This is a genomic window from Castellaniella sp. (assembly GCF_004321985.1).
Lineage (GTDB): Bacteria > Pseudomonadota > Gammaproteobacteria > Burkholderiales > Burkholderiaceae_B > Castellaniella.
Window position 1 is genome coordinate 1 of the sequence record NZ_SCQN01000016.1, and the last position, 45,313, is coordinate 45,313.

Annotated in this window: 37 protein-coding genes and 2 riboswitches; of the genes, 13 read left to right on the forward strand and 24 right to left on the reverse strand. The window is 63.7% G+C overall.

Features of this window, described 5'->3' with window-relative positions; translation table 11 throughout:
• The 6 genes from EPN31_RS04485 to EPN31_RS04510 form a co-directional block, all read right to left on the reverse strand.
• Positions 1–1,560 (reverse strand): retention module-containing protein (locus EPN31_RS04485; RefSeq protein ID WP_291770112.1); only part of this gene is annotated, 1,560 nt, incomplete at its 3' end.
• Positions 1,561–1,657: 97 nt separating this feature from the next.
• Complete coding sequence (locus EPN31_RS04490) at positions 1,658–2,305, reverse strand: response regulator transcription factor (protein WP_291770115.1); 648 nt, start codon at positions 2,303–2,305, stop codon at positions 1,658–1,660.
• A gap of 14 nt (positions 2,306–2,319) precedes the next feature.
• Positions 2,320–3,606, reverse strand: coding sequence for an HlyD family type I secretion periplasmic adaptor subunit (locus EPN31_RS04495; protein WP_291770212.1), 1,287 nt, complete (start codon positions 3,604–3,606; stop codon positions 2,320–2,322).
• Between the two features lie 82 nt (positions 3,607–3,688).
• Positions 3,689–5,911, reverse strand: a complete 2,223-nt coding sequence (locus tag EPN31_RS04500) for a type I secretion system permease/ATPase (RefSeq protein WP_291770117.1) — start codon at positions 5,909–5,911, stop codon at positions 3,689–3,691.
• Positions 5,912–5,924: 13 nt separating this feature from the next.
• Positions 5,925–6,146, reverse strand: coding sequence for a hypothetical protein (locus tag EPN31_RS04505; protein ID WP_291770120.1), 222 nt, complete (start codon positions 6,144–6,146; stop codon positions 5,925–5,927).
• Positions 6,147–6,237: 91 nt separating this feature from the next.
• Entirely contained in the window at positions 6,238–7,734 is a 1,497-nt protein-coding gene (locus EPN31_RS04510) for a TolC family outer membrane protein (protein WP_291770123.1), read from the reverse strand.
• 544 nt (positions 7,735–8,278) lie between these two features.
• On the opposite strand from EPN31_RS04510, the gene tsaE reads away from it, so the two are divergent.
• Together tsaE and EPN31_RS04520 are read left to right on the forward strand one after the other, a co-directional pair.
• The gene (gene tsaE / locus EPN31_RS04515) at positions 8,279–8,785 is read left to right on the forward strand and encodes a tRNA (adenosine(37)-N6)-threonylcarbamoyltransferase complex ATPase subunit type 1 TsaE (protein ID WP_291770126.1); all 507 of its coding nucleotides are present in this window, start codon (positions 8,279–8,281) and stop codon (positions 8,783–8,785) included.
• Entirely contained in the window at positions 8,752–10,104 is a 1,353-nt protein-coding gene (locus EPN31_RS04520; RefSeq protein WP_291770129.1) for an N-acetylmuramoyl-L-alanine amidase, read from the forward strand. The genes tsaE and EPN31_RS04520 overlap by 34 nt, the downstream gene beginning before the upstream one ends.
• Positions 10,105–10,128: 24 nt before the next feature.
• Here EPN31_RS04520 and EPN31_RS04525 read toward each other — a convergent pair whose 3' ends face one another.
• Positions 10,129–10,773, reverse strand: a complete 645-nt coding sequence (locus tag EPN31_RS04525; RefSeq protein ID WP_291770132.1) for a VTT domain-containing protein — start codon at positions 10,771–10,773, stop codon at positions 10,129–10,131.
• Positions 10,774–10,822: 49 nt separating this feature from the next.
• Here EPN31_RS04525 and mutL point away from each other — a divergent pair, with 49 nt between their 5' ends.
• Positions 10,823–12,736 carry a DNA mismatch repair endonuclease MutL gene (gene mutL / locus EPN31_RS04530; RefSeq protein WP_291770137.1) on the forward strand — a complete coding sequence of 638 codons (1,914 nt, stop codon included), beginning with the start codon at positions 10,823–10,825 and terminating at the stop codon, positions 12,734–12,736.
• Between the two features lie 15 nt (positions 12,737–12,751).
• Positions 12,752–13,726, forward strand: coding sequence for a tRNA (adenosine(37)-N6)-dimethylallyltransferase MiaA (gene miaA, locus EPN31_RS04535; RefSeq protein WP_291770140.1), 975 nt, complete (start codon positions 12,752–12,754; stop codon positions 13,724–13,726).
• Between the two features lie 14 nt (positions 13,727–13,740).
• On the opposite strand, the gene purM is transcribed toward miaA, so the two are convergent.
• The gene (gene purM, locus EPN31_RS04540) at positions 13,741–14,790 is read right to left on the reverse strand and encodes a phosphoribosylformylglycinamidine cyclo-ligase (protein ID WP_291770142.1); all 1,050 of its coding nucleotides are present in this window, start codon (positions 14,788–14,790) and stop codon (positions 13,741–13,743) included.
• A 79-nt stretch (positions 14,791–14,869) separates the two neighbouring features.
• Between purM and hda the strand changes: the two genes are divergently transcribed.
• The 6 genes from hda (at position 14,870) to EPN31_RS04570 (ending at position 20,170) form a co-directional block, all read left to right on the forward strand.
• On the forward strand, positions 14,870–15,568 hold the full coding sequence (hda, locus tag EPN31_RS04545) for a DnaA regulatory inactivator Hda (protein WP_291770145.1): 699 nt from the start codon (positions 14,870–14,872) through the stop codon (positions 15,566–15,568).
• Entirely contained in the window at positions 15,565–16,260 is a 696-nt protein-coding gene (locus EPN31_RS04550; RefSeq protein ID WP_291770148.1) for an HAD family phosphatase, read from the forward strand. Before hda ends, EPN31_RS04550 begins: the two co-directional genes overlap by 4 nt.
• A gap of 10 nt (positions 16,261–16,270) precedes the next feature.
• On the forward strand, positions 16,271–17,647 hold the full coding sequence (gene pcnB / locus EPN31_RS04555; RefSeq protein ID WP_291770150.1) for a polynucleotide adenylyltransferase PcnB: 1,377 nt from the start codon (positions 16,271–16,273) through the stop codon (positions 17,645–17,647).
• A gap of 9 nt (positions 17,648–17,656) precedes the next feature.
• Entirely contained in the window at positions 17,657–18,178 is a 522-nt protein-coding gene (gene folK / locus EPN31_RS04560; RefSeq protein ID WP_291770153.1) for a 2-amino-4-hydroxy-6-hydroxymethyldihydropteridine diphosphokinase, read from the forward strand.
• Positions 18,179–18,242: 64 nt separating this feature from the next.
• Positions 18,243–18,755 carry a dihydrofolate reductase gene (locus EPN31_RS04565; RefSeq protein WP_291770215.1) on the forward strand — a complete coding sequence of 171 codons (513 nt, stop codon included), beginning with the start codon at positions 18,243–18,245 and terminating at the stop codon, positions 18,753–18,755.
• 131 nt (positions 18,756–18,886) lie between these two features.
• Positions 18,887–20,170 (forward strand): aspartate aminotransferase family protein, encoded by a 1,284-nt coding sequence (locus EPN31_RS04570; protein WP_291770217.1) that lies wholly within the window; start codon positions 18,887–18,889, stop codon positions 20,168–20,170.
• 144 nt (positions 20,171–20,314) lie between these two features.
• Here the strand turns inward: EPN31_RS04570 and EPN31_RS04575 are convergent, their stop codons facing one another.
• From EPN31_RS04575 to apbC, 10 genes are all read right to left on the reverse strand, one after another.
• Complete coding sequence (locus EPN31_RS04575) at positions 20,315–20,536, reverse strand: 4-oxalocrotonate tautomerase family protein (RefSeq protein ID WP_291770156.1); 222 nt, start codon at positions 20,534–20,536, stop codon at positions 20,315–20,317.
• 104 nt (positions 20,537–20,640) lie between these two features.
• Positions 20,641–23,526 carry an aminomethyl-transferring glycine dehydrogenase gene (gcvP, locus tag EPN31_RS04580; RefSeq protein WP_291770159.1) on the reverse strand — a complete coding sequence of 962 codons (2,886 nt, stop codon included), beginning with the start codon at positions 23,524–23,526 and terminating at the stop codon, positions 20,641–20,643.
• Between the two features lie 39 nt (positions 23,527–23,565).
• Positions 23,566–23,937: a glycine cleavage system protein GcvH gene (gene gcvH / locus EPN31_RS04585; protein ID WP_291770163.1), complete on the reverse strand. Its 372-nt coding sequence runs from the start codon at positions 23,935–23,937 to the stop codon at positions 23,566–23,568.
• Between the two features lie 46 nt (positions 23,938–23,983).
• Entirely contained in the window at positions 23,984–25,066 is a 1,083-nt protein-coding gene (gcvT, locus tag EPN31_RS04590) for a glycine cleavage system aminomethyltransferase GcvT (protein WP_291770166.1), read from the reverse strand.
• A 41-nt stretch (positions 25,067–25,107) separates the two neighbouring features.
• Positions 25,108–25,209, reverse strand: a riboswitch (glycine riboswitch).
• Positions 25,210–25,221: 12 nt separating this feature from the next.
• Positions 25,222–25,314, reverse strand: a riboswitch (glycine riboswitch).
• Positions 25,315–25,379: 65 nt separating this feature from the next.
• A complete protein-coding gene (locus tag EPN31_RS04595; protein WP_291770169.1) occupies positions 25,380–26,585 on the reverse strand; it encodes a CaiB/BaiF CoA-transferase family protein in 1,206 nt (401 codons plus the stop codon).
• Positions 26,578–28,851, reverse strand: a complete 2,274-nt coding sequence (locus EPN31_RS04600) for an arginine/lysine/ornithine decarboxylase (RefSeq protein WP_291770172.1) — start codon at positions 28,849–28,851, stop codon at positions 26,578–26,580. Before EPN31_RS04600 ends, EPN31_RS04595 begins: the two co-directional genes overlap by 8 nt.
• A gap of 105 nt (positions 28,852–28,956) precedes the next feature.
• Positions 28,957–29,520: a dCTP deaminase gene (gene dcd, locus EPN31_RS04605; protein ID WP_291770175.1), complete on the reverse strand. Its 564-nt coding sequence runs from the start codon at positions 29,518–29,520 to the stop codon at positions 28,957–28,959.
• A gap of 133 nt (positions 29,521–29,653) precedes the next feature.
• Positions 29,654–33,154 (reverse strand): translocation/assembly module TamB domain-containing protein, encoded by a 3,501-nt coding sequence (locus EPN31_RS04610; protein WP_291770178.1) that lies wholly within the window; start codon positions 33,152–33,154, stop codon positions 29,654–29,656.
• A 14-nt stretch (positions 33,155–33,168) separates the two neighbouring features.
• Positions 33,169–35,031 carry an autotransporter assembly complex family protein gene (locus EPN31_RS04615; RefSeq protein WP_291770181.1) on the reverse strand — a complete coding sequence of 621 codons (1,863 nt, stop codon included), beginning with the start codon at positions 35,029–35,031 and terminating at the stop codon, positions 33,169–33,171.
• Positions 35,031–36,116, reverse strand: coding sequence for an iron-sulfur cluster carrier protein ApbC (gene apbC / locus EPN31_RS04620; RefSeq protein ID WP_291770184.1), 1,086 nt, complete (start codon positions 36,114–36,116; stop codon positions 35,031–35,033). Before apbC ends, EPN31_RS04615 begins: the two co-directional genes overlap by 1 nt.
• 138 nt (positions 36,117–36,254) lie before the next feature.
• Between apbC and EPN31_RS04625 the strand changes: the two genes are divergently transcribed.
• Together EPN31_RS04625 and metG are read left to right on the forward strand one after the other, a co-directional pair.
• On the forward strand, positions 36,255–36,530 hold the full coding sequence (locus tag EPN31_RS04625; RefSeq protein WP_291770187.1) for a hypothetical protein: 276 nt from the start codon (positions 36,255–36,257) through the stop codon (positions 36,528–36,530).
• A 33-nt stretch (positions 36,531–36,563) separates the two neighbouring features.
• The gene (metG, locus tag EPN31_RS04630; RefSeq protein WP_291770189.1) at positions 36,564–38,636 is read left to right on the forward strand and encodes a methionine--tRNA ligase; all 2,073 of its coding nucleotides are present in this window, start codon (positions 36,564–36,566) and stop codon (positions 38,634–38,636) included.
• A gap of 45 nt (positions 38,637–38,681) precedes the next feature.
• On the opposite strand, the gene kch is transcribed toward metG, so the two are convergent.
• Positions 38,682–39,914, reverse strand: a complete 1,233-nt coding sequence (gene kch, locus EPN31_RS04635) for a voltage-gated potassium channel protein (RefSeq protein ID WP_291770191.1) — start codon at positions 39,912–39,914, stop codon at positions 38,682–38,684.
• A gap of 78 nt (positions 39,915–39,992) precedes the next feature.
• Between kch and EPN31_RS04640 the strand changes: the two genes are divergently transcribed.
• Positions 39,993–40,886, forward strand: coding sequence for a cation diffusion facilitator family transporter (locus EPN31_RS04640; RefSeq protein WP_291770194.1), 894 nt, complete (start codon positions 39,993–39,995; stop codon positions 40,884–40,886).
• Between the two features lie 70 nt (positions 40,887–40,956).
• Here the strand turns inward: EPN31_RS04640 and EPN31_RS04645 are convergent, their stop codons facing one another.
• The 5 genes from EPN31_RS04645 to EPN31_RS04665 form a co-directional block, all read right to left on the reverse strand.
• A complete protein-coding gene (locus EPN31_RS04645) occupies positions 40,957–41,727 on the reverse strand; it encodes an amino acid ABC transporter ATP-binding protein (RefSeq protein ID WP_291770196.1) in 771 nt (256 codons plus the stop codon).
• The gene (locus EPN31_RS04650; protein ID WP_291770200.1) at positions 41,711–42,583 is read right to left on the reverse strand and encodes an amino acid ABC transporter permease; all 873 of its coding nucleotides are present in this window, start codon (positions 42,581–42,583) and stop codon (positions 41,711–41,713) included. The genes EPN31_RS04645 and EPN31_RS04650 overlap by 17 nt, the downstream gene beginning before the upstream one ends.
• A complete protein-coding gene (locus tag EPN31_RS04655; RefSeq protein WP_291770203.1) occupies positions 42,580–43,323 on the reverse strand; it encodes an amino acid ABC transporter permease in 744 nt (247 codons plus the stop codon). The genes EPN31_RS04650 and EPN31_RS04655 overlap by 4 nt, the downstream gene beginning before the upstream one ends.
• A 95-nt stretch (positions 43,324–43,418) precedes the next feature.
• Positions 43,419–44,222, reverse strand: a complete 804-nt coding sequence (locus EPN31_RS04660) for a transporter substrate-binding domain-containing protein (RefSeq protein WP_291770206.1) — start codon at positions 44,220–44,222, stop codon at positions 43,419–43,421.
• 14 nt (positions 44,223–44,236) lie between these two features.
• Entirely contained in the window at positions 44,237–45,202 is a 966-nt protein-coding gene (locus tag EPN31_RS04665; protein ID WP_291770209.1) for an alpha-L-glutamate ligase, read from the reverse strand.
• Between the last annotated feature and the right edge of the window lie 111 nt (positions 45,203–45,313).

Consider the following 45,313-nt stretch of genomic DNA (forward strand, 5'->3'; position numbering starts at 1 on the left):
GCCATCGGCCATTTCGCCTGAACCCGCCGGCAACCCATTGTGCGGCGGCAATCCCGCCTCGAAGACCTCCGTGCCACTGCCACCCGCCTCAGGTACTGTGATCGATGGCGTCGAATCGCCAATACCAATCGTGAGAGTCGTGTGCGACAGATCTCCGTCCCCATCCTTGATCGTGTACGTGAACACATCATTGACACCGCCCGCTGTCCCCGGTGTGCGCGTGTACGCGTAGCTACCATCGGCATTGAGCGTCAGCGTGCCGTACGCACCCACAATAGCTGCGCCCACACCAGTACCGTCCAGGTTCGCGCCGGTATCACCTACAGCAACCCCAACAACACCGCCACCCGTAGCCGGTCCATCAATACCAAAGGTGTCATTACCCAGCACGTTACCGGACACCAAACCTGCCTCCTCACCAGTCGGCAGCACTGTCGCCGTGTCCGCATGCGCCGTCGGCACGCTATCCGTAATATTCGCAACCAGATCCGCAGACGCACCACGCCCCTGGTCGTCCACCACGGTGATGCCAATCATGTCAAATACTGAGGTATCGTTCGCCGGCTTGACGTGATCCTGTGCGCCATCGGACCAATAGGTGTACTGAACGACGCCCGTGGTCGGGTTGTAGCCGGTGATATGCAGCAGTCCCCGATCGGTATCGATCACCACGGGGGCAGCTTCCGTCGCACCGGCCAAGACTGCGGCTGATATCGATGTCACGACGGGCGTTGCCGTTGAATTTCCGCCATCCGGATTCGAACCAGGAGCGGCACCGGGGTTGGCTTCGGGCACATAGGTGAACTGCAGGGAACCCAGACCGCCTGCGGCCGAAATGGTGAATGTGCCAGAAAAGCCGGTGTTGCCGGGTTGATCGGTATTGCCTTCAAAGATGGTGAAGGTGCCAGGCACGGCGGTCGGACCCTGGCCGTCTCCACCGGGGACGTCGTTATGATCGGGGATGTTGATCGTGGGGGCCGCCGGAAGCGGCTCGGCGGTCGGTGTCGTGGCCGCCAGCCCCACCCCGCTCAGTTGCACGATGTCCGGCGTTTCAGCCCCCGGGCGCGGATACGCCAGCGACAGCGGCGTCACCGCCTCCACGATGCTCGCCAGCCGCGTGAAGCTCGCTCCGCCCGAGCCCCCACCCGTCAGCACCGCAGCCGCGGGATCCAGCACCGAGAATGGGTCCTGCCCATTTTGCAGCGCGGCCAGCACCTGGTCAGCCACGTTGTCCGTGGGCGGCGTCACCGCATGATCCGCCGGCACCGGCTGTGCCGAAGCCAGGTCTTCGCTGACCAGGATGTCGGTATTCTGACCCACGATGACCGGCGGCACGCCGGTCGCCTGCAGCGTGACCGAGGCCCCCTCGTCCGTGAGGATATGCGCGTCGATGGGAACCCGCATGCCGTCATGCAGCGGGATCAGGGTGCCATCAGATGCACGCATCCAGGCCTTGCCAGTGACGTGAGTAACGAGGACGGTATCGGTAGCCATGTGGATTCCCCAGAGTGAATTCGGTGCCGCCGACCGTTGCGCGAGCTGCGCTTTGGCGGCGATCATGGGAAACCATGCTACGGGCCCCGACGAGAAGCCGGTATTGTCGTGAACGACAGGTTCAGCGCTTTTCTGATGCGATCGTGCGCACCATGCCGAACGCTCAGTCCCCCGGCGAAGACACCGTCTGGCGGTCGATGCCGTGCACGCGTAGGGCCAGCATCAGGCGGTCGGAGACGCCCAGCTTTTCGAAAAGTGCCGACACGTGCGCACGCACGGTACGTTCGGTGATGCCCAGGGCATCGGCGATCGACTGGTTGGAATGCCCCAGGGCCACATAGCGGGCAACGTCGCGCTCGCGTACGGTCAGATCTCGCGCCCAGTCCTGGTTGGGTTCGGGAGCGGCCTGGCCGATCTGCGACAGCATGCGGCTGAGCATGCTCTTACCCACCCAGATCTCGCCGCCCATGACGTGCTGCAGGACACGCGAGATACCCTGCACCGGCATGTAGGCATGGATGTAGCCCGCGGCACCGGCCACCAATACGCGCTGGCCATCCGGATCGCTAGGGTGGGCGCTGGCGACCACCACCTGGAGGCCCGCCGGGAAACCCGCCAGCGGCTCCGCGCCCGCAGCGCCCGATTTACCCAGCGCACGTTCGTCCAATACCACCAACACGCCGCGGCGGCCCCAGGGTTCCAGTTCGGACAGGCGTTGGGCACGCGCCGGCGCCCAGCCGGTGGCGCCCAGCCCCGCCCAGTGCCGATAAAGGGCATCGTCAGCCGTCAGCAACAGAACTGGAATGGTCATGATATCCCCCAACCCTAGCGTTCGCGGAAGGCGTTTTCATGGGCACGCAGCACGGGCTTGAGCAGGTACTGCATGAGCGTGCGCTTGCCGGTCAGGATGTGGACGTCAGCCATCATCCCCGGGATGATGGGCCGGTCGCTGCTGCCCACATATGTGCCATCAGTGCGGACCTTCACGATGTAGTAGGAATTGCCTTTCTCGTCCGTGATGGAATCGGCGCCGATTTCCTCCACGTGGCCCTTCAGGCCCCCATAGATGGAGAAGTCGTACGCGGTGAGCTTGACCTCTGCGGGCTGACCGGGATACAGGAAGCCGATGTCGCGAGGGCTGACGCGGACCTCCAGCAACAGCGTGTCGTCGGACGGCACGATTTCCATGATGTCTTTGCCCGGCGAGACCACTCCGCCCACGGTGTTGGCCGCCAGCGTCTTGACTGTGCCGTTGACTGGGGAACGGATGTTGGACGACGTCACCCGATCCGCCAGGGCGATCTGGCCCTCGAGCAAGGTGGAGAGCTTCGCGCGGGCATCGGACAGATCCGTACGCGCCTGGTTGCGGAAGGTGAACTCGACCTCTCTGGATTTGGCCTGAGCCTCCAGGATGGAAGCCTGAATCTTGTCGATCTGGGCGCCTGCGGCCTTCTCGTCGCCACAGTATTTGGCAATGTCACGCTGCAGACGCAGCAGATCGACTTGCGAGACCGCCCCGCTGGCGAGCAGCGGCTTGGTCATGGAGTACTCGCGCGACGAAAGGTTGCATCCGGTGGCAGCCTGGTCGCGGTTGGCAACGGTGGCGCGCAACTCCTGCTGGCGCTGATTGAGCTGTTCTTTGGCTATATCCAGATTCGCCTGCAGTTCACGCACCCGCGACTGCCAGACGCGGCGCTCCTGTTCGGCCAGGTTCGGCGCCTGCTCGGCCACATCTTCAGGCGCCTGATACGGCACGTCGTTGGCAATGGCATCCAGACGGGCGACCTTGGCCTTCAGCGCCAGCGCCTCGGCTCGATTTTCCCCCAGGGAAGAAGAATACCGGGTGGGATCGATCTGCAGTAGCACCTGGTTCTTGACGACCTTGTCGCCTTGGTGCACCAGAATCTTCTTTACCACGCCGCCATCCAGGCTCTGGATGATCTGGACTTGCTGCGAGGGCACGACCTTGCCTTCACCCCGGACCACCTCGTCGATCTCGGCGGTGGACGCCCAGCCGATCAGCACTGCCATGGTCACGATCGACATCCAGATGAGCACGCGCGAACCACGCATGCGCTGCTGGCTGAGCGCCCAGGAGGCATCGCCGATCATGTCACGGGACTCGGTGTGCTGTTCCTTCCGAGGCGCAAAGGTGCGGCCCTGGCCGGCGAACCACGATGGCAGCATCCCCATGTCAGGTCCTCCGCGCGCCGCCGATACGACCCTGGCGCAGGGCTTCCACGACCTGTTCCTTGGGACCGTCGGCCATGATGCGGCCGTGGTCGATGACCATCAGACGGTCCACCAGGTCCAGCAAGGACGTGCGGTGCGTCACCAGGATCAGCGTCTTGTCCTGGCTGGCCGCCTTCAGGCGCGCCTTCAGCTGGGATTCGCTCTGGTGATCCATGTTGCTGCTGGGTTCGTCCAGCAGCAGGATCTGCGGGTTGTTCACCAGCGCCCGCGCAACGGCAATCGACTGGCGCTGCCCGCCGGAGAGCGAATCACCCCGTTCACCCACGATCATGTTGTAGCCCTCGGGGTGTGCAGCCGCGAATTCATCGACCCCCGCCAGGCGGGCCGCCGCCAGCACGTCCTCGTCGGATGCGAACGGGGTGGCGATCGTGAGATTGTGCTTGAGGGTCCCATAGAACAGCACCGGGTCCTGAGGTACATAGCCGATGGCACGTCGCACGTCGGCCGGATCGATCTGGTTCAGGTCGATGCCATCGATGAGCAGGGTGCCCGCCGTCGGGGCGTAGAGCTTCAGGATCAGCTTTTCCAGGGTCGTCTTCCCCGAACCGATACGGCCGATGATGCCGACTTTTTCCCCCGGCCGGATGCGGAAGCTGATGTCGTCGATCGCCGCAATCTGGGAGCCCGGGTAGGCGAAACTCAGCCCCTGGAACTCGATGCCGCCTTGCAGGACCGGGCGGGGCATGAAGGAATGCTCCGCAGGCCGCTCGACCGGCATCTCCATGTAGTTGTCGATGGACTTCAGCGAGGCCTTGGCGTTGTGATACTGCATCATCAGCCCCACCCCTTGGGCCAGCGGCGCCAGGCAGCGCCCGGAAATCATGGCCGCCGCAATGATGCCGCCCATGGTCAGCCCGACGGATTGCACCAGGTAGACGCCAATCACCACCACGCTGATGTTCACAAGTTGCTGGCAAGTCTGCACGAAACTGACTGTGACCGACGAGGTGACCCGGATATGGGCGTTGAGCTCGGCCAGCCACCGGGTGGATTCTTCCCACATGCGCTGGGAGTAGCTCTGGGCATTGAGCGCCTTGACCGTTTCCATACCATTGAGCGATTCGATCAGCCCCGCATTGCGTTGCGCGCTTGCCTGGAAGGAATCGAGCGTCATCTTCTCGACGCGCGCCAGAGACACCACCGATACCAGGACGATGATGATGATCGCCACGATGGGCGGGATCACCATCCACGGGGAGATCCATGCCATCACCGCCAGGAAGAGCACGACGAACGGCAGGTCCACCAGAGTCGTCAGACTGGCCGATGCAATGAAATCACGCACCGATTCAAACGAACGCAGGTTGGAGGCAAACGAGCCCACCGATGTGGGACGGCTCTCCATGCGCAGATCCAGAACCTGTTCCATGATGCGCGAGGACAGCTCTACGTCCACGCGCTTGCTGGCGATGTCCACCACAAAGGCGCGGATGGCGGTGAGCACCAGATTGAACACCATCGCCAAGGCAATGCCGAGGGTCAGCGCCCACAACGTCTCGATCGCGTTGTTGGGCACCACACGATCGTAAATGTTCATCGTGTAGAGCGGCATTACCAGCGCGAAGATGTTGATGAGGACCGCCGCTGCAATCGCGTCGCGATACAGCTTCCAGTTGCCCAGCATCGCAGCCCAGAACCAGTGGCCGCTGCGCGCGGCCATGTGGGCATCCTGTGTGCGGTCTTCGGTCCGATAGCGCGGCTGCACGAAGCACGCCAGGCCGCTGTATTCAGCCTCGAGATCAGCTCGCGGGACCTCGACCGGCTCGGCGGCTTCGGCGTAATGCACCACATAGAATTTGGGATGCTCCTGAATCAGCACACAGGCGCGCTGGTTGTTCAGGAACAGGATGGCCGGCAGCACGGCCCGCGACCAGCCCCCGAGGCTGCGACGCACGATGTGCGCGCTGCATTGAGCCCGCGAGGCCGCGCGACTGAGCAGCGATGGTGTCAGCTTCTGGTCCACCAGCGGCAGCCCGGAGGACAGTTGCTGAGCCGTGCAGGGGCGCCCCAGCAGCCGCGTGATCACAGTCAGGCTCGCCAGCAGCGAGTCATCGTGCAACTGCTGGGCCGTGGCACCCGATATTCCGGGACCGCCTGCCGGCGGGCGGGGAGCGTCCTGGAGGACCTCGCCGGCCATCTGCGAATTTTCAGGTCGTGCCGCCATCTAATCTTCCGGCCTACAAAATGGCATCATCGTCAGGGATGAGATCCAGCGCGTCCTTCAGCCGTTGACGCGTCTGTTTGCGCTGGGTGAGTTTTTCAAGCGCGCGTGGCGGCAGATCCGTCAACCGCAGCGAGCCGTTGGCGATCAATGCGTCGATCAAGTCTTCCAGGACCCGGATGAAGTCGGCATCCAATGCCGACAGGTCCCGTCTCAGGCGCGTGCGATCATCCGTCATAGGCTCCCCCGATACGCCGAAAAGCCAACCACAAAAATCCCGAACCGACCGCCAGCACCAGAAGACCCCTCGTCAAACTACCCGATCAGCCTCAATTCCAGCCTTTCGAAGTGCCCTTTTTGCCGCTAGACCGTGAAGCCGGCTTGAGTTCGGGCGGCTGCAGGCCGGACTTGTAGTCGACCTGGATGGGCTCGAGATTGCCGGTGTTGGGCAGCGGCGTCAGGCAAGCCTTGAGGATCTCGTCCGGAAACTGCAGCTTGGACGCCTCGTCAGGCTGATCCTTGTAGGGATCGCCCAGCCCCAGCGTGGGCAGCAGGCGGTGCGACAGGCCCAGCCACTGATATTCCGCCGTGCGAAGATCGAAAATGCCGTTGGTCAGTGCCTGACGGGCATCGAAAAGCTCGTTTTCGGTGTCCAGCAGGTCCAGCAAGCTGCGCTGGCCGATCTTGAATTGCTGCAGATAGGCGACCCGGACCTGGGAGATGTCACGCTCGTGGGCACGCAGGAAGGGCATCTGCTGGCGCAGACGAGCGATGTTGTTCCACGCGATCGCCAGCTCCTGCTGGACATTGCGGCAGGTGTAGTCGCGCACGTCGCGCGCCGCGTATGTCTGGGCGGCCGTCTGGCGCACACGCGCCAAGTCTGAACCGCCCCGGAACAGGTTGAAGTTGGCCAGCACCTGGACATTGGACGCCTGCGCGTTGCGGCCAGGGTATCCAGGCACCTGGTTGGGGTCGCGCCCCGTAGCGGCCTGGAATGTGATGGTCGGTGCGAAGTGCCCCTGTGCGGAAGCCTTGCCGCGCTCGGCGGCCTGGACCAGCGCCTGCTTTGCCAGCACCGACGGATTGATGCGCACGGAGGTGCTGAAGTCCTTCGGGTTTTTCGGCAGATCCTTGTCCGCATCCGGCGCTTCGGCCATGGTCTCGGCAGGCACGCGCCCGACCAGGCGCTGGTAGCGCTGAGTCACATCGTTCAGATTGCCGCTGGCCGTCATGACGTTGGTCTGAGCCAGTGCCAGGCGGGCCTGGGCTTGCACCTGGTCCACCCCGCGCCCCACGCCCGAGGCGCTGCGTTGTGAGATCTGGCCCAGGATTTCCTTGTGCAACTGGTAGTTCTGCTTGGCCAGAGAGACCTGCTCGCGATAGCGCTCTACATCCAGATAAGCCTTGGTGGTCTGCTGAGCCAGATCATCGACGGTCGCCTTCAGCGTGTAATAGGCGGCAAGCTTTTCGAAGCCGAGCTGGCGCACATCGTTGATGGTCGAGAACCCGTCGAACAGAAGCTGGCGCAAGGACAGGCTATAGCCGCTTCGGGTCCAGTCGGTGGCATCCTGTCCATCCGCGCTACCACGCCATTCGCGGCCCGTCCAGCCCTGCAGGTTGACTTCGGGCAACAGGCGGCCACGGCCGACTTTCTGGCCCTCGGCGCCGGACTGGAAGTTGTGGAACTGTGCGGAGATTTCGGGATTGTGCAGCACAGCGGATTCAACCGCCTGTGCGAGTGTGGTGTTTTCTGCGGAAGCCGATGCGGAGAACGCCAGCGCGACGGCGACGCCAAGAACGGACAGTGAAAGCTTTGGGCTGACCATGATGATGCTCCAGGAAGTCGGGCCGCTGCTCCACACGCGGCGAGCCCTTTGTACCAATCCAGGCAACCGTGCCACGCGGATATTCCGCAGACACTGCTGCCAACACGGCGGCCTTCTTCTGCGAAGAATGCCGGAGGTGCCAGACACGAACAAAAAAGATTTCAAATCGTCGTCAGGACGTTGATACCACTAACAGATGAGGTGCAACACCTGTCATCCTCTGGCAAGTCGGAGCTATCAGTTTCCGGCTGATATTCTTGGAGCATGAACTTGCGTCTAAATTACGTTCTTCTGTGACGGAACGAACCCATATTGTACGGACATATTGCAGGATCGATCACAAATTTACATGTGTAAATTCCATATGCTCAAAAAGGTCCGAGGCAAACCACTTTTCCGCCGAAAACCACCATGTTGCCTTGGCCTTCGCTCCGCTGACAGATGCAACCGATCATGTTGCAGGTCAGCAACAGGGGATAACCCCGTACAATTCTGAATTTCCCTGAGACGGCGGCGATCGTGGCTACCGTATTCTGGAGCTGTGATGTCCCCTGTCGACCCGATTCTGGAGTTGTCGCTGCCCAACGAGGAAGCGACCGAAAGGCTGGCGCAGAACCTGGCCGCGCTGGTGCTCGGCAATGGCGACACGCAGGCCAAGCCGGGGGGGCGCATCCACCTGAGCGGTGAGCTGGGCACCGGAAAAACCACGCTGGTACGGGCCCTGCTGCGGGCAGCCGGAGTGACCGGCCGCATAAAAAGTCCAAGCTATACGCTTCTTGAAAGCTATAATGTTTCTAGCTTATATTTCTATCACTTTGATTTCTATAGATTTAGCGATGCCCATGAGTGGCGGGACGCCGGGTTCGCCGAGCTCTTCGACGAACACGCCATCGTTCTGATCGAATGGCCTGAACAGGCAGGGACCCGCCTTCCTCCGCCGGATCTGGACATCCAACTGGCGTATGCAGGTGCCGGACGTTCGGCACGGCTGCGCGCCGGAAGCGAAAAAGGACAACGATGGATAAGATCCCTGAATCCTTCCCCCCTGTGAATGCTCCCGCCAAGCCGCTGCGACGCAAACTGCTGGTGCGCGGCTGCACGCTATTGGCGCTTCCTGTCATTCCCAGCCTGGCGCATGCCGCAACCATTCTGGCGGTACGCACTTGGCCCGCTGAAGAATACACGCGCGTGACGCTGGAAATGGACTCGGAACTGAAGGCCGAGCACTTCACCGTGGAGAACCCGAACCGATTGGTCGTGGACATCGACGGGCTGAGCATGAGCCGCGCCATCGGTGATCTGGTCTCGAAGATCAAGCCCAATGACCCCTACATCCGCTCGGTGCGGGTGGGTCAGAACCGGCCGAACGTGGTGCGGCTGGTCTTCGACCTGAAGCAGGCTGTCGCGCCGCAGGTCTTCACGCTCAAGCCCATTGGCGAATACAAATACCGGCTGGTGCTGGATCTGTACCCCAAAGTCGCCCAGGACCCGCTGATGGCGCTGCTGAAGGATTCGCAGAACGACCCGCTGGCGGGCATTTTGGACAGCCTCGCCCAGAACAACCCGAACCAGGCACCCATTCCTTCGGTCAGGGGACAGCAGCTTCCGCCGATGGCGCGTGAAAAGCCGGCCGAGCCCCCAGTCCCGCCACTGGGCGGGCGGCAGAACCAGCCCATCCTGATTGCCATCGACCCCGGCCATGGCGGCGAAGACCCTGGCGCCACGGGCCAGCGCGGCACGCACGAAAAGGACATCGTGCTGCAGATTGCCTTCCGGCTGAAGAAGCTGATCAACGCACAGCCCAACATGCGCGCCTACATGACGCGGGATCGCGATTACTTCGTGCCGCTCGGGGTCCGGGTCCAGAAGGCGCGGCGCGTGAAGGCCGATCTGTTCATCTCCATCCACGCCGATGCCTTCATCAACTCCACGGCTCGCGGATCTTCCGTCTGGGCGCTGTCGCAGCATGGGGCCACCAGCGCCGCCGCTCGCTGGCTGGCTAAGAACGAGAACGATGCCGATCTGATCGGTGGCGTGGATCTGGGCGCCCACAATCGTCAGGTCGCCGAGGTGCTGCTGGATCTGTCGACCAGCCAGCAGATCAATGACTCGATCAAGGTCGGCACCCGGGTGCTGCAAGAAATCGGCAAGATCAACGACCTGCACAAGAACCACATCGAGCGGGCCGGTTTTGCGGTGCTGAAAGCACCCGACATCCCGTCCATCCTGGTCGAGACAGCGTTCATCAGCAATTCCCGGGAAGAAGCGCTGCTGCGTACGCCCGCGCACCAGCAAAAGATCGCCAGCGCGATCCTGGGCGGCGTGCAGGAGTATTTTGCGAAAAACCCGGCGCTGGCACGACGCGCCTGAATCCTGCCACACGGGCCCCGGGGGCTACATGCTCTCGGGCTTCTTGCGCCGGAATATCTTCCAGATCACCCCCAGAGCGGCCGGGACGGCGGCCGCCGCCACGCCGACCAGCACGATGGTGTTCAGGTGTTCTTTGATGATGGGCACGTTGCCAAAGAAATACCCCAGGGCAATGAGCAGGCTCACCCACGCCGTGGCACCGATGGCGTTGTAGAGCTGGAACTGCACACGCCCCATGCCGGCCACACCCGCAACGAAAGGCGCAAACGTGCGAAACAGTGGCAGAAAACGCGACAGAACGATGGTCTTGCCGCCATGCCGCTCGTAGAAGCCGTGGGTCCTGAGCAGCGCCTTGCGGTCCAGAAACCGGTAATCGCGTGAAAAGACCTTGGGACCGATATAGCGCCCCACGTTGTAGTTCACCGTGTTGCCCAGGATGGCGGCCACGATCAGCAGCACGCCCAGCAGGACCGGGTCCAGCAATCCGGAGGCGCCAAATGCGCCGGCGATGAAGAGCAGCGAATCCCCTGGCAGGAATGGCAAGACCACCAGGCCTGTCTCGCCAAAGACGATCAGGCCCAGGATCAGATAGATCCAGGCGCCGTACTGGGCGACCCAGACCCCCAGGGATTGGTCGATATGCAAGACCAGGTGCAGGAATTCAGCCATTGAGAGCACTGCCCAAGATAAAAAGAAGACCCGTCACTATAATCAATTTATGACGCGACCGATTGCTGCACTTCCCGACACGCTCGTCAGCCAGATTGCGGCCGGCGAGGTGATCGAGCGCCCCGCCTCCGTCCTGAAGGAACTGCTGGAAAACGCCCTGGATGCGGAGGCGCAGTCCATCGAAGTCAGGCTGGACGGCGGGGGGATCCGCCGCATCCTGGTGACGGACGACGGCAACGGCATCCCGGCGGGTGAACTGGCCCTGGCGCTGCAGCGCCATGCCACGAGCAAGATCCGGTCATTGTCCGAACTGGAGTCGGTCGCGACCATGGGGTTTCGGGGCGAGGCGCTGGCTTCCATCGCCTCGGTCGCACGGCTCACGCTGACCTCGCGAACGGCCGACGAAGACCAGGCCTGGCAGATCACGGCGGACGACCAGGAAGCCACGCCGGCGGCCGGGGGCACGGGAACGCGCGCTGAGGTACGCCAGCTCTTTGACCACATCCCGGCCCGACGCAAGTTCCTGAAAACAGAAGCCACCGAATACGGGCATTGCCTGACCGCCATCGAGCGCATTGCGCTGGCGAACCCACAGGTCAGCTTCCGCGTCTTCCACAACGACAACCCACAACGCAACTGGCCGGCCACACACATCCACGGCCGCATCCGCGACGTGCTGGGCGATGAATTCGAGGACCAGAGCCTGCCGGTTTCCGCGGATCAGGGCCTGATCGTGCTGGAGGGCTGCACCACCAAACCCACATTCGCGCGTAACCGGGCTGACCGTCAATACCTGTACGTCAACGGCCGATTCGTGCGCGACCGTACCGTCTCACACGCGGTCCGCCAGGCCTATGCCGATGTGCTGCACGGCGACCGCCAACCGGCGTATGTGCTGTTCCTGACCATGGACCCCGCCGGAGTGGACGTGAATGTCCACCCCGCCAAACACGAGGTCCGTTTTCGCGACAGCGGGGCAGTGCACCACTACGTCGCCCAGGTCCTTGCCGAAGCGCTGGCTCAGCGGGGGGGCGCGACGGTGGGCGGGCCTGTGGAGGCGCCACCCGCACCCACACTGGGCGACGACAGTACGGCGGCCGCTCCCGACACAGCCCATGCAGGCAACGCGAGCCAGGACGCCGCGCCCATGCCCGTCGTGCCGGCCCAAACCGCCGGCCCCAGCAACCCCAGGACACCATCACCCATCTATCCCGCGCGGCGACTCATCCAGCAGCGATTCCTGCTCCAGGAACACAACCAGGATTGGCGCACGCTCTACGCGCCACTGCCTGCCAAGACGGGCACAAGCGCCGATGCTCCACGGCGCCCCCAGGCGCAACCGGAAGCACTGGACCCACGGCAACAGCCAATGCCCGCCGATCTGCCGCTGGGCATGGCGCTGGGCCAACTGCACGGCATCTATATCCTCGCGCAAAACGCCCAGGGCCTGATCCTGGTGGACATGCACGCGGCGCATGAACGGGTAGTGTACGAGGCACTGAAGCTTGCCGTGAACGAAGCGCCCCTGCCCGCCCAGGATCTTCTGATCCCGGTCGTTTTCACGGCAACGGAAACGCAGGTGGCGACTGCGCAGGAGCACCAGGACATCCTGGACGATCTGGGCCTACGCATCCGGCCCACCGGGCCCACATCATTGGCCGTGCGCGCCGTCCCGGCGCTGCTGGCGCGAGGCGACATCGAAGCGCTGGCACTGGGCGTGCTGGCGGACCTGGAGCGCATCGGCCATTCAGCCCGGCTCGCCGAACAGCGCAACGAACTGCTTTCGACCATGGCGTGCCACGGCGCGGTCCGCGCACACCGGCGCCTGACGCTGGACGAAATGAACGCGCTACTGCGCCAGATGGAGCGCACGGAGCGCGCGGACCAATGCAATCACGGGCGGCCCACCTGGTTCCAGTGGTCCATGAACGATCTGGACAAGCTGTTCATGCGCGGTCAATAGCGCATATGCCCCACCATGACTCCACCGGCTGATTCGGTCCGGACCTCAACCCTGATCTGCCTCACGGGCCCCACGGCATCCGGCAAATCGGCTGCCTCGCTTGCGCTGGCGCGCCGCTGGCCGATCGAGGTCATCGTCATGGATTCCGCAACGATCTATCGCGGCATGGATATTGGCACGGCCAAGCCCACGGCTGAAGAACAGGCGCAATTCCCGCACCACCTGCTCGACATCCGGGACCCGACACAGTCCTATTCCGCCGCCGAATTTGCCCGCGATGCCGCTGCACTCGTCCACGACATCCGTTCCAGAGGCCACATCCCGGTCATATGCGGTGGCACCCTGCTCTACTACAAGGCGCTACGTGAAGGCCTGAACGAGCTGCCGACCTCGGACCCCGCCACCCGCCGGCAACTGGACGACGAAGCGCGCGCGCGAGGTTGGCCCGCACTGCACGCCGAGTTGGCGCGCGTGGACCCCGCGACTGCTGCGCGGCTCGCCCCCAACGACAGTCAGCGGGTGCAGCGGGCATTGGAAATCTGGCGTAGCAGCGGGCGCACGATGAGCGACTGGCTGTCGCACCCGCTGCGGCCGGTCCTGCCTGGGTGGCGCTTTGCGACCATCAGCCTGGAACCCGCGGACCGCAGTGTCCTGCATGATCGCATCGGCCGGCGCTATCAGGACATGATGGCCGCGGGACTGCTGGACGAGGTCCGCGCCCTGCATCAGCGCGGTGATCTGCACCCGGGCCTGCCGTCGATCCGCTGCGTGGGTTACCGCCAGCTGTGGGACCACCTGGAAGGACGAGTTCCGCTGGAGGACGCGATCGAACGGGCAATCGCCGCCACGCGGCAACTTGCCAAGCGTCAGCTCACCTGGCTGCGAGCGATGCGTGAGCGCACGCTCATCGACTGCCTGTCAGGACAGGCCACCGATCAGGTCGTCGCGGCGTTCGCCGAAATGACTGGTGATTCTCACGGCACGGATTAAGCGATCAGCGCCGATCAATCCACGATGGTCTGGACACCGCCGGGTGCCTGGGGCTCGATCGCACCCAGCACATGAACGGTCTCGCCCTGGGCGCGCAACGTGGCTGCAATGGCATCGGCCCGTGCCGGATCAGCCACCAGCACCATGCCAATGCCGCAGTTGAAGACGCGCGCCATCTCGTGGTCATCCACGCCGCCCTGGGCCTGCAGCCACTGGAACAGGATCGGCCACTGCCAGGCGTCGCGATGAATGTGGGCGCACAGGCCAGGCGGCAGGATGCGTGGAACGTTCTCCAGCAGGCCGCCCCCCGTGATGTGGGCCAGCCCCCGGATCGCCGGACCATGCGCGGCCAATGCAGCCAGAACCTGCTTCACGTAGATGCGGGTGGGTTCCATGACTACATCCGCCAGCGGCCGACCGCCCAGATCCTGGTCGGGTCGCGCCCCCGCGCGCTGCAGGATCCTGCGCACCAGCGAATAGCCGTTCGAATGCGCGCCGCTGGAAGCCAGCCCCAGCACCGTATCACCGGCCTGGATGGTCTTGCCGTCGATGATGGCGGACTTCTCGACTGCCCCGACTGCGAAGCCTGCGAGGTCATATTCCCCATCCGGGTACATGCCCGGCATCTCGGCCGTCTCGCCGCCGATGAGCGCGCAACCGGCCAGTTCACAACCGCGCGCCACGCCCGCCACCACCTGGGACGCGGTATCCACGGACAGCTTGCCGCAGGCAAAATAGTCCAGGAAATAGAGTGGTTCCGCCCCCTGGACCAGGATGTCGTTGACGCTCATGGCGACCAGATCGATGCCTACGGTGTCATGGCGCTGCCACTCGAAGGCCAGGCGCAGCTTGGTGCCGACCCCATCGGTCCCGGACACCAGCACCGGTTCACGCAAATGCGGAGGGACCTGAAACAGCGCCCCGAAGCCGCCGATGCCCGCCATCACGCCCGGGCGCATCGTGCGCGCCGCCAGAGGCTTGATGCGGTCGACCAGCGCGTCGCCAGCGTCGATATCGACCCCGGCATCGCGGTAGGTCATGGAGGGTTTGGTTCCGTGGGTCATGAGAAAAGCTGCCGAATGTGCAAGAATTGCGGGTTTGGACGATGCATGACCCTGATTTTACGATGAAGTGCCGATTCGCATGACACAGCAACTGCTCCTGGACATCCTGCCTGGCGCCGTTCCGACCCTGGACGGCTTCGTGGCCGGGGTGAACGCGGCGGCGGTGGAATCAGTCCGCGCGCTGTCGCCAGGCCACGCGATATACCTGTGGGGCAGCGCGGGCTCGGGCCGCAGCCACCTGCTGCGTGCGCGCGCGCAGGGCGACGGCTGCCACTATCTGGATGCCCGAGCGCCAGCTCACCTGCTGCACGCGCTGGCGACCGACGAGGACCGGGCGCTCGCGCTGGTTGCGGTGGACGACGTGGGCGAGCTGAACGACTCGGCCCAGGCCGCGCTGTTCGCGCTTTTCAACCGATGGCGGGCGGCCGCCACCACGCCCGGTGCCTTCGCCCTGCTGACGGCGGGGGGGCGGGCGCCGCTCACCATGCCCTTGCGCGAGGACCTGCGCACACGCCTGGGGTGGGACCTGGTGTTCCGGCTAGAACAACTCACCGACGAGGAGCGCACCCGGGCCTTGCAGGAACGTGCGCTGAACCGGGGTTTGAAGCTGTCCGACGAGGTCCTGCACTGGATCCTCACCCACCACGACCGCGACATGGGGCGCCTCACGGCGCTCATCGATACGCTGGACCACTACTCTCTGGAGCGTCACCGCCCCATCACCCTGCCACTGCTCAAGGAGCTGCTGGCGCACCCGCCCGGACCGAGATGCCCATGACTTCCGCCGAACGCCTCGCCCTCTTCGATCTCGACCACACGCTGCTGCCGTTTGACAGCGACCACTTGTGGGCCGACTTCCTGGCAAGAACGGGGCGGGCCGGCGACCCCGAACTTGCGCGCCAGCGCAACGACGAACTGCTGCGCCGCTACGACGAGGGTACGCTGAGCGCTGAAGAAGCCGCCGACTTCATGCTGGGGCTGCTGCGCCTGGGCACACCCGCCGAACTCGCCCGGTGGCAGCACGATTACATGGAGCAGGTCATCCTCCCGGGCATCCTGCCGGTGGCGCGCGGCCTGGTAGCACACCACCAGGACCATGGCGATCTGTGCGCCATCGTCACGTCCACCAACGCCTTCGTCACCCAGCCCATCGCCGATGTCCTGGGTGTCCCGAACCTGATTGCCACGGTTCCCGAACGCGATGCACAGGGGCGCTACACCGGGCGCATCCAGGGCACACCCAGCTTCCAGGCGGGAAAGGTCCTGCGGGTGCGCGCCTGGCTGCGGAGCCTGGGCCTGCAACTGGAGGACTTCGAGGAATCCTGGTTCTACAGCGATTCCATGAACGACCTGCCCCTGCTGGAAGTGGTCAGCCACCCCGTGGCGACGAACCCCAGCCCTGCGCTGCGGGAACTGGCGGCTGGACGGGGTTGGCAGATTCTGGACCTGTTCGCGGACATTCAGTCTTAAAATACGCGCCATGCTCACGCAGACCATCAAACATTTCGTCTCACGCCTGCTCGCGACGCCGCCCAGCGGCCCTGTGCGCCTGCCACTCGATAAACACGGCATCGACCGCCGCCTGGTTTCGCGGCACGCGATCAAGGTCTGCGAAGTCCTGAACCAGGAAGGTTTCGATGCTTACATCGTGGGCGGCGCGGTGCGCGATCTCATCGTCGGCCTGCAGCCCAAGGACTTCGACGTGGCCACCAACGCCACGCCCAACCAGATCCGCCCGCTGTTCCGCCGGGCACGCATCATCGGCCGGCGATTCCAGCTGGTGCATGTGGTCTTCGGCCAGGAAATCATCGAGACATCCACCTTCCGCGCCCCGTCTTCGGGCGAACAGGAAACCGACGAGCACGGCCGCATCCTGCGTGACAATGTCTTCGGGACACACGAGGAAGATGCCGCGCGGCGCGACTTCACGATCAACGCGCTGTACTACGACCCGCTGAAGGAAGAAGTCATCGACTTCCACCAGGGCGTGGCCGACCTGAAGAACCGCGTGGTGCGCATGATCGGCGACCCGGAAACGCGCTATCGCGAGGATCCGGTACGCATGCTGCGGGCGCTGCGCTTCCAGGCCAAGCTGGGCGCGCGCATCGACCCGGCTACCGAAGCACCCATCAGCCGCCTGGCGCCGCTCATCGAACACGTCCCGGCTTCCCGCCTGTTCGACGAGACGCTGAAGCTTCTGACCTGCGGCCATGCCATGGATTGCCTGCGCGAACTGCGCCGCTCGGGTCTGACCAAAAGCCTGATCCCGCTGATCGACCGTATTTTCGAAGAAGAAGGCGGCGAGGCGTTCGTGGAAATCGCGCTGTCGCGCACCGATGACCGGGTGCGCCAGGGCAAGGCCGTGAGCCCCAGTTTTCTGTTTGCCGCACTGCTTTGGCGGCTGGTGGAAAAACGCTGGGCAGCTGAGACCGCCCAAGGCGTGCAACGCAACGAGGCGCTGATCCGCGCCGCCGACTCGGTGATCGAAGCACAGATGGACAAGCTTGCCATCCAGCGCCGCCACCAGGCCGACATGCGCGAGATCTGGCTCATGCAGGCGCGCTTCGAGCGCGCCACCGTGCGCTCCATCTGGCGCATGATGGAACAGCCCCGTTTCCGGGCAGCGGTTGATTTCCTGCAGTTGCGCGCCGAAGCGCGCGAGGTCGACAGCGTGCTCGCGCAATGGTGGATGGACCTGTCCAACAGCGGCGACGAGCGTCGCTCTCAGATGATAGACACCTGGCAGGCCGGGCATACCGGCGCCCGGCACCTGGCAGGCGGGACCACACGCCGCCGCCGGCGCCGCCATCGGACGCCGGACGAGGCCCCCAGCGCCAGCAACCCGCCGGCCGAGTAAAGATCCGCCATGACGCCGACCGGCCAGGCCGCACCCGTGCTGGCTTACATCGGCCTGGGCGCCAATTTGGGCGACGCGGCCACCACCGTCCTCGCTGCTGCTCAGGCACTCCGGGTGGACGCCGAAACCGCGGCCCTGAGGCTGTCCGCGCTTTACTGCACCGCTCCTGTGGACAGTTCGGGGCCCGACTACGTGAACGCGGTGGCCGAAATCCGCACGACTCGCACCCCCTTCGCACTGCTGGCGGCGCTGCAGGCCATCGAAAACCTGTATGGCCGCGAGCGCCCATACCGAAACGCACCGCGCACGCTGGATCTGGACCTGCTCTGGTATGACGGACGCCACATCCAGTCCCCCACGCTGACGGTTCCGCACCCACGCATGCACGAACGGGCATTCGTGCTGCGGCCGCTGCAGGAGCTCTTCCCCGATCTGGTCCTGGACCAGGGCCCCATTGCCGATCTTCTCGCCCGCTGTACGGGCCAGGCCGTGCAGCGGCTGGCAGCACAGGGTCCGGCCGGACGAAGCTGAAGGACCCGTGTCCCGGCCCTTTCAGCGTCACGGGGTGGGCCGGCAGCCGGGTTACACTGCGCGCATGAATGATCACGCACCCGCTGCCCGTCCGCTCATCCGCCTCGTGGTCGCCTACTGCGACAACCGGGTCATCGGCCGGGACGGCACCATGCCCTGGCATCTGCCCTCGGATCTGGCCCACTTCAAGCGCAGCACGCTGGGCCATCCCATCCTGATGGGGCGCAAGACCTGGGCGTCGCTGCAGCGTCGGCCACTGCCGGGGCGCCGTAATCTGGTGCTGAGCCGGGACTCGGGCTTCACTGCGGAAGGCGCTGAATCCTTCACTGGCCTGGGAACCGCACTGGCGGCCTGCACCGGCGCCGAACGGGTGTGCGTCATCGGCGGTGAACAGCTCTTCCGCCTGGCGCTGCCCATGGCCGACGAGATCGTGGCGACCGAAATCCATACGTCGATCGACGGCGATACCTGGTTTCCGGAGCTGGACGCGGGACAGTGGCGCGAGGCAGAGCGTCTGCCACAACCGGCGGAAAACGGCCTCTCGTTTGACTTCGTGACCTACCAGCGGATCCGCTGATCAGGGAAAGCGCGCTTGTGGGCGGGGCACGTCTGGCACAGAATGTGAAGTTCCTATCCTCCAACTCCATATTCCTCCATGAGGCTGCAATGAGTACGCAATCCCCTCCCATCGATCTGTCCAATCTTTGGATGCCGTTTACGGCAAACCGCCAGTTCAAGGCACACCCGCGGCTGCTCAAGAGCGCGCAGGGGATGTACTACACGGCGGACGATGGCCACCGAATCCTGGACGGTACAGCCGGGCTGTGGTGCGTGAACGCCGGCCACGCCCGCCCCGAGATCATCAAAGCGATCACGCGCCAAGCGAGTCAGCTTGACTACGCCCCCAGCTTCCAGATCAGCCACGAGGACTCTTTCCGCGCAGCATCGCGCGTGGCGGCGCTCATGCCGGACGGCCTGGACCGCATCTTCTTCACGAATTCCGGATCGGAGTCCGTGGACACGGCGCTGAAGATCGCACTGGCCTACCACCGTGCCCGCGGCGAGGGCCAGCGTACACGTCTCATCGGTCGCGAACGCGGCTACCACGGGGTGGGGTTCGGCGGCATTTCGGTCGGGGGCATCTCGCCCAACCGCAAGACCTTTTCGGGCGTGCTGCTGCCCGGGGTGGACCACCTGCCGCACACGCACGCACCGGACCATAACGCATTTTCACGCGGGCAGCCGGCCTGGGGGGCCCACCTGGCCGACGAACTCGAACGCATCGTGAATCTGCACGACGCTTCCACCATCGCCGCCGTCATCGTGGAACCCATGGCGGGTTCCACAGGCGTGCTGGTGCCGCCAGTCGGGTACCTGGAACGCCTGCGCGAAATCACATCCAAATACGGTATCTTGCTGATTTTCGACGAAGTCATCACTGCCTTCGGCCGATTGGGCGCGGCCACTGCCAGCGGGCGCTTCGGCGTCACACCGGATCTGATCACGATGGCCAAAGGCATCAGCAACGCCGCCATTCCAGCCGGCGCCGTGGCGGTCCAGCGCGGCATCTACGACACCATCCTGTCGGCCAGCCATAGCGGCATCGAGTTCTTCCACGGCTATACCTATTCGGCCCACCCCATGGCCACGGCAGCGATCCTGGCGGCGCTGGACATCTACGAACACGACGGGCTGTTCCAGCGCGCCGATTCACTGTCCAAGCTCTTCGAGGACGCCGCCCACAGCCTGCGTGGTCGACCCAACGTCATCGACGTCCGAAATATCGGACTGGTGGCCGGCATCGAACTCGCCCCCCGCGAGGGCGCACCCGGTGCGCGCGCAGCCGAGGTCTTCTCACGCTGCTTCGACCGAGGAGTCCTGGTGCGCTACACCGGCGATACGCTGGCTTTCTCGCCACCGCTCATCATCGAAGAATCCCAGATCCACGAGATGTTCGACACGGTATCCGAGGTGCTGGGCGAAATCGCCTGACCCCGACCGCTCGCCATCACCACACACAACTTGCCCCTGTCCTGCGAAATGCAGGACAGGGGCAAGGTTTTCTACATAGCCGACGGATTTACAGGCGACGGATAGCCGACCCAGCCCTCCGCCGCATGGCCGAAATTTCCAGCGTCAGGACTTTCCCGCCGAAGCCTTCGCCCGCGCCCGCATCGCTGTCACGGTCTCGCCGCCGATTCCCCAGCTATCAGTGTCGACTTCCTCGATCACCACAAAGGTGGTCTTGGGATTCTTTCCCAGCACGTCCACCAGAAGCTGCGTGGCGCCCTGGATGAGCTTGGCCTTCTGCTCGGCCGTCGCACCTTCCCGGGTGATCTTGATGTTGACGAATGGCATGTCGAAGTCCCCTGTTTTCGTGTGATGTAAAAAGGCCCCGCCGCCGTGGCGGGATCAAATGGAAAAGGCACCGGGCCAGCCAGCCCGGCGCCTTCGCGACCACCCTAAGCCGTGACGCGTTCCTCGTCTGGCAGATAGGCTTCCACCGGCGGGCAGGCGCAGCTGAGGTTGCGGTCCCCCCAGGCATTATCCACCCGCGCAACCGGCGGCCAGTACTTGCGCGCCGCCAGGCCCGGAACGGGGTAGGCAGCCTGCTCGCGCGTGTAGGGGTGAGTCCAGTCCTGCACCAGCAGCACCGACGCCGGGTGCGGCGCGTTGACCAGCACGTTGTCGCCGGCGGTCTGCTCACCGCGTTCGACAGAGGCGATCTCCGCGCGAATCGCAATCATGGCCTCGATGAAGCGGTCGAGTTCCTCCAGTCCCTCGGATTCCGTGGGTTCCACCATCAGCGTGCCCGGTACCGGAAAGCTCATGGTCGGCGCGTGGAAGCCATAGTCCATCAGACGCTTGGCGATGTCCTCGGCGTCGATGCCACTGACTTCCTTGATTGGACGGACATCCAGGATGCACTCGTGCGCCACCCGACCGTTCGCGCCCGCGTACAGGATGGGGTAATACGGCGCCAGGCGTGCCGCCAGGTAGTTGGCGTTCAGGATCGCCACCTGAGTTGCGCGCCGCAGGCCGGCGGCCCCCATCATGGCAATGTACATATACGAGATCGGCAGGATGCTGGCCGAACCATAGGGTGCCGCCGACACCGGGCCGGACTGGCCGGCTGGCAGGCGACCGTCTTCCCCCACCACACCAGGCAGGTACGGTGCCAGGTGCTCGCGCACCGCCACGGGGCCCACGCCTGGGCCGCCACCGCCATGCGGAATGCAGAAGGTCTTGTGCAGGTTCAGGTGCGAAACGTCTGAACCGAATCGCCCAGGACGTGCCACGCCCACCAGCGCATTCATGTTGGCGCCGTCCAGATAGACCTGACCGCCTGCTTCGTGAACGAGGTCGCAGATCTCGGTGACGGTCGTCTCGAACACGCCATGCGTGGACGGATAGGTAATCATGAGCGCCGCAAGCCTGTCGCCCACCTGGGAGATCTTCGCGCGCAGATCCGCCATGTCGATGCTGCCGTCGGCAGACGAAGCCACGACCACGACATCCATGCCGGCCAGGTGCGCCGACGCGGGATTGGTGCCATGGGCAGAGGCTGGGATCAGGCAGACATTACGCTGATGATCTCCATTGGCCCGGTGATAGCCGCGGATGGCGAGCAGCCCCGCGTACTCGCCCTGGGCGCCGGAATTGGGCTGCAAGCTGACGCGGTCATATCCGGTGATCTCGCACAGGGCGGCCGACAGGCGCTCGATGAGTTCCTGGTAGCCCTGGGCCTGGCCGGCTGGCGCAAAAGGATGCATGTCGCCAAATTCGGACCAGGTGATGGGGATCATCTCAGCCGTTGCATTGAGCTTCATGGTGCAGGAGCCCAAGGGGATCATGGAGCGATCCAGCGCGAGATCTTTGTCGGCCAGGGACCGGAGGTAACGCAGCATGTCGGTTTCGGACTTCACGCGCGAGAATGCCGGGTGCGCCAGGATCGCGCCCTGGCGACGCAGCGCGGACGGGATGCCGTCGCCCACACGGGCAAAGTCCGGTACGGCGCGGTTGGCGCCCGTAGCCGACGACAGCACGCCGACCAGAGTCTCGATGTCGGCTTCGCCCACCGTCTCATCCAGCGACAAGGCAACGTGGGTCTCGTCGACATGGCGCAGATTCATGCCGCCGTCCACGGCCGCATCCAGCACTGCCTGAGTGCGGGCGCCGGTGTCCAGCAGCAGCGTATCGAAATGGCTGTCGTTGCAGACTTTCAGGCCACAGGCCTTCAGGGCGGTGGCGAGCTGCGCGGTATGCGTCGCCACGCGTTGCGCGATGCGCGCAATGCCCTTGGGGCCGTGCCAGACGGCATACATGGCGGCCATGACGGCCAGCAGGACCTGAGCCGTGCAGATATTGGACGTCGCTTTCTCGCGGCGGATATGCTGCTCGCGGGTCTGCAACGCCAGGCGTAGCGCAGGCTCGCCGCGCGCGTCCTGAGACACCCCGACCAGACGGCCGGGCAGATTGCGCTTGTAGGCATCCTTGCAGGCCATGAATCCGGCATGCGGCCCGCCGTACCCCATGGGAACGCCAAAGCGCTGTGTGGAACCTACTGCAATGTCCGCCCCCCACTGACCCGGAGGCGTGAGCAGCGCCAGCGCCAGCAGATCGGTAGCGACCGCCACGACGGCACCCGCTGCATGAGCCTGTTCGACCAGGGCACGATAGTCCGCCACGCCGCCCAGGCTATGGGGGTATTGCAGCAGCACGCCAAAGCACTCGGGCAGGCCTTGTGATTCGTCGCCCACCACCAGTTCGATGTCCAATCCTGCCGCCCGTGTGCGCACGACTTCCAGCGTCTGCGGGTGCACATGTTTCGAGACGAAGAAGTCCTTTGATTTGGCGCGCGACACTCGGCGCGCCAGCGTCATGGCTTCAGCCGCCGCGGTTGCCTCGTCCAGCAGCGAGGAATTGGCAATGTCCAGACCGGTCAGATCGGCCACCATGGTCTGGTAGATGAGCAGGGCTTCCAGGCGCCCCTGGGAGATCTCGGGCTGGTACGGCGTGTAGGCCGTATACCAGGCCGGGTTTTCGAGGATATTGCGCAGGATCACGTGCGGCACATAGGTGCCGTAATAGCCTTGACCGATGTAGCTGCGCAGCACCTGGTTGCGGGCAGCCACCGCCTTCAGATCCGCCAGGGCCTCGACTTCGCCAAAAGGCCCGGGCAAGTCCAGGTACGGCGCTTCGGACAGAATATTGCCAGGGACCACTTCGCGGACCAGCGCATCCAGGCTGGCGACGCCGACAGCGGCCAACATGGCTTGTTGGTCCTCTTCGGCCGGCCCGATATGACGGGATACAAATTCGGAATGCATGGCGGAATCGCGCAGCATGGAGTTCTCCGGGATCAATCTGGGTGATTCGAATGCAGTTCAGGCCTGTGCCTCGTAGGCGGCGGCATCCAGCAGCCCGTCGATATCCGCCGGGTTGTCAGCGCGGATCTTGAAGATCCAGTGGTCATAGGCGGCTTCGTTGATGAGGGCCGGCTGGTCGTTCAGCGTCTCATTGAAGGCGATGATTTCGCCCGCAACCGGCGCGTAGATGTCTGAGGCGGCCTTGACCGACTCGACCACGGCCGCGTTGTCGCCAGCAGCGACCTTGGAGCCGATCTGTACGTCACCGACGAACACCAGGTCGCCGAGCTGATCCTGGGCGTCGTCGGTGATGCCGACCAGGAAGCAGTCGCCGTCGGCCTTGACCCACTCGTGGGACGTCGTGTATTTGCGATCGTTGGGAATGGACATGATGGATCCCTGAAAATGAAAGAATGGAAGAAAGTTGATCGGGTGATCAGGCCAGGACTTTGCCGTTGCGCACAAAGGGCGGGCGCACGATCTGTGCCGGGACCCATTTGCCGCGAATTTCGATCTCGGCCCGATCGCCCGGTACCGAGCCCACCGGCACGCGGGCCAAACCGACCGAAACCCCCATGGTCGGCGCCATGGTGCCGCTGGTCACCTGGCCTTCACCCTGCGCAGTGCGCACCTTCATGTGGCCGCGCATGATGCCGCGCTCCAGCAGCTTCAGGCCCACCAGCTCGCGCACGGCAGGCGCGGCTTCCAGCGCCTGACGGCCGATGAAATCCCGCTCGGGGTCCTTCAGCGATACCGTCCAGGCCAGCCCCGATTCGAGCGGGTGGACCGTTTCGTCCATGTCGTTACCGTACAGATTCATGCCGGCCTCAAGCCGCAGCGTGTCGCGCGCGCCCAGGCCACAGGGATGAACACCGGCTGCCAGCAGAGCGTCCCAAAACGACTTCACCGCAATGGCCGGCAGGACGATCTCGAACCCGTCTTCGCCGGTGTACCCGGTGCGGGCCACCAGGGTGTTCTCGTCGACCAGCGCCCCCGTGAACGGTTTCAGGTCCTGGGTCGCGGGCTTCCATTCCGGGTGCACGGCCCAGACCGTCTCGCGCGCTTTCGGACCCTGGACGGCCAGCATGGCCAGGTCACGCCGGGGAGTGGCCGTCACCCCGTAGGCAGCCGCCTGTTCACGGATCCAGGCGGTGTCCTTGTCCGCCGTTCCGGCGTTCACCACCATGCGCCAGCGATCCGGAGCGAAGAAATAGGTGATCAGATCATCGATCACCCCGCCGTCCGGACGCAGCATGCAGGAATACAAGGCCTTGCCGGGATGGCCGACGATTTTGGCCACATCATTGGCCAACAGATGACGCAGGAAATCCAGCGCGCGGTCGCCGGTGATATCCAGGTTGAGCATGTGCGAGACATCGAACACGCCTACGGACTGACGCACAGCGTGGTGTTCCTCGAGCAGCGAGCCGTAGGACAGCGGCATGTCCCAGCCACCAAAATCAACGATCTTGGCGCCCAGGGCGACATGGGTCTGGAACAAAGGGGTCTGGGCGGGCATGGAGACTCCGGACAATAGAATGGGGGCGGCACAGGTGCCGGCAACGCCCTTCTGTCCTTTTGCCTGAGAGTTGCCCCGCCACTGCTGGGGGTTCACCTTCGGCGCCCGCCCAAACCAGGGCGGGTCTCTCCAGAATGCTGCGATGCGTGCACGGCATCATGCGGGTGGTACGGGGTGCCTGAGCGATTCTGGGCGAATTGCGCCTTCGGCGGCCACCCCATCGGGCGGCACTCTCCCACCCACATCGGGTGACAGCAAGGGCAAAGCATACTCTGAAAACCCACCGCCCAACAATCGAAAAAACGCAGTGAAATCAGATGTAACCGAGCGCTCGCCAGCGTGCCTGAATCTCGGCATCCACGCCCAGTTCGTCCAAGACGTCTCGGGTATCCTGGCCCAGGTCGGGCGCCTGACGCTCGATCCCGCCCGGCGTCGCGGACAGCTTGGGCACGATGCCCGGAACCTGGCAAGGCGTCCCGTCGGCCAGCGGCTGATCCAGGATCATGCCGCGCGCGCGGTAATGCGGATCGGCGGCGATGTCCGCCACGTTGTAGATGCGCCCGGCCGGAATGCGCGCCGCATTGAGTACGTCCAGCGCCTGATCCTGGGTACGGCCGGCCGCCCACTCGCCGATCGCGGCGTCGAGGCGGGCCACCTGGGCCACACGCCCGGGGTTGTGCGCCAGCGCCGGATCAGCCCCCAGATCCTCACGGCCGATGGCCCGCATCAGCCGTTGAAAGATGCTGTCGCCATTGCCGGCGATCAACACATAGCCATCCTGGCAAGCATAGGCGCTGGTGGGCGCAATACCGGGCAGGCTGCTGCCAGCCGGCTGCCGGATTTCGCCAAAGACGGCGTATTCCGGCAACAGGCTCTCCATCATGTTGAAAACAGATTCGTACAGCGCCACATCCACCATCTGCCCCACGCCCTGCTGATCGCGGCTGCGCAACGCCAACAGCACGCCGATCACGCCATGCAGCGCCGACAGGGAATCCCCGATCGACACGCCCACACGCACCGGCGGACGGCCGGGCTCGCCGCTGAGATAGCGCAACCCGCCCATGGCCTCGGCCACCACGCCGAAGCCCGGCCGGTCGCGATAGGGGCCGGTCTGTCCGTACCCCGAGACGCGCAGCATGACCAGCCGCGGATAGAGTTCGTGCAGCGCCTCCCAGCCCAGGCCCCACGATTCGAGCGTGCCAGGCTTGAAATTCTCGACCACCACGTCGCACTCGCCCACCAGGCGGCGCACCAGATCCTGGATCTCGGGTTGTCGCAGGTCCAGGGTGACGGACTTCTTGTTGCGCGACTGGACCTGCCACCAGACGGAGGTGCCCTGGTGCAGCAACCGCCAGTTGCGCAGGGGGTCTCCCTGGCCGGGTGGCTCGATCTTGATGACCTCGGCGCCGAATTCACCCAGGATCTTGGCGGCGAACGGGCCTGCAATCAGCTGCCCCATTTCGAGCACGCGGATGCCCGACAGGGGCTTGGGCTGCGCCGCCTTCGGGTCAGGCATCGACGACGCCCTCGCGGATGCAGTCCACGTAGTAATGGCGCTGACCATTGTCATCGGTATCGTAGGCCAGACCGTGCACGTCCGTCTCAAACCCGGGGAACTGGTGATTGAATTCCTGGGTGAACTTCAGATAATCAACGATGTCGCGATTGAAGCGTTCGCCCGGAATCAGCAGCGGGATGCCCGGCGGATAGGGCGTGAGCAGCACACCGGTCACACGGCCCTCCAGGTCGGCTACCTGGATGCGCTCGACCTCGCGGTGCGCCATGCGTGCGTAGGCGTCCGCCGGGCGCATCGCCGGTTCCATGTCGCTGAGATATACCCGGGTAGTCAGGCGCGCAAAGTCATAGCGTCGGTACGCCTCGTGGATTTGCTGGCACAGGTCGCGCAGCCCCAAGTGTTCATAGCGTTTGTGCGCCTTGGCGAATTCGGGCAGCACGCGCCACAGGGGCTGATTGCGGTCGTATTCGTCCTTGAACTGCTGCAGCGCGGCCAGCAGCGTGTTCCAGCGGCCCTTGGTGATGCCGATGGTGAACAGGATGAAGAATGAATACAGGCCGGTCTTCTCGACCACCACGCCGTGTTCCACCAGATAACGCGAAACCAGCGCCGCCGGGATGCCGCTGTCGGCAAAAGTACCGGAGATATCCAGTCCAGGCGTGACCACCGTGCACTTGATGGGGTCCAGCATGTTGAAGCCTTCGGCCAGATCGCCGAAGCCGTGCCACTCGTCTCCAGACTCCAGCACCCAGTCCTCGCGGTTGCCGATGCCCTCTGCGGGCAGGCGGTTCGGGCCCCAGACCTTGAACCACCAGTCGGTGCGGCCATATTCGGATTCGACCTTGCGCATGGCGCGGCGGAAATCCATGGCTTCGCGGATGGACTCTTCCACCAGCGCGGTGCCCCCCGGCGGCTCCATCATGGCGGCGGCGACATCGCAGGACGCAATGATGGCGTATTGCGGCGAGGTCGACGTGTGCATGAGGAACGCTTCATTGAACAGGTTGCGGTCCAGCTTGCGCGTCTCGGAATCCTGAACCACGATCTGCGACGCCTGCGAGAGCCCAGCCAGCAGCTTGTGCGTGGAGTGCGTGGCGAAGATCATCGTGTCCTTGCTGCGCGGGCGGTTGGGCCCGATCGCGTGCATGTCCTCGTAGAACTCGTGAAAGGCGGCATGCGGCAGCCAGGCTTCGTCAAAGTGCAGGGTGTCGATGTAGGAACCCAGCTTTTCCTTGATCATTTCCACGTTGTAGATGACGCCGTCATAGGTGCTTTGCGTCAGCGACAGGATGCGCGGCCGCTTGTTCACCGCCACTCGCGCAAAGGGATTGGCCTCGATCTTGCGCTGGATGTTTTCCGGATCGAATTCCTCCAGCGGAATCGGCCCGATGATGCCCAGGTGATTGCGGGTCGGGCGCAGGAACACCGGGATGGCGCCGGTCATGGTGATGGCGTGGAGGATGGACTTGTGGCAATTGCGGTCCACCACCACCACGTCGCCCGCCGCGACATTGGCATGCCAGACGATCTTGTTCGACGTGGATGTGCCGTTGGTCACGAAAAAGCAGTGATCCGCATGGAAGATACGCGCCGCGTTCTTTTCTGATTCAGCCACCGGCCCGGTATGGTCCAGGAGCTGTCCGAGTTCATCCACGGCGTTGCAGACGTCAGCGCGCAGCATGTTCTCGCCGAAGAACTGGTGGAACATCTGGCCCACGGGGCTCTTCAGAAACGCGACCCCGCCCGAATGTCCAGGACAGTGCCAGGAATACGAGCCATCCGAGGCATACTCCAGCAGTTCACGGAAGAACGGCGGCGCCAGGCTGTCCAGGTAGGCACGCGCCTCGCGGATGATGTGGCGCGCGACGAACTCTGGCGTGTCCTCGAACATGTGGATGAAGCCGTGGAGCTCGCGCAGGATGTCGTTCGGGATGTGCTGAGAGGTCCGCGTCTCGCCATACAGGTAGATGGGGATGTCTTCGTTGCGAAAGCGCAGCTCGCCGATGAAGGCGCGCAGGTTCTTGATCGCGTTGGCGACGTCTTCCGGCGAGTCCTCGTCGAATTCCTCGTCATCGATGGACAGGATGAACGCGCTGGCACGGCTCTGCTGCTGCGCGAAGGAGCTGAGGTCACCATAGCTGGTGACTCCCAGGACTTCGGCGCCCTCGGCCTCGATGGCCGAAGCCAGGGCACGGATGCCGAAGCCGGAGGTGTTTTCGGCGCGATAGTCTTCGTCAATGATGACGATCGGAAAACGAAATTTCATTGCAATGACCCCAAAAGAGAAGGTCGGCATGGACCGCAGCCCGGCCATGCGAATGACTTATATCCCGCCCGGTTTCCCCAGGCGCGGCGCTCTGTCTGACGAGTGTCAGGTTCGCGGCAAGGTAACCCCGCGCTGCCCCTGGTACTTACCACCCCGGTCCGCGTACGAAGTCTCGCAGACCTCGTCGCCTTCGAAGAACAGCATCTGGGCACAGCCTTCGCCAGAATAGATCTTCGCCGGCAGCGGCGTAGTGTTGGAAAACTCCAGCGTGACATGGCCTTCCCATTCGGGTTCCAGCGGCGTGACGTTGACGATGATGCCGCAGCGCGCATAGGTGCTCTTGCCCAAGCACACCGTCAGGATGGAACGTGGAATGCGGAAGTATTCCACCGTGCGCGCCAAAGCGAACGAATTCGGCGGAATGATACAGACATCGCCGTGAAAATCCACAAAAGATTTCTCGTCGAACGCCTTGGGGTCGACGATCGTGGAATTGATGTTGGTGAAGATCTTGTATTCGTTGGCGCAACGCACATCGTAGCCATAGCTGCTGGTGCCGTAACTGACGATGCGCTGGCCGTTCACGGAGCGTACCTGGCCCGGCTCGAAAGGTTCAATCATGCCCGCAGCAGCAGCGCGGCGGATCCAGCGATCGTTCTTGATGCTCATGGAGCCTCTCTGTGGAATTTTGGAAATCTTCTGAACCGGTCGCCGCGCCTGCTTTCCGCCGGATCTGCTCAGTGAATTCTCAGGTATTTTAGTCAAGATCCCGTGCTGGCGCCGAGGCGTTCGCGCGCAGCTGTCAATCCATGGAAAACCAGCGGTAGACCAGGGCCAGCCCGCTGACCGTCCCCACTGTGACCTCGGCCTGCAGCCGGCGCAGGACCCGGTAGCTCAGGCGGGCAACGGTCCCGGTCTGCGCCAGGGACTGCTCCAGGCTGATCTTCAGGTTGTCGGTCAACGTCTTGCTGGCCAAGGCAAACTTCCGTTCGGCAAGACTCGCACCCGTATCCAGATCCGTGACCACGCTCTGCGCAGGCAATACGCTGCCGGTGCTCCCCAGTGTTCCCGACCGGATGCTCAGTTCATCCAGACCGAAGCGCTTGTAGAACGGTTCACCGCCCGACAAGAACGAACTGCCCACCGTGAACAACAGCGACATGTCGCCACCCCCGCCCTGGTCCGGGCCGTGTCCCAACAGCAGCCACGTGAGCTTTTCAGTTTCACTGACGTCGGGGTGCGACACCAGGTCGATGCGCGGGCGGCGGGCCGTGCCGGCCACCCGCACACCGGCCTGCACTGCCACATCGGTGCGCAGAGCCTCGATCGACAACACCGGGTTGGCAATATCGCCTTGGAAGGTCACGGTCCCGCGCCGCAACTGCAGATGCTGGCCGTACACATCGATAGACCCGCCGCGCGTGCGCAGGGCGCCCAGCGCCGTCAGCTTGCCCTGTCGCATACGCAGATCCACACTGCCCACAAGGCCCGAGTTCACGCCGTAGCCGGTCAGATAGAAGCGCGGCCCCAGATCCACGGTCAGATCCACTGACAGATCCAGCGGGGTGGCGGGCGCCGGCGCGACCGGTTTGCCAGGCTGCAGGATCACGACATCGCCATCCAGGGACGGGATATTGTTCAGCATGTCCAGATCGAACCAGCCGGCATCAGCGACGATCTTGCCGCCCACGCGGATCTCCGGCAAACCGGCCTGCACGGAAACATCGCCGCTCACCATGGCATAGCGGTCGGCCCGTTGCAGGATGGGATAACGCCGGAAGGCAATCTGCACCTGCCCCTGCTGCTGATACAGGTCCCAATCCCCCGATACATCCAGGCTCCCGTTCTGTGCGTCCGGATTCTCGGAAATCCAGGTAGCGGTGCGCCATTCCTTGGGCGTGACGCGGCGCACTGCGGGGAAGCGCAGATGATCCAGCACAATGCGCGTGCCCGCCAGATGCGCCTGCAAGGTCCCGTCCAGCAACCGGATTCCCTGGTCCACGCTAAGAATGCGCAGACTCTGCGCCTGCACCGGTCCCGAGAACGTCCAGCGACCGTCAGCCTGGCTCTGTCCACGCACGTCGGCATGCACCGTACCGCCAATCTCCAGGGCCCCACCCACCAGCAGATTCACCCAGGCCAGATCGTCCGAGTCCGCTTCCACGCGAACATGTTTCACATCCTTCGGATGCAGCACAATGCCGCCGCCCGGCAACGCATGCACCGGCGTGTCAGCCTGCACCCGCAAGCTGCCCATCTTGTCGGTACGGATCTGCAGATCGGCGCGGGCCACGCTGGTGCCCTGGCGCGCGGGACGGATGGTCAGATCCAGGCTCGCGGTCTGCAGTCCCAGGGTGATGGGCACGTCGCCCGGAACGATCAGGTCTCCACCCGTACGGGTGAAATGAATGTCGCCGCTCAGGGCCCCCTTGAATCCCAGGTTCCACGTCAGTCTGGTCTCCAGACGGCTGCGGCGGGCCCGGTCGGACAGCGCCGTATGCACGCCGCCCGTCTGAACGCCGCCTCGTTCAAGCCACGACTGAATCTTCAGAATACGCTCGGGCGTGATAACCAATGGCTCGATCTGCCCGCGTGTCGCCCATTGCCCGGCGGAGCCGCTGGATGCCTGGTGCTGGAGCTGCAGCAGTTCCTGCCCGTCCAGCGCCACATCCAGCACCGCACGCCCGACAGTCCAGGCGCCCGAATCCGTGACGGACACGGGCACGGCCACGCGGCTGCGAACAGCCAGGCCGGCGTGCTGCAACTGCAGCGTGGAGACCTGCCCCTGCCAGCCGCGGCCCTCCGTCCAGCCGCCAACCATCGCCACATCGGCCGACAGCGGAGCCCGGCCGAGCACGCCTTCCTGGGGATTGTCCGGCACCAGCCGCAACTTCAGCTCGCTGCGCTGGTGCGCAAGCGATCCGTCGCCAGTCAGGCCGACCGAACCACCGCCGGACAGACCAGGCCAAGCGGCCTTCAGACTCGGAACCTGGGCCTGCAATGACAGGCGGCTGGCGGTCTCGGCCACATCGCCGCGCGCCTCCAGATGGTTCGGCCCCAAGGTCAGCATCACATCCAGTCCGGTGAGCACCAGTCCGCGCGGATTCCACGGACCAGTCGCCCCCAGGTCCAGCAGGACCCCCTGGACGCGCCTCAGGTGCGCAACCTTGACGTGCCCCGACATCGGCGTGCCGTTCCAGCGATTGGGGCCATCCAGCTCGAGCCGGAGGGCAAGATCATCAATCTGCTGCGCGGCTGTCAGATGCACCTGAGCATCACCTTTCAGATTCAGCACGGTGGATCCCAACTCTTTGGGCAGCCAGGGATTCAACCGCAACTGGCGCGCTGACCACTGCGTCTGAACCATGCGTGACCCATCGGCGGCCGGCGCCTGCGGCAACACAGTCAACTGCAAGGCTGTCTCACCGGGCAGGGTCAGAGCCAGACGCGTCTGACCCAGAGGGAACGCCCGTCCCGGAGTGACGCGGGCATCCGCCTCGAGCCGCGCGCCCTGTCCGTCACCACCAGCCTGCACACGAAAGTCGTCGACGGTGCCGCTCACTTGGGCCCGCAAGCGGACCGGGCATGCCGGACCGGACTTCTCCGGCTCGCTGCGCAGCACGTTCCGAAGGCAGAAGGGCGAATCCGGGCCATCCGCAAGGGCGGAGGCCCGCAGATCCAGATCAAACGGCCAGGGCGCGGCCAACGCGTGCAGCACCCCACGGCCCGACAGGCTCACCTGCGAGTCTTTACCGGACCCCTGCAACTGTGTCAGCACCACTGTTGCACCCGACCGATCCAGGGTCAGCGCCGCAGACACCGAGCCGACTGCCACGGGCAAGGGCCGACCATCGACGGTCAGGTCCAGACCATCAGCCAGCGCCAGCCGGTCCACCTGGACGTTCACCGGCAAGGCCGGTATGTGCAAGGGGCCTTCCGATGGCTTGGCCGGATTCGTCGTCACGACGACATCGGCACGCATGGCGGAAAGGTCGGTCACATGGAGCCGGCGATCCCGCAATTCCCGCCACAGGACGGCCAGGTGCAAACCGGTGAGGCGGACCTCCGCTTCCGGCAGCCCGATCGACAGATCCTGTACCGACAAGCCATCGGCGAGCGTTCCCTGAACCCCGTGGACCTGTCCATCCATCTGGGCCACGACCGTGCGCAGCAGCCAGCGGGTCCCGGCCTGGCTGGAGACGCACCACCAGGCGAATCCAGACACCAGCAGCAGCGCCAACACCAGCGGCGGCAACCCCCACAAGGCCAGCAACCGCAACCCGCGCGCAAACGGACGCAACAAACGCAGCGGCCCCTTCAAAACGCGATCCCCAGGGAGAACTGCAGCCGCAGACGCTGGTCCTTCTGCGCCCAGGCCAGATCCACGAAGAACGGCCCGGCTGGCGTGCGTACAGCAAGGCCGGCACCGTATCCCAGATGCCATTTGAACTGCCGGAAGGATTCAGCCGCGTCGCCTGCATCCACAAACAGATTGGCCCCGAGGACATCCGTGAAGTAATGCGTGTATTCGATGCTGGCAACGCCCAGCGCCGGTGCACCCACGATTGCATCGCCGCGCTGCAGACCGATGCTCTGGTAGCGATAACCCCGGATGGTGCGCGCACCGCCAGTGCGCCATGCAAAGTCCTGAGGCAGCCGGTCGGTCTGCGACCAGACCTTGCCAATCTCGCCGCGCATGGTCAGCACGTCGCGGTCCCCGATCGGCCACCATTTCTGCAGGCGCAGGCTGCTGCGGTAAAAGGGCTTGCCGTCATCCAGCGTCGTGCCCACGCCCGCTCCGAATTCGACGAGATTCCCCTCGCGAGGATCGTATTTGCTATTCACGTCCCGGCGCAGCCATTGCCAGGTGCCCACCAGACTGGGCACCTCGTAGTGATCCGCCCCCGCAATCCGGGTCTTGTCGTAGGTGACCTGGGCTCCCCAGCGGACTTCGTATTCCACGCGGCTGTCACCAGCAGCCTTGCGCTCCTGGCTGCGCTTCCAGCCAATGCCCGTGCGGCTGTTTTCCAGGCCCTGGATGTCCGAATGGTCATACAGCAGGCCGAAGCTGTCCTGATAGCCACCGCTCGTCGGTGGCAGGTGCACGTCGAAGAAAGCACGCTGCTGGTCTTTGTCCACGCCCGCCCCCGTCTCGATCCAGATCGGCAGCCCGGCGACGACGTTCTGGCGGTAGAGGCCCTCGACCCGCACGCCATGATCGCTGTCCGCCCCTAGCGAACCGCTGAAGTAGCGGGCGGGCGCCTCCGTCACCTGAACCCTGACCGGGACCGTCACCGGGGCATCCTCCTGCCGCGCTCCGCCAGATTGCGCCAACCCGGCATCGGCACGAGCCGCAGCCCGGGTTTCGGAAGATCCGCCAGCCGCTCCACCCGCCGGCTGCGTGGTGCCGTCATCCAGCGTGACGAACGCCCCGCGGAAAAAGATGGTGGACTGCAATGCCTGCTGCCAGTCCTCGAGCTGCTTCCTGTCGTAGGGATCGCCCGGATCGTAGCGGACATAGCGCCGGATCAGCGATTCCGGTACACGCTTCAGGCCGATGACCTCCAGTTTCCCCAGGCGCACGGGCGGGCCGCTGTTCACTTCGACCTGAAGGTTCGCCCGAGCTTGGACCGGATCCACTTCGGCAAGCGTCTTGTCGGCGCGAGCAAAGTAAAAGTCCTGCGCCGTCACCTCGTCGAGCAGATCGGACTTGGCCTTGCTCCAGTCGTCATTGATGAACGGCATGCCCGGCTTGAGCAGCCACTGCTGTCGAAGCCACTCGCGGCGCGAGGCATAGGCATCGCCCGCAATCGCACCGCTGAATGACAGGCCAAATTGCCGGACCTGGGTACGTTCCCCTGGGTCGATGGTGATGTCCCAGAACTCACCCTTGCCCGCCTCTCCCGGGGAAACGTCCAGCGTGACCTTGCCTGCAAAATACCCCTGGGTGCGTAGGGCGGCCAGAGCCGCATCCTGAGCTCGGCGCCGCAGCCGCAAAACCTCGTGCACATCCTGATCTTGAGTCAGGCGCGTGATGGCGCCCACCGCCTTGGTAATGTCCTGTAGCACCTTGGGGGGCGCACCCCCAGGGTCGATGATCACCTGGGGAGGCACCGCCCGCGCCGACTGCGTCATGAAGATGGCAACGCAGCACAGAACGGCGGTACTTCCCCAATGCATCAGGACTTTCGGGCTACGACTCGCGGCTTTGCGCCGGAGTCGTCCAGCGGTTGGCCCGCGACGTGAATGGCAAGCTGGTGGGCGATCTCGTGATAGAGCTGCGCGGCCTTTCCGTCGGGGGACGCCACCACGCTGGGCCGCCCGGAATCAGTTTCCTCGCGGATGTCGAGTTGCAAGGGCAGCGCCCCCAGATAAGGCAAATGATAATTGGCTGCCAGATGCCGGCCACCGTCCTGCCCGAAAATAGGTTCGACATGCCCGCAATTCGAGCATATGTGCACCGACATGTTTTCAACGATCCCCAACACCGGGACATCCACCTTCTGGAACATGATGAGACCCTTGCGGGCATCGGCGAGCGCCAAGTCCTGGGGAGTGGTCACGATCACCGCCCCCGTCAGGGGAACCTTCTGCGCCATCGTCAAGGCAATATCGCCGGTTCCCGGCGGCATGTCCACTATCAGATAGTCCAAATCGTTCCAATTCGTAAGTGAAAGCAACTGAGTGAGAGCCTGGGTGACCATGGGACCGCGCCAGATCGCGGGCCCATCGTCATCCATCAGGAAACCGATGGAATTGGCCTGCAGGCCATGCCCGATCAGGGGCTCCATGCTCTTGCCGTCCGAGCTCTTGGGCTTGCCGGAAAGCCCCAGCATGATGGGTACACTCGGCCCGTAGATGTCCGCATCCAGCAGCCCTACGCGAGCGCCCTGGGCCTGCAGCGCCAGAGCCAGATTCACAGCGGTGGTGCTCTTGCCGACCCCGCCCTTGCCGGAAGCCACCGCAATGATGTTGCGCACGGTGTCGAGCGCGCGCAGGCCGCGCTGCACGGCATGGGTACGGACCTTCATCTGCACATCCAGCTTCCCGAGGCGCTGACCCGCCGCCTGCATTGCAGCCTCGATGGCCGCACGCAAGGCCTGGCTGCCATTGAATATGGGGTAGCCCAGGGTTACAGTGATACTGAAAGCGTCGCCTTCGGCAGCGACCTGCAATTCAGGCTCGGTGACGGATAGCGTCTTGTGCGTTTCGGGGTCGACCACGCGGGACAAAACCGCGCGGACATCCTGGACAGTGGCAGTCATATCGGATCCGGATGAAATCGTTCGAAACCGAAAGCATAGCGGATCGCTCTGGAAATCGACGGATTGACCCCGATATGGACATCAGATCGCCTCGGTCCGCCCCCGCAACGCCCGATTTTCAACGGCAAGGAGAGCCACATGAACATCATTCAACAAACTCTGCGCGCCGCCCTGTTCCTGATTCTCGCCTTCTTCGGCGTGATCATGGCCCTGATTTTCATGACCTCGACGGCGCTGGCCATCGGGGTGCTGTACATCGTGGCGCGTCTACAAGGGCGGCCCTTTGGCGTGAAGGCTTACTGGGACGAGCGGCGCAGGCCAAACATGCCGGGGCACAGGAGCGCCTGGTCGCGCCAGGCAGCCAGCCGGCGCGAGCATGACGTGGTGGACATCGAAATGCGCGAAATCCCCTAGAATAGGGGTTTTTGCCAGTTCGATTCTGTCCCCATGCCGCGCACGATCTTCGTCACTACCGCCCTTCCTTACGCCAACGGTTCGTTCCACATCGGCCACATCATGGAATACATCCAGGCCGACACCTGGGTGCGCACCATGCGCATGGCCGGCCATACGGTGCACTTCGTGGGGGCAGACGACGCGCACGGCGCACCCATCATGCTCAAGGCCGAATCCGAGGGCATCACGCCGCAGGCCCTGGTGGCGCGCTACGCAGCCGAGCGGCCAAAGTACCTGAACGGCTTCCACATCCGCTTCGATCACTGGCACAGCACGGACACACCCGAAAACGTGGAATTGTCGCAAGACATTTACCGCGCGCTGAAGGCCGCCGGTTTCATCGACCGCCACGAGGTCGAGCAATTTTACGACCCGGTCAAGGGCATGTTCCTGCCCGATCGCTACATCAAGGGCGAATGCCCGCACTGCCACGCAAAGGATCAGTACGGCGATTCCTGCGAAGTCTGCGGCGCGGTCTACCGCCCCACGGATCTCATCGACCCCTACTCCACGCTGACCAAGGCGCGCCCGGTGCTGCGCCGTTCCGAACACTTTTTCTTCCGCCTGTCGGACCCACGCTGTGTGGCGTTCCTGCAGGAATGGACCACAGGGGCACGGGCCGACGGCAGTCTGCGGCTGCAACCCGAGGTCCTGGCCAAGACCCGCGAATGGCTGGGTACGACCGACGGCGCCCAGGCCAATCTGGCCGACTGGGACATCTCGCGCGAGGAACCCTACTTCGGCATCCCGATTCCGGACGCGCCGGGCAAGTACTTCTACGTCTGGCTGGATGCGCCGGTGGGCTACCTGGCGTCGCTCAAGGCCTACTGCATGAAACAGGGCCTGGACTTCGACGCCCTGCTCGCCCCTGACAGCAGGACCGAACAGGTTCACTTCATCGGCAAGGACATCGTCTATTTCCACGCACTGTTCTGGCCGGCCATGCTGAAATTTTCCAGCCGCAAGACTCCGGACATGCTGCATGTGCATGGCTTCATCACCGTCAGTGGCGAAAAGATGTCAAAGAGCCGCGGCACCGGGATCTCACCGCTGCGCTACCTGGACATCGGCATGGACGCGGAATGGCTGCGCTATTACATTGCCGCCAAACTGAATGCCCACGTCGAAGACGTAGACTTCAACCCCGAGGACTTCATCGCGCGGGTCAACAGCGATCTGATCGGCAAATACGTCAACATCGCCAGCCGCGCGGCCCCGTTCATCACCCGGCACTTTGGCGGCGAACTGGCCTATACCGGCGACACACAGGCCCTGCGTGACGAACTGCGGACGCTGGCGCACGAAGTGCGGGGCGACTTCGAGACCCGCGACTATGGCCGCGCCATCCGCCGAATCATGGCGCAAGCCGACCGCATCAACCAGACCTTCGACGCTGCGCAGCCCTGGGTGCTGGCCAAGGGTATCGCCCAGGCCGACGCCGCACAGAAGGCGGCGCTGCAGGACATCTGCTCACGCACGCTGGCCGGCTTCCAGGCGCTGTCCGTGATGCTGGCACCGGTCCTGCCGGCGCTGAGCGAGCGCGTCGCCCGCGAGCTGTTCGGCCACAGCCGGAACTATCAATGGACCGACGCGGATGATCTGCCCACACACATTGCCGCGTTCAAGCACCTGATGCAACGCGTCGATCCGGCGCAACTCGATGCCCTGTTCGAACCACCCGAATCGCCCACTGCGGCAGTGCCCGGCGGCGAGACCATCGCCGACACCATCCAGATCGACGATTTCGCCAAGGTCGATCTGCGAATCGCACGCATCGTGAAATGCACCGAGGTCGAAGGCTCCAGCAAACTGCTGCGCCTGTCGCTGGACGTGGGTGAAGGTCGCCTGCGTCAGGTGTTTTCGGGGATCAAGTCCTCTTACAAGCCCGATGATCTGACGGGCAAACTCACCGTGCTGGTGGCCAACCTTGCCCCGCGCAAGATGCGCTTTGGCGTCTCCGAAGGCATGGTGCTGGCGGCCAGCCACGCCGACGAAAAAGCGCAACCTGGCATCTACGTGCTGGAGCCGTGGCCGGGAGCGCAGCCGGGGATGCGGATTCACTAGGCTGCAGGGACCTCCTCCAAGCCGCTTCAGCGCGGCCCGGGATCATCAGGCCTGGCCTTCAGGGGCATTCTGCCCGAACAGCAGGCGCGTGATCATCGCCTCGTCGATAGACTCGCCGCTCAGGGTACGCGCCAGGATTTCGCTGCCCAGCAGCTGCGGCGAAATCACGATGTCCGGATTCACGCGGCGGATCTTGGCCAGGTGCACGGCCGAATTCGCAAGGGCGACCAGCTTGGTGCCCGATCCAGCCACTTCCCGCCCCGCCATCACGATGAAGGCGTTCTCGGAGTCGTCCAGGCGCAGCGCCAGCACATAGCGGGCCTGGCCGGCGCCCGCCTGGCGCAGCACGTCGGCATCCGAAGCATCGCCCACCAGCACATCCGCATCGTCGGGATACGGATGCGGATCAGCCGAGGGAACGATCACGGTGACGTCGTGGCCTCGTTGACGCAAGGCACTGTAGACGCTTTGCGCCAGCGGGCTCACCCCCGCAATGATGATGTGATTCTTTCGCATGGCATGTGAGATCCGCGCACGCATCAGGCGTCGCAGGTTTCCTCCGATGAGAGGCCCGACGATGGCGCCAATGGACGTGGCAAAGACCGTGATCCCCATAAGGATGATGGAAGCCGTGAACAGGCGCGCCGCACCCGTGTGTGGCACGATGTCCCCATATCCCACGGTGGACATGGAAACGATGGAAAAGTAGAGCGCCGTGACGGGATCATGAATGGGCGGGTTGAACTCATTGCCCAGATACAGCACCCCGAAGACCGAATACACCAGCAGGGAACCCACGCTGATGATGGCGAACAGGCTGCCTGCCGTCAGGCTGGAACGGTCGAACCGCCGCCAGTAGACCGTCAGCATCGCAACCAGCACGACGGTATAGACAAGCAGCCCCAGATGCCCCTGGCCGCGCCACAAAGAGAAGGTGCCCACAACGGCCAGGAGCAGAATGCTCATGGCCCAGGCCAGGCGAGCGCGCATGAACAGGCCGACCGCCATTACCTGCACACCCAGCCCCAGCATCAGCCGCGAAAGCTGTGGAATACCGCCGGTCTGAACGAAGGACGCAAGCCGATCGCTGTCCAGCGTGCGCAGCGATTCGATCACGCCCTTCCCATGCCCGCCCAGCACTGTCAGCACGGGGTCCAGGAACAAATACCCGTCCACCGCCACCAGCACTGCAAACAACCAGTGCCACGGGAAGGCGCGCCAGAACGCGCGCAACAGCAGCAGCGGCCGCGCCAGCCAGTTCGCCCTTGGAATCAGCATCCGGATGCAATGCCCTATTACCGACAAGGCTTGCAGTGTACTGCACAGGCGCTGGAGAACTGCCCGTATACTGCTCGCATGCCGCCCATCCACCTCTCGCCCGCCGACCCACCCGAGCGCCACGCTGCTGCACGCCGCAGCACATGGGTCAGCGTCTGGGTCAACCTGTTGCTGACAGCTGCGCAGCTTGTCATCGGGCTGCTGGCACACTCCCAGGCGCTGGTAGCAGACGCGATCCACTCGCTGTCGGACCTGATTTCCGACGCAGTCGTGCTGTTAGCCAACAAACACAGCGCCAAGGCGCCGGATGCCGACCACCCCTATGGACACCTGCGGTTCGAAACAGCCGCCACGCTGGGGATCGGAGCCCTGCTGATGCTCGTTGGCCTGGGCATGGTGTGGGGCAGCATACGGCGCCTAGAAGACCCCAGCCTGATTGCCGTGGTACATGTGTCTGCATTGTATGTGGCACTGCTGGCGCTGCTGGCCAAAGAAGGCCTGTTCCACTACCTGCTGAAGGTCGCCCAGCGCGTGCGATCGACCATGTTGGTGGCTAACGCCTGGCACGCACGATCGGACGCAGCCTCATCCCTGGTAGTGGCGCTGGGCGTGGCGGCCAACCTGGCCGGGGTGCCGCTGGCTGACCCGCTGGCTGCACTGGTGGTAGGGCTCATGATCATACGCATGGGCTGGAAGTTCTCGTGGCAGGCCTTCAACGACCTGGTCGACCGGGCCGCCGACAGCGACACCGAGCTCGCCATCCGGGAGCGCATCGTGAGTACGCCGGGTGTGCGCGGCATCCACGATCTGCGCACGCGCAAAATGGGCGACATGATCTGGGTGGAAGTGGACATCGAAATGGACGGCCAGCTCACCATCGAGGCGGGTCATGCCATCGCCGTGGCGGCCCGCGAACGCGTCATGGCTGATCTGCCGGTGCTGGACGTCATGACCCACTTCGACCCGGTCTGAGGCGGGTCTGGCACGGGCACGAGACCGCACGTGCTCCAGAGCCGCGGTCAGCATGGCGGGGCCATCCACCTTACAAGACACGGGACAGAAACGAGGCCGTGCGCTGATTCGATGGATGATCGAAAAGCTCCGAAGGAGGGCCGGCCTCGACAACAATCCCGCCGTCGGTAAAGTACACAATGTCCGCAGCTTCACGCGCAAAGCGCATCTCGTGCGTCACCAGGATGCATGTCATGCCATCCCCAGCCAGCTGACGTACGACGTCCAATACGTCCTTGACCGATTCGGGATCCAGCGCGGCCGTAATTTCGTCGAACAGCATTACCTGGGGCCGCATGGCAAGGCTACGGGCAATGGCCACCCGCTGCTGCTGGCCCCCTGACAGCTCCCCAGGATAGCTGTCGATCTTGTCGAGCAGCCCCACCTTTTGCAGCAGCGCCAGCGCCCGCGCCCGAACTTCTCCCCTATCCTCGTGCAGCACATGGACGGGGGCCATCATCACATTCTGCAGCGCCGTCTTGTGCGGGAAAAGGTTGTATTGCTGGAACACCATCGAGACGCATTTACGCAGCGCAATTTTCTGGACATCGGTCCGCAGCTTCTGGACATCAAAGGCCCCAACACGAATGCTTCCCCTGTCAATACCGACCAGACCGTTGATACAGCGCAGCAATGTTGATTTTCCGGCGCCCGATGGGCCGATGACACAGGCCACCTGGCCCTGAGGGACGACGAGCGACATTCCCTTGAGGACTTCAACCCCGCCAAACGACTGATGGACATCCTGGACAGTCACGGCCACCGGCGGGGTCGCCGCGGCACGTTCAATCGGGGACGGCATATCGGCGCTCCAGATAAAGGGTGAGGCGAGCGATCGGATAGCAATAGACAAAGAACCACAACAGATCGTAGCTGTAAAAGGGCAACAGCAGCTCGGGCCTATCCTCCGCGCTGAGCGCCCTCGCGGTCAGTGTCAGAAGTTCGTCAACGCCGACAATGGAGGCCAGTACCGTGGCCATCGTCAGGATCGAATACAAATTCATCCACGGTGGCAGCATGCGCTTGATGCACTGCGGCAGGATGATCATCCACAGTGTCCAGCGCCGGGAAAAGGCCAAGGACGCAGCGGATTCCCACTGTCCGGTCGGAATGGATTGAACGGCACCACGCAGGATTTCCGACACGTTCGCCATGACTGGAAGAGATAACCCCAGAGTCGCCTTTACCCATCCGGGAACCGCAACCACATTCCCCAGGATGGTCACCCGGAACGGCAGCAGATACATGCAGTAGAACAGCAGCACCAGCCACGGCGCATTGCGAAAGAACTGTGTCACCAGCCATGACGGTTTGCGCACCCAGGCCGATTGGGCAATCTGTGCAAACCCCAGCAAAAACCCCATGACCGTTCCCGCCAGCATGGCCAACACGCTGATCACAAGGTTGAGCAGAAACCCCTGCAGCAACAGCGGCGTCCACTTCCAGAGGGTCACCCATACGGAAGGCTGATGTACACCCGCCTGTGCCTGCGCCACACCGCAACAGGCTACGAACAGCAGCAACAGGCCCCAACCTGTTGTGGGCCTCATCAGACCCGAATAGCGCCATCCTCGGCCAGCGCACAAAGCCTTCGCCGAGGCAGGGCGCAGCGCTTCCGGGATCAGTACCGGCAGATCGGTCCGAGAATCCGGCTTCATGAGCCAAAGCCTGGCAGATGGAGTGCTCGCTCCCAGCGCCGCATGAGATAGGCCAGCGCACCCGCCAGAACCACATAACAGACCAGCAATACGTTCATCAGTTCCGGCACATTCAGTTCGTCGGACCAGATCTGGCTCGTCACATACAGCATTTCCGGCACGGCGATGGCATAGGCCAGTGTGGTGGCCTTGACGAGGTTGACGAGATTGTTGGCCAGCGCCGGCAGGCTGATGCGAAGCGCAAGCGGGAAAACAATGAGCAAATACGTGCGTAGCCGGCTGAACCCCAGCGACTGGGCCGCCTCGATGGTCGTGCCTGAAATCGCCTGGATACCCGACCGGAAAATCTCGGTATTGAACGCGCCGGCAAAGAATGAGAGCGACACGATGGCCCACGTGATATTCCCTACCAACGGAACGTGCTCACCCGTACCAGTCGCAGACGTGAGCAGGCCGCCCAATCCGAAGTAGAAGAAAAAGAGCTGCACCAGCGGAGGCGTATTGCGAAAGAACTGGATATACCAGTACACCAGCCCACGAACGAATTTCAGCCGGGAGTCCTGCAGCCAGGCACCGATGATTCCGATGACGACGCTCAGCACGATGCAGACAGCGGACAGCCGTAACGTTACCAGCAGACCCGCCAGGAAATGCGCCCTGTCGAAGGCATCGTAAAAAATGGACAGGTTGATCCCCGTCGTCTCATACAACCAACGAAACCAGTCCCAGAAACCCTGCATGGCAGCCACCCGGCGTACTGTTCGGTCAGGTCAGAAGGACGGGCCCACAAGACAGCGAACCAGACCTGGGCTCGAAGGGCCCAGGCCGGCCTTCATCACTGATACCTGTCATGTTCCTGTTGGGCAAAGGCAATCGGCTTGATGCCCCATTTCTTTTCCAGGGCCAGGATCTTGCCCGATTTGTGCCAGCCCACGACCATCTTTGACAACAGGGATCCGAAATGGCTTTCACCCTTCTTTGCACCGATGCTCCACGGCGTGAAAAAGATCGACGTCAGCGGCATGCCATAGTCCTTCCACTGGGGCTTGAGCAGTTCACCCTGGATGGCGGTGTCGTCGTAGGCAAACGCGGCACAGGAGCCATTTCTAAGCGCTGTGTACGCTTCCGCAGTACCCGGAAATGCCAGTCCCTGCACGCCATATTTGGTCTGGAGATCCTTGTTCGTGAACGTCCCCTGAATCAGGCAGACCTTCTTGCCGCGCAATTGATCCCAGCTCTTGAAACCGGCGGACTTGGGGGCCAGGACGTTGACCCCCGCTCCGTAGTAATGCGGCTGCACCATCTCCATGAGCTTGTCGCGTGCCGGGGTATCGGTCAGCGTAGCCAGGATGAGATCAATCTTGCCCTGTTGGAGATACTGCACGCGATTCGACGCAACCACCGGGACCATCTGCAGCTTCACTCCCAACTGCCTGGCGACGTCCGCCGCCAGGTCGGGGCCGAACCCGACGATGCCGCCCGAGGCATCCAGATAGCCAAACGGCCGATAGTCTGCCTTTACGCCGACCACCAGGGTGCCCCTGGCCTGAATGTCGCTGACGGCGTCCGCATGCGCCACCGTCAGCATGGAAAAACCAAGCGTCGCCGCCATGGCTGCAAGAGCCAATGTCCTGTTCATGTTCTCTCCTGATCTCAAGCGGCTTGTGAGGCGGGTTCGTGTTCCGCCAACTGGCCGGATTCACGCCCGAGATACGCCGCGATGGTACGCATGCCATATAACCCGGCACGCTGCTCAGCTTCGCCGTTGTAATTGGTATTGGTGTTGACGTCGTAGGTATAGCGCTCGCCGCGCGCGTTGACAATCGACTCGATGCCTGTGATGCCTATACCATGGTCCGCCATGAAACGCCGGTAACGTTCCAGTTCGGGAATATCGAAGTTCGGAATGACATCGAAGCGGGGACGGGCCGGCGCAGTCTCCCCACCCACAGGGCAGGCCAGATCGCCAATCTGGCAGACGTCGGCGGGGCACAGCTCGAAGCCCTGCGACGTATCCACCCGGACGGCGTACAAGAACTTCCCACCAATGAACTCGGACCGCGTAATGCAGGGCTCGGGCGCCTGTATGTATTCCTGAATCAGCGTGATTCCATCGACGGATTGTTCGAACTGCGGGCTGGCGACGTACTTTTCCAGGCTCGCGATATCATGAAACAGATGCACCCCTAAGCCCTTGCCGGCACGATTGTGCTTCGTGACGAACGGCGCAGGCATCTCGCGCGCCGCCTGGACGATACGATCCGCACCGACGGCGGCAAGTGTCCGGGGCGTACGGATCCCGTAGCGGCGCAGCGCGGCATACTGGGCAATCTTGCTGACTTCCAGGCGCAATGCCCGGCTATCGTTGATGATGCGCCTGTCATACGATTCAAGCCACGCCAGGACCGCCGCCGTGTATTCGGGACCATAACGATGTCCGCGTGTGTGGGACGACGCGCTCATCCGGTTATAGAAGACCCCATCCGGTGGTGCCGTCGAAAAATCCAGCACCCCTTCGTCAAGGAACCACTCCTCGAAACTCAGGTTCAGTTCGGCAAACGCCTCGCGCAGGGGCTCCACCCAGGCGTTATTTTCATGAATGACAAAAATCTTTGACATGGCTCGCAAACGGCAGGCGCAAGAAGCCACCGCAACCGTAAAAAACGTAGACCTTATTACGTTAGTTCCGGATAGCGTGCCGTCAAACGAACTGCTGGCTATTTGCTTATG

Bases quoted from the DNA above. Each gene is read 5' to 3' on its own strand.
- tsaE (WP_291770126.1), top strand. From the start codon at position 8,279: ATGTCCCCTGTCGACCCGATTCTGGAGTTGTCGCTGCCCAACGAGGAA.
- EPN31_RS04595 (WP_291770169.1), bottom strand. From the start codon at position 26,585: ATGCCTGACCCGAAGGCGGCGCAGCCCAAGCCCCTGTCGGGCATCCGC.
- gcvP (WP_291770159.1), bottom strand. From the start codon at position 23,526: ATGCTGCGCGATTCCGCCATGCATTCCGAATTTGTATCCCGTCATATC.
- dcd (WP_291770175.1), bottom strand. From the start codon at position 29,520: ATGAGCATCAAGAACGATCGCTGGATCCGCCGCGCTGCTGCTGCGGGC.
- EPN31_RS04505 (WP_291770120.1), bottom strand. From the start codon at position 6,146: ATGACGGATGATCGCACGCGCCTGAGACGGGACCTGTCGGCATTGGAT.
- EPN31_RS04645 (WP_291770196.1), bottom strand. From the start codon at position 41,727: ATGCCGTCCCCGATTGAACGTGCCGCGGCGACCCCGCCGGTGGCCGTG.
- miaA (WP_291770140.1), top strand. From the start codon at position 12,752: ATGACTCCACCGGCTGATTCGGTCCGGACCTCAACCCTGATCTGCCTC.
- purM (WP_291770142.1), bottom strand. From the start codon at position 14,790: ATGACCCACGGAACCAAACCCTCCATGACCTACCGCGATGCCGGGGTC.
- EPN31_RS04565 (WP_291770215.1), top strand. From the start codon at position 18,243: ATGAATGATCACGCACCCGCTGCCCGTCCGCTCATCCGCCTCGTGGTC.
- EPN31_RS04520 (WP_291770129.1), top strand. From the start codon at position 8,752: ATGGATAAGATCCCTGAATCCTTCCCCCCTGTGAATGCTCCCGCCAAG.
- hda (WP_291770145.1), top strand. From the start codon at position 14,870: ATGACACAGCAACTGCTCCTGGACATCCTGCCTGGCGCCGTTCCGACC.
- gcvH (WP_291770163.1), bottom strand. From the start codon at position 23,937: ATGTCCATTCCCAACGATCGCAAATACACGACGTCCCACGAGTGGGTC.
- EPN31_RS04600 (WP_291770172.1), bottom strand. From the start codon at position 28,851: ATGAAATTTCGTTTTCCGATCGTCATCATTGACGAAGACTATCGCGCC.
- EPN31_RS04660 (WP_291770206.1), bottom strand. From the start codon at position 44,222: ATGAACAGGACATTGGCTCTTGCAGCCATGGCGGCGACGCTTGGTTTT.
- EPN31_RS04640 (WP_291770194.1), top strand. From the start codon at position 39,993: ATGCCGCCCATCCACCTCTCGCCCGCCGACCCACCCGAGCGCCACGCT.
- EPN31_RS04665 (WP_291770209.1), bottom strand. From the start codon at position 45,202: ATGTCAAAGATTTTTGTCATTCATGAAAATAACGCCTGGGTGGAGCCC.
- EPN31_RS04655 (WP_291770203.1), bottom strand. From the start codon at position 43,323: ATGCAGGGTTTCTGGGACTGGTTTCGTTGGTTGTATGAGACGACGGGG.
- mutL (WP_291770137.1), top strand. From the start codon at position 10,823: ATGACGCGACCGATTGCTGCACTTCCCGACACGCTCGTCAGCCAGATT.
- EPN31_RS04615 (WP_291770181.1), bottom strand. From the start codon at position 35,031: ATGCATTGGGGAAGTACCGCCGTTCTGTGCTGCGTTGCCATCTTCATG.
- EPN31_RS04495 (WP_291770212.1), bottom strand. From the start codon at position 3,606: ATGATCGGCGATGCCTCCTGGGCGCTCAGCCAGCAGCGCATGCGTGGT.
- EPN31_RS04490 (WP_291770115.1), bottom strand. From the start codon at position 2,305: ATGACCATTCCAGTTCTGTTGCTGACGGCTGACGATGCCCTTTATCGG.
- EPN31_RS04500 (WP_291770117.1), bottom strand. From the start codon at position 5,911: ATGGCGGCACGACCTGAAAATTCGCAGATGGCCGGCGAGGTCCTCCAG.
- gcvT (WP_291770166.1), bottom strand. From the start codon at position 25,066: ATGCCCGCCCAGACCCCTTTGTTCCAGACCCATGTCGCCCTGGGCGCC.
- folK (WP_291770153.1), top strand. From the start codon at position 17,657: ATGACGCCGACCGGCCAGGCCGCACCCGTGCTGGCTTACATCGGCCTG.
- EPN31_RS04575 (WP_291770156.1), bottom strand. From the start codon at position 20,536: ATGCCATTCGTCAACATCAAGATCACCCGGGAAGGTGCGACGGCCGAG.
- EPN31_RS04570 (WP_291770217.1), top strand. From the start codon at position 18,887: ATGCCGTTTACGGCAAACCGCCAGTTCAAGGCACACCCGCGGCTGCTC.
- metG (WP_291770189.1), top strand. From the start codon at position 36,564: ATGCCGCGCACGATCTTCGTCACTACCGCCCTTCCTTACGCCAACGGT.
- kch (WP_291770191.1), bottom strand. From the start codon at position 39,914: ATGCTGATTCCAAGGGCGAACTGGCTGGCGCGGCCGCTGCTGCTGTTG.
- EPN31_RS04525 (WP_291770132.1), bottom strand. From the start codon at position 10,773: ATGGCTGAATTCCTGCACCTGGTCTTGCATATCGACCAATCCCTGGGG.
- EPN31_RS04510 (WP_291770123.1), bottom strand. From the start codon at position 7,734: ATGGTCAGCCCAAAGCTTTCACTGTCCGTTCTTGGCGTCGCCGTCGCG.
- EPN31_RS04650 (WP_291770200.1), bottom strand. From the start codon at position 42,583: ATGAAGCCGGATTCTCGGACCGATCTGCCGGTACTGATCCCGGAAGCG.
- EPN31_RS04550 (WP_291770148.1), top strand. From the start codon at position 15,565: ATGACTTCCGCCGAACGCCTCGCCCTCTTCGATCTCGACCACACGCTG.
- pcnB (WP_291770150.1), top strand. From the start codon at position 16,271: ATGCTCACGCAGACCATCAAACATTTCGTCTCACGCCTGCTCGCGACG.
- EPN31_RS04625 (WP_291770187.1), top strand. From the start codon at position 36,255: ATGAACATCATTCAACAAACTCTGCGCGCCGCCCTGTTCCTGATTCTC.
- apbC (WP_291770184.1), bottom strand. From the start codon at position 36,116: ATGACTGCCACTGTCCAGGATGTCCGCGCGGTTTTGTCCCGCGTGGTC.